We start from the raw sequence: 55,408 nt of genomic DNA, 5'->3' as shown, positions 1-55,408 counted from the left end.
CGCCCGCCTGGTCAGGCGCTCATCGCCTATAGCCGCGCGAGGCGTTCCGTCAGCAGGGCAAAGAAGCCATCGGCATCCACATCGCCCATGAAGGTTGCGTTGGGCGCACGGTCCGTCACGCCCCACCAGTCGGCCACCGTCATGCCCAGCGTCAGCTCGGACTCCACCTCGATCTCCACGTTGACATGGCGCCCCGAGAACAGCTCGGGCCGGATCAGGTAGGCGGTGACGCAGGGATCATGCAGCGGCGCGCCCTCGGAGCCGTATTTCTCCCTGTCGAAGCGCTCGAAGAAATCCGTCATCTCGGCCACGGCGACGCCCACCGGCGTGCCGAGAGCACGGAAGGCATCGTTGCGCGGCTTGGTGACGAGCGCCTTGTGGGTCACGTCCAGCGGCATCACCACGATGGGCACGCCGGAGGCAAAGACGATCTTGGCCGCCTCCGGATCGACGTAGATGTTGAACTCGGCCGCCGGGGTGATGTTGCCCACCTCGAAGTATGCGCCCCCCATGAGCACGATTTCCTGAACCTTCTCAACAACATCCGGCGCCTGAACGAAGGCCTGCGCGATGTTGGTCAGGGGGCCGAGCGGGCAGAGCGTCACCGTGCCCGCCGGGTGCTTGCGCAGGGTCTCGATGATGAAATCCACCCCGTGCTGGGGCTGCAGCGGCATGGTGGGATCGGGCAGGGTGGGCCCATCGAGCCCGGTCTTGCCGTGGACGTGCTCCGCCGTCACCAGCGGGCGTTTCATCGGCGCATCGCAGCCGGCGAAGACCTTTGTCTCGGGCTTGCCGGCCAGTTCGCAGACGATGCGCGCGTTCTTCTGCGTGAGCGGCAGGGGCACGTTCCCGGCCACGGCGGTGATGCCGAGCACCTCGATCTCCTCCGGGCTGGCCAGCGCCAGAAGGATGGCGACGGCATCGTCCTGTCCTGGGTCCGTATCGATGATGATCTTGCGCGGGGCAGGCATGGGGAAGCTCCTGAACGGGTTGGAAAAGGCGGAGCGTGGCCGAGGCGGCGGGGAATGGCAAGAGGGGGAGGGGAATAGAAACTGCCGGTCTGAGTGTATTGGCTGAGTGGCAGGAATTAGCTGACAACATTTTTTCTGTTAACCTCACTCGATGCTTTGAACATCTGGCGAATAGCGATTAAGACTTTGGCCGAAATTCAAAAGAATATTGTCGGCTCGGTAACAAGCTGAGGTCGGTGAGATATTCGCAGGCCAAAGGAAAACTCAAAATATGGAACTGCTGTTCGTTGCCTTGGTTGTTGTAGGGTTTGCAATGCTCAACAGCCGAAATGTAAAGCGCACACAGAAAACGATTCCACTGAAAACCATGCCTCCGGACGAACAGGTTCACCCTGCTTCCAAGCCGGTTGCTCCTCCGAAGGTAGAAGCACAGCCCGAACCCTTTGACGAGCCAACATCAAAGCCTGCCCCCCCGGAAACGGTTTTGGTCGGTTCCGCGTGGGTGATCGATGGCGACACGATAAAAATTGGCTCGACCCAGATTCGGTTGTTCGGGGTCGACGCTCCCGAGTTGGATCACCCATATGGAAAAAAGGCAAAGTGGGCGCTCCACAGCCTTTGCAAGGGGCAAGAAGTCAGGGCAGAGGTGACCGACATCGACGAATATGGGCGCGTTGTTGCTCGCTGTTATCTTTCTGACGGGCGTGATTTGTCCGCGGAAATGGTTAGGCAGGGCTTGGCTCTGGATTGGCCCAAGTTCTCAGATGGCAAATACAGTGACTTGGAAGTGGAAGGGGTGAGGAAGAAACTGTTCCTCGCCGCCGCGCGCCAGAAAGGTCATATGGGTGTTTGGAAACGTTTCGAAGAAAATCAAAAGGCCGGGTCCTAAGCCGGAACTGCTAATGGTTTGCAAAGAGTCGGTCGCTTCGGCGGTACTTCGCGCCCCCAAAACGCAAAACGCCGCCCCGAGGGGCGGCGTTTCCTGTTTCTCTGACTTGTGCGATCAGCCGTCGAAATCGACCGTTTCGATCAGTTTCAGCGCGGCGGGGCGCAGCTTGGCGAGCTCCATCAGGTTCACCGGGTCGGCGGAGAATTCGCCCCAGCCCTTCACCAGCTCGACAGGCTCGGTGCCCGGTGCGATCGGGTATTCGTAGTTGGCCGCGCCGTAGATTTCCTGCGCTTTGGGCGAGGTCAGGAATTCCATGAATTTCAGCGCGTTCTCCTTGTTGGGGGCGGCTTTCGTCATCGCCACACCGGAGATGTTCACGTGGGTGCCGTGGCCTTCGAACTCGGGGAAGACGATGCGCACGCTGTCGGCCCATTCCTTCTGCTCGGGATCTTCCAACATCTTGCCCATGTAGTAGGTGTTGCCCACCGAGATGTCGCATTCGCCGGCCCAGATCGCCTTCACCTGGGCGCGGTCGTTGCCCTGCGGCTTGCGGGCGAGGTTGGCCTTCACGCCTTCCAGCCATGCCTTCGTGGCTTCTTCGCCGTGGTGATACAGGTGGGCCGCGGTGAGGGCGACGTTGTAGGCATTGGTGCCGGAGCGGATGCAGATGCGGCCCTTCCACTTCGGATCGGCCAGATCCTCGTAGGTGGTCACTTCACCGTCGGCCACGCGCTCCTTGGAGGCATAGACGATGCGGGCGCGGGTGGTGAGGCCGAACCAGTTGTTGTCCGGGTCGCGGTATTGCGCCGGCACGTTGGCCTCCAGCGTTTCGGAGGTCACCGGCTGGGTCAGCCCGGCTTCCACCACGCCGGCAAGGCGGGAGATGTCCACGGTCAGGACCACGTCGGCGGGGGAGCGGTCGCCTTCGGCCTGGAGCCGTTCGACCATGCCCTTTTCGAGGAAGGCCACGTTGACCTTGATGCCGGTTTCCTCGGTGAAGGCATCGGTGAGCGGCTTGATCAGTTCGGGCTGCCGGTAGGAATAGACATTGACTTCGTCAGCCAGGGCCGGGGCTGCCGTGGCGAAGGCGGCCATCGCGAGTGCGGTCGTGCGGAAGCGCATGAACATTGTAAGTCCTCTGAGTTTGAATTCCGGGGACTGTAAACCCGATAATTTTTATCAGGTCAATAGCTGATCAAATCACTTGGGATTTTTTTCCCGCTCCTCCAGCTTGGCTTCGTCCCAGAGCGCATCCATCTCTTCGAGCGTGGACTGGGCCGGGGTCTTGCCGCGTTCGGCCAGTTTTTCTTCAATCCTTTCAAAGCGTCGGGTGAATTTCGCATTGGCGGCGCGCAGCGCGGCCTCGGGATCCACCCCGAGGTGGCGGCCGAGGTTGGCCATCACGAAGAGCAGGTCGCCGAACTCTTCGGCCACTTTCTCCTGCGACAGCGTATCGCGCGCCTCCACCAGTTCGCGGCTTTCTTCCAGAAGCTTGTCGAGCACGTTGTCGGTGGCGGGCCAGTCAAAGCCCACCCGCGCGGCGCGCCATTGCAGCTTCAGCGCGCGCAGCAGGGCGGGCAGCCCGATGGCAACGCCGTCCAGCGTGCCTTTCTCGGCGCGCCGGGCGCGCTCCCTGGCCTTCTGGGCCTCCCAGTCGCGGGTCTGCTGCTCGGCGGATTTCTTGTTGCTCTCGTCGCCGAACACATGGGGGTGGCGCTGGACCATCTTGTCGGAGATGTTCTTCACCACCGCGTCGAAGGTGAAATGCCCGGCCTCCTCGGCCATCTGCGCGTGGTAGACCGTCTGGAACAGCAGATCGCCCAGCTCGCCCTCAAGCTCGCCCCAGGCCTCGCGCTCGATCGCATCGGCCACCTCGTAGGCTTCCTCGATGGTGTAGGGGGCGATGGTGGCGAAATCCTGTTCGATGTCCCAGGGGCAGCCGGTTTCGGGATCGCGCAGGCGGCGCATGATCTCGCGCAGGCGGGGCAGGCCGCCCTCCGGGTCAAAGACAAGTCTGTCGCTTTCGCTCTGGGGCATGGGGCTCTCCGCTGCTGATGGCTGGCCCCGGTTTAAGCAACGCCGCGCCCGAATGTGAAGCCCCGCCGGCACCCGGGGCTTGAGGCGCACCCGATGTCGCGGCAGGGTGGAGCTGCTGTGCGTGAGTTTGTGTGATGCGGTTTGTTCTGGCCCTTTTGATCCTTCTGATGCCCGTGCCTTCGCGCGCAGAGCCGCCGGAGCGCGCCTGCACGCAAGGCAAATGGGGCCATGTGGAATGCATCCGGGACGCGCATTTCACCTTCGATACCTGCCAGCTCATCGAGAGCGCCGCCGCCCGCCACGGGCTGGACGCGCATTTCTTCGCGCGGCTAATCTGGCAGGAGAGCCGGTTCGACCCCAACGCCGTGAGCCCGGCCAATGCGCTCGGCATCGCGCAGTTCATCCCGTCCACGGCGAAACTGCGCGGGCTTTCCGATCCGTTCAACCCGGCCGAGGCGTTGGAGCATTCCGCCGAGTATCTGGGGGAGTTGCAGCGCCGTTTCGGCAATCCGGGGCTGGCGGCGGTGGCCTACAACGGTGGCGAGAACCGGGCCGAGCGCTTCGTGGCGGGCCGGGCGGGGCTCGCGTCGGAAACCGCGGCCTACGTGCGCATCATCACGGCGCGGTCGGCCGAAACATGGCGCGATGCGCCGCCCGACGCGCCGGATTTCCGCCTCGACGGTGACACAGCCTTCGCGCCTGCCTGCCACGCGATGGCGCGCAAGCGGGCGCTTTCGCCGCCGCCGCGCCCGGTGCCGCGCCGCGAGCCTTTCGGCGTGCAACTGGCCTATGGCGTGACGCCCGAGGCCTCGCTGCGGCGCTTCCGGCAGAACACCCGGCGCTGCGCGGCGCAGGTGGCGGGAGAGGAGCCGGATTTCATCTTCGTGAAGAACCGCGTCTCGCCGGTGAAGGGCTACTACATGGCCCGCATCGGGCGCGGCTCGCTGCGCAGCGCCAGCACCTTCTGCAACAGCCTGCGCCGCGCCGGCTGCATCTGCGCGGTGTTCCGCAACTGAGATTGCTCTTGCGCCCGCCGCCAGCGGCTGTAGCACTTGAGGCAGCAGACAGGAGAGTGCCAATGCCCGTGATCAACCGCATCGCCGACTACGCCGAGGAGATGAAGGCCTGGCGCCATTGGCTGCACCGCAACCCGGAACTGGTGTTCGACTGCCACAAGACGGCCGCCTTCGTGGAGGAACGGCTGCGGGAGTTCGGCGTGGACGAGATCCATACCGGCATCGCCACATCGGGCGTCGTCGCCGTGATCCACGGGCAGGGCGAGGGCCCCGCGATCGGGCTGCGCGCCGACATGGACGCCCTGCCGATCGTCGAGGAAAGCGGCGTGGACTACGCCTCCGAAACCACGGGCCACATGCACGCCTGCGGCCATGACGGCCATACCACCATGCTGCTGGGCGCGGCGAAATACCTGGCCGAAACCCGCCGTTTCAAGGGGCGCGCGGTGCTGATCTTCCAGCCCGCCGAGGAAGCCGGCGGCGGGGCGGGCGTGATGGTGGAAGAGGGCGTGATGGAGCGTTTCGGGATCTCCCGCGTGTTCGCGCTGCACAACGCGCCCAACGTTCCGGTGGGCCATTTCCACGGCACGCCGGGGCCGATCATGGCGGCGGTGGACGAATTCGAGATCACCTTCCGCGGCCGGGGCGGCCATGCCGCCATGCCCGAGGATACGGTGGATCCGATCCCGGCGGTGGTGGCGCTGGCGCAGGCGCTGCCGACGGTGGTGAGCCGCAACATCTCCGCCATCGACGACGTGGTGCTCTCGGTCACCTCGATCCACGCCGGCAAGGCGCTCAACGTGGTGCCGGAAACCGCCTACATCGGCGGCACCGTGCGCTGCTTCAGCCCCGAGGTGCGCGATCTGGCCGAGGCCCGCATCCGCGCGCTGGCCGAAGGGCAGGCGGCAGCCTTCGGGGTTCGGGCCGAGATCCTCTATCACCGCGATTACCCGGCCACGATCAACGAACCCGCCGAGACGGATTTCGCCCTGAACGTGGCGCGCGAGGTCGTGGGGGAGGCCGCCGTGGTGGGGGATTCCCCCAAGCAGATGGGCTCGGAGGATTTCGCCTACATGCTGGAACGCAGGCCCGGGGCCTATCTCTTCCTCGGGCAGGGCGACGGTCCAGTGTGCCACCACCCGGCCTATGATTTCAACGACGAGATCAGCCCGATCGGCGCCAGCTTCTTCGCCCGGCTGGTGGAAACCGCGCAGCCGCTCTGACGCGGCATAGCCGGCGCCGGGCCGGCTGCCTGTCTCGAAAAAAGCCGGGGGCTGCCGCAAGGCGGGCGGGCGCGGGCGGCCTCAGCCCTTGGGCATCTTGAGGGTGATGTTGCGGCCGCTCTTGATGTAGCGCAATTCGCTGGAGCCGATGGAGGCCACCTGGCCGCCGTCGACGCGATCACCGACCTTCACCTTCACGTAGCGCCCGCTGGAGAGCCGGATCAGCGCCCGGCGGTTCTTGTCAGAGCCGTAGACGCCGATCAGGTTGATCTTGCCGAGGTTCATCGCGTTCTTGAGTGTCGCCTGCTGTGCCACGCTTGCTGCCGTCTTCGTCTTCGAATTGATCTCCTGACGGGACAACCGTTGCCCCGTCGTCCTGCCGCCGGTCTCCTCCGCGCCCGTCTCGGCTTGCGGAGCGGGTTTCGGAGCCGGTTTGGGGGCCGGCGCCGTCGCGGTGGGGGCGACAGCCGCCACGCGGCGCGTCTCGATCTCGGGGCGCGGGCGCGGCAGCGGGGAACGGGCTACAGCACGTTCGGTGGGAAGGTCAAACGCATCGGCTTCGGCCTCGGCGGCCTCTTGCGCATCCGCCAGCGCGGCAGCCACGGCGAGGGCATCGTTCGGGCGCGGCACGGGGCGCAGCGTGGCGAGCTGGGCCAGGGTGCGGCCGCCCAGCCGGTTGCGCTCGTCGTTTTCCACGAGATCGGCGGGCCGGGCCGCCGGGCGGAAGCCCGCGAGCGGATCGGCCTCGGCCAGAAGATCAACGGGGGCAAGGCCTTCGGGGCGCGGGGTCGAGGGGCGCGGTGGCGCGCCGGCGAAGACACGGACACCGTCGGGCGTCAGCGCGCCTTCGGTCGTGGGCACGACCCAGCCGTTCTCGTCCAGCGCGAACTGCGTGGCCGCATCGGCCGGGTTGCTGCGCGCGGCGAGCGGGGCATCGGTTTCAAAGGAGTCGATCCCGGGCAGGGCCACGGCGTCGGAGCCCTCCGTCTGCGGGTCGATCGAAGCGATGTAGAGCGAATCGGTGGAGCCTGGCCCCTGAAGCAGGTTCAGCCGCGGGCCCTCGGCCTCGGCAAGCGGGGCGCCTGCCGTTTCGGGCCCGGCCTCCTGTGCCGGCGGCGCGGCGGCGGCGTCATCGGCCGGGGCCGCCGCGTCCGGCGCCTCCTGCAGCAGCACCGGGGCGCTTGCCTCGGGCAGGCTGGCCAGCACCACCGGATCCGGCCCGGCGGTCTCACCGGAGCCATCCCCGGCGGGGGCGGCGGCGCTTTCGGTCTCGGCCCCTTCCACGAGGGCCGGCTCCAGCAGGGCCGCGCCGTCGGACTCGGGCAGAGCGGCGAGATCGATGTTGGCCGTTTCGTCGGCGGGCGTCTGCGCCGCCGTCGGGGCCTCCACGCGCAGCATGTCCACGGCGGCGGGGGCGTTCAGGAAGCGGACGCCGACCAGCAGCAGCGCCACGCAGGCCGCGAGCCCGGCGATGGGCAGCAGCTTGCGGCCGAGGCCCGATCGCGCTTCGCCGGCCGCAGGGAAGGCGGGCAGGGGGAAGGGGTCGTCGGGCTTGCGAAGGGGCTGCGGGGCCTCCTGCGGGGCAAGATCATCCTGCGCCGCCACCAGCGCCACATCGGCGGTGGCCGTGACGGAGGGCGCGGGTGTCGGCGCGGGGGCCGGTGTGGCGATGGGTGCGGCGGGCGTCAGGCTCTCCGCGGCCCGCACGAAGGCGGGCACGCCGGCTTCCGCATCGTCCGCGGCCTCCTCCCCCGGCTGCGGCGCGGAGGCATCGCCGCCGGACGCTTCGGGCGCGGGGTCCGCGGGGGCCTCCGCCACGAAGGAAAACCGCGGGGCGAGCGAGGCTGCGAGGGCCTGGACCTCGGGCGAGGGGCCGGTGGCCGTGTCCGGCGCCGGAACGTCCTCCGCGTCCGGGGGGGGCGTGGGATCTTTGGTGTCTGCAGGATCTTGTTGCTCGGTCGGCGGCTCAGGCTCTGCCTGCGGGGCCGGCTTGGCCGCCGGGGCCGAGGGTGCCGCCGGTTCGTGCGGCAGGATGCGGATCGCCTCGGGGTCCCGCTCCACCACCAGATCGGCGGGGCGGGTGTGGGGCAGGCCGAAGAAGGGCTCGCCGTCGAAGGCGCCGGCCTCGGGAATGGCCACGAAACAGGCGGGCGGGAAGTTGTGCTCCAGCGCGAACCCCTCGGCTTCGCGCAGCGTCATCTGCGCCACCGCCGCCACCTGCGCGCGCTCCCCCTTGAGCCGCCAGTCGAACGCCAGTTCGTCCACCGAATAGGGGGTGAGGCCCTCCAGCGCGGCGCGGATCTGCACGAGACGCTCCGCATCCGTGGGGCCGGGGGCCTCCACCTCGGTGTAGAGCACTTCGGAATTGGGGATCACCAGCTTGCAGAGGAAGGGCGCATAGGGCTGGCGCCGCGCCTTGGCGCGCAACGCCTTCAGATCGTCGCCCAGCCTGCTGGAGGCCAGCGAGGCGTCGCCCAGCACGTGCCAGCCGCCATCGGCCCGTTTCAGCAGGCTGATGCCGGTGTGCGACAGGTTGAGAGCGAAGCCGGGCAACATGCACAAATCCTACCATGAAAGGAACGCTGCCCAGAAGATGCCATCGCGCCGGCGGGCCGGAAAGGCAAGATTTCGCGCATCCGGCAAAATCTTCTGCGCGCGCGCCGTGGGCTGCGTATGTGTTGGAGGCAAGATCTGCATCCAACGGAAGGAAACCCGATGCGCAAGCTGTTGATGACACTGCCTTTCCTGCTGCCGCTGCCTGCACTGGCGCAGGAGGCGCCCCGCCAGATCACCGTCACGGCGGAGGGGCAGGTGACGGCGGCACCCGACATGGCCACGGTCACGCTCGGGGTGATCACGGAAGGCGAGACGGGCGCGCAGGCGCTGGCTGCCAATTCCGAACGCATGACGCGGGTGCTGGCGGCGCTCGAAGCCGACGGCATCGCGCCCGCCGACATGCAGACGAGCGGGCTCTCCGTGTCGCCGCGCTGGCGGCAGGCGACCGCGGCCGGCCAGCGGGAGATCACCGGCTTCGTGGCCAGCAACATGGTGACGGTGCGGGTGCGCGAACTAGGGGCCCTGGGCGGGGTGCTGGACGGGGTGATGAAACAGGGCGGCAACAGCTTCAGGGGGGTGCAGTTCGGGCTGGCCGACGGCAGCGCGCTGATGGACGAGGCCCGCCGTGCGGCCGTGGCCGAGGCGCGGGCGCGGGCCGCGCTCTATGCCGAGGCCGCGGGCGTGGATCTCGGCGATCTGCTGTCGCTGTCGGAGGCGGGCAGCTACCGGCCGCAGCCGCGCATGATGGAAGCCGCCATGGCGCGCGACAGCGTTCCGATCGCGGAAGGCGAGCTGACGCTTTCGGCCACGGTGACCTTGGTCTACGAGATCAAGGACGCCGAATAACTGTATGCCTGAAAACGAAAAAGCCCCGCTCTCGCGGGGCTTTGCCTTGCCGGGTCCGGTCTGGTCCGGCCTGGCCTGGTCTGGTTCCGGGAGGGGGCCGATCAGCCCGCGGCCTTCGCCAGCGCCTGTTCGAGATCGGCGATGATGTCGTCGGCGTCCTCGATGCCGATGGAGAGGCGCACCACGTTGGGCACGGCGCCCGCGGCTTCCTGCTGCTCCGGCGAAAGCTGCCGGTGCGTGGTGGAGGCCGAGTGGATGATCAGCGAGCGCGCATCGCCGAGGTTGGCCACGTGGGAGAACAGCTCGAGGCTGTCCACCAGCTTGACGCAGGCGTCATAGCCGCCCTTCAGCGCCACGGTGAACAGCGCGCCGGCCCCGCGCGGGCAGATCCGCTTGGCGCGCTCGGCGTAGGGCGAGGAGGGCAGGCCGGCGTAGGTGACCTTCTCCACCGCCGGGTGGGCCTCCAGCCAGGCGGCCACTTTCTGTGCGTTCTCCACGTGCTTCTGCATCCGCAGCGAAAGCGTTTCGATCCCCATGAGCGTGTAGTGGGCGCCCTGCGGGTTCATCGTCATGCCCAGATCGCGCAGCCCCACGGCGATGGAGTGGAAGGTGAAGGCCATCGGCCCGAGGGCCTCGTGGAAGGTGAGCCCGTGATAGGCGGGCTCGGGCTCGCTCAGGGAGGGGAACTTGCCGGAGGCCGACCAGTCGAACTTGCCGGAGTCCACGATGCAGCCGCCGGTGACGGTGCCGTTGCCGGTGAGATACTTGGTGGTGGAATGCACCACCAGCGTCGCGCCGTGCTTGATCGGGTTGCAGAGGTAGGGCGAGGCCGAGGTGTTGTCCACGATCAGCGGCAGCCCGGCCTCGTCGGCGATGGCGGAGATCGCGTCCAGATCGGTGATGTAGCCGCCCGGGTTGGCGATGGATTCGCAGAAGATCGCGCGGGTGTCGTCATCGATGGCGGCGCGCAGGGCGTCGTGATCCTCGAAATCCACGAAGGTGCAGGACCAGCCGAAGCGCTTGATCGTCTGCGAGAACTGGGTGACCGTCCCGCCGTAAAGCCTTGTGGATGCGACGATATTCCTGCCCGGCCCCATGAGCGGGAAGAGCGCCATGATCTGGGCCGCGTGGCCGGAGGAGCAGCAGACGGCCCCCGCGCCGCCTTCCAGCGCGCAGATCCGTTCGGCCAGCGCGGCCACGGTGGGATTGGTCAGGCGGGAATAGATGTAGCCCACTTCCTGGAGGTTGAAGAGCGCGGCGGCGTGCTCGGCGTCGCGGAACACGTAGGCCGTCGTCTGGTAGATCGGCACCTGCCGGGCGCCGGTGGCCGGATCGGGCGTTGCGCCGGCGTGGATCTGGAGGGTGTCAAAGCCCTGCGGCTTGGGTTCGCTCATGAAATTGGTCTCCCGGATGAAATGTCGCCGGCCACGTTAGGGCAAGGCCTCGGCCCCGACAACATTCAAACCCGCCAACGCGTGAATCCGGCAAGCCTGGCCGCTTGCGCTTGACCTTCGCCCGGCGCGGATGTTCAAAAAGGGAAAGCCCCAGCGCAGGAACGGAGTCAGCAATGAGCCGCAAAGCCTTCATCAGCCTCGGAATTCTCGCCGCCCTGGCGGCCTGTTCGAGCAATTCGCAGATCCCCAACTCGAACCCCGACGCCGTGAATCGCAGCCGCAACGGCGCGCCGCAGGTGCTGGCCGTCGTGGACATGCCGGCCTTCTGCCGGGGCGCCGTCTCCGACACCACCACCGTGGATGCCACCTCGATCCGCACCACCGAAGCCGCGCTCATCGACGGCCGCTACGAGGTGAACGTGACGGTGCCGCGGGGCGAAGAGATCTTCGAGTACTACCAATGCACCTTCGGCGGCGACGGCAGCTTCCAGCAGATGGTGCCGACCGGCGCGCCGGGGGTGGCGGAAGAGCCGCTCCTCTGAGGGGCGGCTCCGGCGCCTGACTAGCGCATCCAGAAATTCGCGCGCTTGATCTGGTTGCGGATCGCCTGCTCCCTGTGGGGCAGGTTTTCGCGGTCGAACATGGCACGCACCTTCTGGCCGCGGCCCTGGTAGATCATCCGCAGCATCGGCTCGTATTTCTTGAGCACTTTCTTGAGCTTGTTGGGCGCGGCAACGGTTTCCAGCGTGGTGATCACGCGATCGTCCTCGCGGGCGTAGGCCAGCGGCAGCACCCGGTAGTGGCAGGTGATCTCGCCGTCCAGCAGCCCCGCGGGGATGGTGTCGCGCCCGCCGCCGAAGCTGTGGATCACCAGCGGCAGCGCCACCTGATCGAGCCAGGGATCGAGCGACTGGCAGACGAGTTCTTCCGGGGCGTCGTCGCGGATCGCCAGCGCGTATTCGAGGAAGCGTTCGCCGAAGGCCTTCGGGCAGCGGTGGAAGAACCAGCCGGCGTTGAAATAGAGGTAGCGCTCCCAGAATTCATCGGGCTTGGAGAGATCCAGCGAGCTTTCGAAATCCAGCCCGAACTTGTCGTAGAGCGATTTCCAGATCTGGGTGTAGCCGGGGCCGTAGAGCTCGATCGTGGGCCAGCTGCCCTCGCGGCGCATCGAGGCCGAGGGGCGGTCGAAATCGAAGGGCACGCGCGACAGCGGGCCGGTGAACAGCGTGTCGGTGTCGAAGAAGACGAAGGGCTCGCCTTCGGGCAGCGCCAAGAGCCCCTCGATCTTGTTGCCGTAGGGGTAGGATTCGCCGAAGTGGCGGTTCTCGAAGGGCAGGATCTCGGCGCCGTATTCCCCGGTCATCAGCGCGCGCACGTCCTCGTCGCGGATGCGCGGATCGCTCCACCACCTGTCGGTCTTCTGCGGCTCCAGCACGAAGAGCTTTCCCTCGAAATCGGGATTGTGGGCGCGAAAGGAGGCGAGGAACAGCAGGGCTTCGTATTGCAACCGCCCCGATTGGCCCACGATGGCCACGTTGCAGCTTTGGCTTTTTCCGTCGGTCTCTGTCATGCTGGCACTGCTCGTCCGATAGGTTTTGACGGGACTATACGTGCTCCGTGCTCCCGTCTGAAGCCGTATTCGGGCCGCGACCCGCAGATTGTGCGGGTCAATTGCAAGGAACCGGGAGGAGACCGCCATGCGCGCCAGTCTGACCCTTCTGCTGCTCGCCGCCGCCCCGGCGCAGGCGCAGAATTTCACCACCGCCGCCGAGGTGCGCCCCATCCTTGAGGCCACCAGGGCGGGGTGGATCGCCCTGCGGGAGTTCGACGGGCGGGATCTGCTCTACTTCACCCATCTCGAAGCCTGGCGCTGCGGGCTCTCGGGCATCGAATACGCGGTGAACGGCGGCGAGATGCAGGCGTGGGAGGTGGAACCCTGCTACGAGGGCGAGGCCCAGCCCAATGCCATCCGCGCCGAGGGGCGGCAGCCCTACACGGGCTTCGGCCTGGGCAGCGTGCAGTCGGTGGACGTGCGCGTCACCTTCGACGACGGCACCGTGGCCGAGGCCAGCTACACGCGCGATGCGGTGATGATGCCCTGAGCGGCGCGATTACAGGTTGCGCCGGGGCCGCCTTTGCGCCTTTCATGCGCGAAAGCCCTTTCAGGGGGCAGAACAGACCACCCAGAGCACCGAGGAGCCCCGCCATGGAACTGAGCGACGAAATCCGCATCAACGCGCCGCTGCAAACCGTCTACGCCGCGCTCAATGACATCGAGGTGCTGAAGCAATGCATCCCCGGCTGCGAGGAACTCACCGAGGTGGGCGAGGATCAGCTGGAGGCCAAGGTCGTTCTGAAGATCGGCCCGGTGAAGGCCAAGTTCGGCGGCGAGGTCACGCTGGACAGGGAGGGCGCGCCGCATGCCTTCTCGCTGGCCGGGCAGGGCAACGGGGGCGCGGCCGGTTTCGCCAAGGGCGGCGCGGACGTGGTGCTTGAGGAAGACGGCGAGGCCACGATCCTGCGCTACACCGCCAAGGCCGACGTGGGCGGCAAGATCGCCCAACTCGGAAGCCGCCTGATCCAGAGCACCGCCAAGAAGCTTTCGGGCAAGTTCTTCCAGAGCTTCGCGGAGGTCGTCGAGGCGGCCTGAGGCCGGCCCGGCGGCCGCGCCGGCGGCGCGGGAACGTTCGGGAGGGTGCCGCGCGGGCGGCCACCTGCTGGGTCAGCCCAGCAGTTCGCCCAGCTTGCGCGCCTGCATCACGTTGCCGGAGATCTTGATCTTGCCGAGCATGAAGGCCTTGGCCGGGTTCACCTCGCCCTTGATCAGGCCGATGAAGGTTTCGCTCTTCATCGTCAGCGTGCAGTCGGCCGGCCCGTCCTCTTCGCGGGCGCCCGACTGGTCCACCAGCACGGTGCCTTCGGGGAAGACGAACTTGAAGCTCGCGTCGATTTCCTTGCCGCCGAGGTTCTTGTTGAAACCGTTCACGACCTTCTCGATGAATTCCGACATGCGCGCAGGGTGTCCTTTGTTTGAGCGTGTTTCGATCTATGCCATGCGCGTGGCGCGCTGTCAGCAGCGAGAAGTGCTGCGGCGGTGTCCGGGGTGGGGGCAGCCCGGATTCCATGCAAGCTTTTTCTGGATTTAGCGACGCAACGTCCTTTTTCTTTGAACATCTTAGCACGCGAAACGACGTTGCGTGACTTGACGCGCGCGGCAGCTTTTCGCCTTGAAAACGCCCCCCGGCGATCTGTCATATACAGGCAGGAAAGCCATGAGCGCCGGCACATGGCAGGGAGGACGCACTACCGGGCTTCCCGTGGCTGAGTCGGCGCGACCGCGAATTTTGGGAGAGACCAATGCCGACCTACAACGCACCGACCCGTGATCTTCAGTTCGTCCTGCACGATGTGCTGAAAGTGCACGAAAGCCCCATTCCGGGCTTCGACGAACTGGCCGAGGATTTCACCGGCGCCGTGCTGGAAGAAGCCGCCAAGATCAGCCGCGACGTGCTGGCCCCGCTCAACGTGGTGGGCGACAAGGAAGGCTGCAAGCTGGAGAACGGCGTGGTGAAAACGCCCACCGGCTTCAAGGAGGCCTTCGACCAGGTGCGCCTCGGTGGCTGGTACGGCATGGACATGGATCCGGAATACGGCGGCCAGGGCATGCCGATCGTGCTCAACACCGCCATCGGCGAGATGATGTCCGCGGCCAACATGGCCTTCGCCATGTACGGCGGCCTGACCCACGGTGCGGCCTCCGCGATCTACGCCCACGGCACCGAGCAGCAGAAACGCACCTACCTGCCGAAGATGGCCACCTGCGACTGGACGGGCACCATGAACCTGACGGAGCCCCACTGCGGCACCGATCTGGGCCTGATGCGCACCAAGGCGGAGCCGCAGCCCGACGGCACCTACAAGATTTCCGGCCAGAAGATCTTCATCTCCGCCGGCGAGCACGACATGAGCGAGAACATCATCCACCTGGTGCTCGCCAAGATCGTGGGCGGCCCGGAGGGCATCAAGGGTGTCTCGCTCTTCATCGTGCCGAAATACATGGTCAACGAAGACGGCTCCCTCGGTGAGCGCAACGGCGTCTCCGTGGGCAACATCGAAGAAAAGATGGGCATCCACGGCAACTCCACCTGCGTGATGAACTACGACGGCGCCACCGGCTTCCTGCTCGGCCAGGAGCACAAGGGGATGCGCGCGATGTTCACCATGATGAACGAAGCGCGCCTCGGCGTCGGCATGCAGGGCCTCGCCCAGGCCTCCGTGGCCTACGAGAACGCCGTGGCCTACGCCAAGGATCGCCTGCAGGGCCGCGCCGTGACCGGCGCCAAGAACCCGGACGGCCCGGCCGATCCGCTGATCGTGCACCCCGACATCCGCCGCTCGCTGATGGACCAGAAGAGCTTCGTCGAGGGTGGCCGCGCCTTCATGCTCTGGTCGGCCATGCAGATCGACAAGGCCCACCGCGCCGGCGACAAGGACGCCGACGGGCTGATCTCGCTGCTGACTCCGGTGGTGAAGGGCTTCCTGACCGACATCGGCTTCGACATGACGATCCAGGCCCAGCAGGTCTACGGCGGCCACGGCTACATCGAGGAATGGGGGATGTCCCAGTTCGCCCGCGATGCCCGGATCGCCATGATCTACGAAGGCGCCAACGGCGTGCAGGCGCTCGATCTCGTGGGCCGCAAGCTGGCCGCGGACGGCGGCAAGCCGGCCATGGCCTTCTTCGAGATGGTCAAGGGCTTCATCGCCGAGAACAAGGACGACGAGGCGATGAAGGATTTCATCGAGCCGCTGAAGGATGCGAGCAAGGATCTGCAGGCCTGCATGATGTATTTCATGCAGAACGGCATGAAGAACCCGAACGCCGCGCTGGCCGGGTCCACCGACTTCCTGCATCTCTTCGGCTACGTCTGCCTCGGCCTGATGTGGGGTCAGATGGCGAAGGCCGCCAACACCGCGCTGGCCGCGGGCACCTCGGATGAAGCCTTCTACCGCAACAAGCTGGTGACGGGCCGCTACTTCATGGCCCGCATGATGCCGGCCACCAAGATGCACCGCGCCCGCATCGAGAGCGGCCCGGAGACCGTGATGGCGCTGGACGCGGAGGCGTTCTGATGCTGGGCACTCTGTCATCTCCGTGGATGACGGAGGAGCACGCGATGCTGGGCGAGATGACCGCCCAGTTCATCGCCGAACGCTGGGCCCCGAAGTTCGAGGCCTGGCGCAAGGCCGGGATGATGGACCGCGAAAGCTGGAACGAGGCAGGGGAGCTTGGGCTCCTCTGTGCCTCGGTGCCCGAGGAATACGGCGGCGCCGGGGGTGATTTCGGCCATGAGGCCGTGATCACCATCGAAAGCGGCCGCGGCAACATCGCCAGCTGGGGCAACCCGATCCATTCCGCGATCGTGGCCCATTACATCACCGCCTACGGCACCGAGGATCAGAAGCGGCGCTGGCTGCCGAAGATGGCCACGGGCGAGCTCGTCGCCGCGCTGGCCATGACGGAGCCGGGCGCGGGCAGCGATCTTCAGGCGATGAAGACGAAGGCCGTCAAGGACGGCAACGTCTACAGGCTCTCGGGCCAGAAGACCTTCATCACCAACGGCCAGCACGCGGATCTGATCCTCGTGGCCTGCAAGACCGATCCCAACGAGCGCGCCAGGGGCATCTCGCTGATGATGGTCGAAGCAGCCGAGGCCGAGGGCCGGGGGTTCACCCGCGGCCGCAACCTCGACAAGGTGGGCATGAAGGCCGCCGACACGAGCGAGCTGTTCTTCGATGACGTGGAGCTGCGCCCGGACAACCTGCTTGGCCTTGAAGAGGGCAAGGGCTTCTACCAGATGATGGAGCAGCTTCCGCAGGAACGCCTCGTGATCGCCGCCGGTGCCATCGGCGCGATGGAAGGCGCGGTGGAGCGCACGATCGCCTATTGCAAGGAGCGCGAAGCCTTCGGCGGAAACCTCATGCAGTTCCAGAACACCCGCTTCAAGCTGGCCGAGTGCAAGACCCGCACGATGGCGGCCCGCAGCTTCTTCGATGCCTGCATGGTGGCCCACCTGCAGGGCAAGCTCGACGTCGCCACCGCGGCGGCCTGCAAATACTGGGTGACCGACGAGCAGAACGCCGTGATCGACGAATGCGTGCAGCTGCACGGCGGCTATGGTTACATGACGGAATACCCGGTGGCCGAAATGTGGACGGACGCCCGCGTGCAGCGGATCTACGGCGGCACGAACGAAATCATGAAGGAACTGGTCGCGCGCGACCTGTGAACATGTTCGGCGGCCCGCCGCAGGGCCGCCAGATGGAAAGATCCAAATTGGAAGGGAGGACGTGATGTCCGAAGCCTATATCTACGATGCCATTCGCTCCCCGCGGGGCAAGGGGCGGCCTGACGGCAGCCTGCACGAGGTGACCTCCGTGGCGCTGGGCGCCAAGGTGCTCAACACCCTCAAGGAGCGCAACAACCTCGATACCAAATCCGTCGAGGACGTGATCTGGGGCAACGTCACCCAGGTGGGTGAGAACGGCGCCTGCCTCGCGCGCGCCACGGTGCTCTACTCCGATTTCGACGAGCAGGTGCCCGGCCTCTCGATCAACCGTTTCTGCGCGTCCGGCATGGAAGCCGTGAACCTCGCCGCCAACCAGGTGAAGGGCGGGGCCGGTGAAGCCTACATCGCCGGCGGCGTCGAGATGATGGGCCGCGTGGCCATGGGCTCCGATGGCGGTGCCATGGCGGTGGATCCCTATCTCGCCCAGAAGACCTATTTCGTGCCGCAGGGCATCTCCTCGGACATCATCGCCACCGAATACGGCTTCTCGCGCGAAGACTGCGATCTCTACTCGGTGGAGTCCCAGAAGCGCGCCGCGAAGGCCTGGGAAGAAGGCCGTTTCGCCAAGTCCGTCGTGCCGATCAAGGACGACTGCGGCCTGACGATCCTGGACCACGACGAATACATGCGCCCGGGCACCGACATGCAGTCCCTCGGCGGGCTGAAACCGGCCTTCGCCGAGATGGGCACCGTGATGCCGGGGTTCGACAACCTCGTCACCATGAAATACCCGCACCTCGAAAAGGTGAACCACGTGCACCACGCCGGGAACTCCTCGGGCATCGTGGACGGCGCCGCGGCGCTGCTGATCGGCTCCAAGGAATACGGCGAGAAATACGGCCTGAAGCCGCGCGCCAAGATCACCTACACCGGCAAGATCGGCACCGATCCGACGATGAACCTCACCGGCCCCGTGCCGATGACGGAAAAGCTGCTGCGTGAAACCGGCATGGGCATCAACGACATCGACCTGTTCGAGGTCAACGAGGCCTTCGCCGCCGTGGTGCTGCGCTTCATGCAGGCCTTCGACGTGGATCACGACAAGGTCAACGTGAACGGCGGCGCCATCGCCATGGGCCACCCGCTGGGCGCGACCGGCGCGATGATCATCGGCACGCTGCTCGACGAGCTGGAGCGCACCGGCAAGGGCGTCGGCATGGCCACGCTCTGCGTCGCCGCCGGCATGGGCGCCGCCACCGTCATCGAGCGCGTGTGATCCGATCATGGGCGTGATCGACAAGGGCAAGGCACCGCTGAAGACGGGCTCCATCTATCCGGCACCCTATGCCGCGATGATGGCGGGCCGTTCTTCGCTGCGGCTCGGGGAGGCCGGGGGGCTGACGCAGTTCGGCGTCAACCTCGTGCGGCTCGCACCGGGCGCGATGTCTTCCCTGCGCCACTGGCACCACCGCGAGGACGAATTCGTGATGGTGACGGAGGGCGTCTGCACGCTCGTGATGGACGAAGGCGAAACAGAGATGGCCGCGGGCGCATGCGCCGCTTTCCCGGCTGGCGTTGCCAACGGCCATCATTTCATCAACCGCACGGATCAGGAGGCGGCGTTTCTCGTGGTGGGCTCCAGGATGGACCCAGAGCGCGCAACCTACTCCGACATCGACCTTGAGGTTTTCATCGAAGGGGGCAGGGCCCGCTTCACCCGCAAGGACGGATCGCCCTACGAGGGAGAAGAAGAATGACCGATTTTCACTTTGACGTAGATGCCGACGGCATCGCCACCATCACCTGGGATTGCGAAGGCAAATCCATGAACGTGGGCTCCGAGGAAGGGCTCGCCGAACTGGATGCGCACATCGAGAAGGTGCTCTCGGACGACGCCATCAAAGGCGCCGTGATCACCACCGGCAAGAAGGATTTCGCCGCCGGGATGGATCTGAACGTTCTGGCCAAGATGAAAACCGCCAACGCCGAGAACCCGGCGCAGGGCGTGTTTGATGGCACGATGAAGATCCACCACCTGTTCCGCAAGATCGAGCTCGCGGGCATGGACAAGAAGACGAAGAAGGGCGGCAAGCCGATCGTGGCCGCGATCAAGGGCACGGCGCTGGGCCTCGGGCTCGAGCTGCCGCTGGCCACGCACCGCATCTTCGCCGCCGAAGGCAAGGGCCGCATCGGCCTGCCGGAAATCATGGTCGGCATCTTCCCCGGCGGCGGCGGCACCGTGCGCCTGACCAAGAAGCTGGGCGCGATGAACGCCTCCTCCCTGATCCTCGAAGGCAAGGCGCTGGATCCGAAGAAGGCCAAGGCGCTGGGCGTGATCGAGGAGGTGGTGCCGGAGGAGGAGCTGATCTCCGCCGCCAAGGAATGGGTCAAGAACGCCAAGGACAGCGACCTCGTGAAGCCCTGGGATGCCAAGGGCTACAAGATGCCCGGCGGCGCGCCCTACCACCCGGCCGGCTTCATGACATACGTGGGCATGTCCGCCATCGTGCAGAGCAAGACGCAGGGCGCCTACCCGGCCGCCAAGGCGGCCATTCAGGTGATGTATGAAGCGGCGCAGGTGCCCACCGAGGTGGCGCTGAAGATCGAGGCCCGCCAGTTCACCAAGGTTCTGATGAACCCGTCCTCCGCCGCCATGATCCGCTCGCTCTTCATCAACAAGGGCGCGCTGGAAAAAGGCGCCGTGCGCCCCGAGGGCGTGGCCGACATGCGCGTCAGGAAGCTCGGCGTGCTGGGCGCCGGCATGATGGGCGCGGGCATCGCCTACGTCTCCGCCAACGCCGGCATCGAGGTGGTGCTGCTGGACATGAAGCAGGAGGCCGCCGACAAGGGCAAGGCCCATGCCGAAAGCATCCTGGACGGTGGCATCAAGCGCAAGAAGATCACCGAGGAGAAGAAGGCCGAGGTTCTGGGCCGCATCACCGCGACCGACAACTACGACGATCTCAAGGGCTGCGACCTGATCGTGGAAGCCGTCTTCGAGGACGTGGACGTGAAGGCCGGCGTGACGAAGGAAGCCGAGGCACGCCTCGATGCCGACGCGATCTTCGCCACCAACACCTCCACCCTGCCGATCACCGAACTGGCGAAAGCGTCGCGCAACGATGAGCGCTTCATCGGCATCCACTTCTTCTCGCCCGTGCACAAGATGAACCTCGTGGAGATCATCAAGGGCGCGAAGACCGGGCCGGAAGCCGTGGCCAAGGCGCTGGATTTCGTGCGCCAGATCAAGAAGACGCCGATCGTGGTGAACGACGAGCGCTTCTTCTACGCCAACCGCTGCATCATCCCCTACATCAACGAGGGTGTGCGCATGGTGGCCGAGGGCGTGTGCCCGGCGGTGATCGAGAACGCGGCGAAACAGCTGGGCATGCCGCTCGGCCCGCTGCAGCTGACCGACGAGACCTCCATCGATCTCGGCGTGAAGATCGCCAAGGCCACCAAGGCCGCGATGGGCGATGCCTACCCGGAAAGCCCTTCCGATGACGTGCTGTTCAAGCTCTTCGAGGAAGGCCGCCTGGGCCGCAAGGCCAATGCCGGCTTCTACAACTACGACGAGAAGGGCAAGCGCGGCTTCCTCTGGGAAGGTCTCGCCGAAAACTGGCCGGTGGCCAAGGAGCAGCCGAGCTTCACGGACGTGCAGCACCGCCTCGCCATGGCGCAGACGCTGGAAGCCGTCCGCGCGCTGGAAAGCGGCGTGCTGGAAGACATCCGCGAAGGCGACGTGGGCGCGATCCTCGGCTGGGGCTTCATGCCCTGGTCCGGCGGTCCGTTCAGCTGGCTCGACATCCTCGGCGCCGAGAAGGCCGTGGAGATCACGGACTACCTGACCGCCACCTACGGCGAGCGCTTCCAGACCCCGGCGCTGCTGCGCGAGATGGCGGAGAAGGGCGAAAGCTTCTACACCCGCTTCGACAAGACGGCGCAGGCCGCCTGATCGGGCTTAAGTCACTGAAAAGAAAAGCCGGCCTTTCGGGGCCGGCTTTTTTGTGTGCCGAGAGGGCAGCATAGACCCGCGGGGGAAGGCTTCCTGGCGTGCCGCCGGGCGTAGTCATCCTTGAAAGGCTACACCGGGGCGTAGCCCCGGTTCGCCCCCGACCCGCCCCCCAGGGCGGGGGCGAAATCGCCCCACCCTCGGGCCGGGGGCGAACCTTCGTTTTACTCGGCAGCTTTGGGCGCATAGCTCTCTGGCCGCAAGGTTCCGGGCCGGCCCGGCAAATCCAGCGCGGTTTCGCTGGGCGCGGTGCGGGCGATCACCTTGCCCTTGCGCACCACCGAAAGCCGCGTGGCGCGCAGGCGGATGGCTTCGATCGGATCGGCGGCCTGAAGGATGTTTAAGCTCGCATCGCAGCCCGCTTCCAGCCCGTAGCCTTCCAGCCCCATGGCTTTGGCGGAGTTCACCGTCACCGCGTCAAAGCACCAGCGCATGTCGGCGCGGCTGGAAAGCTGGCCCACGTGCAGCCCCATGAAGGCGACGTCCAGCATGTCGGCCGTGCCCAGCGAATACCACGGATCCATCACGCAATCGGAGCCGAAGCCCACGTTGATCCCGGCATCGCGAAGCTCGCGCACGCGGGTCTGGCCGCGCCGCTTGGGGTAGGTGTCGTGCCGGCCCTGCAGCATGATGTTGATCAGCGGGTTGGGGATCGCGTGCATCCCGCTTTCCGCGATCAGCGGGATCAGCTTGGAGACGTAGTAATTGTCCATCGAGTGCATGGATGTCAGGTGGCTGCCGGCCACGCGCCCCTGCAGGCCAAGGCGGATGGTTTCGGCCGCCAGCGTCTCCACATGGCGGCTCATGGGATCGTCGGTTTCGTCGCAATGCATGTCCACCATCAGCCCGCGCTCCGCCGCGATCTCGCACAGCAGGCGCACGCTTTCGGCGCCTTGCTCCATGGTGCGCTCGAAATGGGGGATGCCGCCGACGATCTCCACCCCCATGTCCAGCGCGCGGATCAGGTTGGCATGGGCCGTAGGATCGCGCAGCACGCCGTCCTGCGGGAAGGCGACGAGTTGCAGATCGAGGTAGGGTTTGATCGCCTCGCGCACCTCCAGAAGCGCCTGCACGCCTTTGAGCTCGTCATCGCAGATGTCCACATGGGTGCGGATCGCGCCCATGCCCTTGGAGACGGCCAGATCGCAGTAGCGCAAGGCGCGGGCGATGATCTGATCGATGCTCTGCACCGGCTTCAACTCGCCCCAGAGCGCGATGCCCTCCAGCAGCGTGCCGGAGGCGTTGAGCCGGGGCGTGCCCAAGGACAGCGTGGCGTCCATGTGGAAATGCGGATCCACGAAGGGGGGAGCGACGAGGAGGCCGGCGGCATCGATGATTTCGCCCGCTTCCTGGGGCAGGTCCGGCGCAATTGCGGTGATCTTGCCGTTTGTGCAGGCGATGGACTGGCCCGTGCGCCCGTCCGGCAGGGTGGCGTTGGTGATCAGGAGGTCGAACATGTCTGGGCGCTCTCGAAACGGTAGGGCGGTCCCCGGCCGCGGGTGAGGGGCTGAAAGCCCCCGCCCGTGGGGGCGGCCGGGGGCTGCCCGGCTTCGCCGGGCGGTGGATCTGGGCTACCGCTGCCCCTTGAACCAGGGCTGCAGCAGCGCGCGGGGATAATCGGCCTTTCGGGCCACCAGCACCAGCGCGATGATCGAGAGCACGTAGGGCGTCATCAGGAAGACCTGGCTCGGCACCACCGCACCCGCCTCGGTCTGCAGCCGCACCTGCAGCGCGTCGAACATGCCGAAGAGGATCGCGCCGAAGAGCGCGCGGCCCGGGCGCCAGCTTGCGAAGATCACCAGCGCGATGCAGATCCATCCGCGCCCGTTGACCATGCCGAAGAAGAAGGCGTCAAAGGCGCTCATCGTCAGGAAGGCCCCGCCGATCGCCATCAGCGCCGAGCCCGCCATCACCGCGCCGAAACGCAAGCCATAGACGGAGAGGCCCTGCGCATTCACCGCGTCCGGATTGTCGCCCACCGCCTTCAGCGCCACCCCCAGCGGTGTGCGCGCCAAGAGCCACCAGACGGCGAGCACGGTGAAGAGCGCAAGCCATGTGAGCGCGGTCTGGCCGAAGAACACCGGCCCGATGAAGGGGATGTCGCTCACCACGGGCCAGTCCAGCGGCTGGAAGGGGGTGATGCGCGGCGGCGAGGTCACGTCGGGCAGGGCGGTGCGGTAGAGGAAATAGCTCGATGATGTCGCCAGCATGGTGATGCCGAGGCCCGAAACGTGCTGCGAGAGCCCCAGCGGCACGGTGAGCGTGGCGTGCAGCGCACCGAAAAAGGCCCCGGCGCAGGCGGCCGCGCCCACGCCCAGCCAGAGCGGCGCACCCAGCCAGACGGCCATCCAGCCTGCCATGGCCCCGGCGGCGAAGATGCCTTCGATGCCCAGGTTCAGCACGCCCGCGCGCTCGCAGAGCAGCGCCCCCATGACGCCGAAGATCAGCGGCGTGGCGATGCGCAGGGAGGCCGCCCAGAAGCTTTCGGAAAGGAAGATCTGCAGGATGTCCATCATGCCGCCGCTCCTTGGCCGAAGCGGATGCGGAAACGCCCGAAGAAGCCGCCCACGATCACGCAGATCAGCGAGAGCGCCACGGTGAGATCGGCCAGGTAGCTCGAAACGCCCATGGCGCGGCTCATGCTGTCCGCGCCCACGAAGACCGAGGCGATGAAGAGGGCGGAGATCACCACGCCCACCGGCGAAAGCCCGGCCAGCATGGCGACGACGATACCGGTGTAGCCGAAGCCCGGCGAGAGATCCGCCGTCAGGTAGCCCTTCAGCCCGGCCACCTCGGAAACGCCCGCCAGCCCCGCCAGCGCGCCGGAGATCATGGCCACGCCCATCAGCGTGCGGTTCACGTTGATCCCGGCATGGCGCGCGGCGGCCGGGTTCGCGCCCACCGCGCGCACGCGAAAGCCCCAGGTGGAGCGCGTCAGCATCACCTGCGCCACCACCGCGCAGACGAGCGCGAGGATCAGCCCGGAATGGATGCGGGTTTTCTCGATCAGCTTGGGCAGGGCGGCGGAGTCGAGGATCGGCTCGGACTGCGGCCAGCCCAGCCCCATCGGATCCTTGAACGGGCCCTCCAGCATCATCTGCACGAAGATCAGGATAATGAAGTTCAGCAGAAGCGAGGTGACGACCTCATCGGCCCCGAAGCGCGTGCGCAGGTAGGCGGGGCCGACCATGCCCAGCCCGCCCGCCACGGCGCCGGCGAAGATCACCAGCGGGATCATCAGCACCTGCGGGCCGTCGATCATGCCGGTGCCGACCCAGACGGCCGCCAGCGCGCCGAGGTAGAGCTGGCCTTCCGCGCCGATGTTCCAGAGCCGCGCCTGGAAGGCGATGGCGGCGGCCAGGCCGGTGAAGATCAGGGGCGTGGCGCGCGTCAGCATCTCGGTGAAGGCGAAGCGGGAGCCGAAGACGCCCTGCCACATCTGCTGGTAGGCTGCGCCGATGTCGGCCCCGGCGAAGGCCAGCGGGATCGCCGCCAGCGCCAGCGCCACCAGCGCGCTTGCCACCGGAATAAGGAGCCCGATCAAGGGGTTCTGCGATTGTCTTGGTTCGATCTGCATCAGGCTGCCTGCCCCGCCATCAAAAGGCCGATCGCCGCGCGATCGCGGCTGTCGGTCTCGATCAGCTGGCCGGAATGCATCACGAGGATGCGGTCCGCCAGTTGAAGGATTTCATCGAGATCCTCGGAAATCAGGATCACGCCTGCGCCCTCGCGGCGCGCTGCAAGCAGGCGGCGCCCCACCTCACCGGCGGCCCCGAAATCGAGCCCCCGCGTGGGCTGGTTGGCGAGGATCAGCTTGGGCGCGCGGTCCAGTACGCGGGCAAGGATCAGCTTCTGGATGTTGCCGCCCGACAGCAGCGTGGCGCGGGCCGAGATGCCGGGGCCGCGCACGTCGTATTCGCGCGAAAGCCGCTCGGCGTTGGCCTTCATCGCGGGCTTGTTCAGGAAGCCGCGGTTCTGGATCTCCGGGTCGTCCAGCCGCTCCAGAACCATGTTTTCGGCCACGCTCATGGCGGAGATCACCCCGTCGTGGTGGCGGTCCTCGGGGATGCGGCCCACGCCGGCCGCGATCATCGCCGCCGGGCTGGCGGCGGTCACGGGGGTGCCGTTGAGGATCACCGCGCCGCGCTCGGGCACCGCAAGGCCCGATATGATCTGTGCGAGCGCGGTCTGGCCGTTGCCGGAGACGCCGGCGATGCCCAGGATCTCGCCCTCGTGCAGGGTGAAGCTCGCCCCCTTGAGCCCGGCGCGCGCGCCTTCGCCGCGCAGGTGGACATCTTCGAAGGCGAGGATCGGCGCGCCCGGCACAAGGCTGTCGCGCTCGGGCTGCACGGTTTCGGCGCCCACCATCATCCGCGCGATGGCGGCGCGGTCGGCGTCTTCCGTGGCCATTTCGCCCACCTTCACCCCGTGGCGCAGCACCGCGATGCGGTCGGAAAAGCTCAAGACTTCCCGCATCTTGTGGGAAATGAAGATCACCGAGAGCCCGCGCTTCACGATCGCGGAGAGCGCGGCGAAGAGCCCGTCGGCCTCCTGCGGGGTGAGCACGGCGGTGGGCTCATCGAGAACGAGGATGCGGGTCTCGCGAAACAGCGCCTTCAGGATCTCGACGCGCTGGCGCTCGCCCACCGAAAGCTCGCCCACGCGCGCGCCCATCGGCACGTGCAGGCCGGTGTCCTCCATCAGCTTGCGCACCTTCTCGCGCGCGGCCTTCTGATCGCGGCGGAAGGCAAAGAGCGGCTCGGCGCCCAGCAGGATGTTGTCCACCACGTTCAGGTTCTCGGCCAGCGTGAAATGCTGGTGCACCATGCCGATCCCGGCATCGATGGCGGCCTGCGGATGGCCCGGCGGCAGCCGCAGCATGCCCCCCTTGAAATCGCTCACCTCCACGTGGCCCGCATCGGGCGTGTAGTGGCCGAAAAGCATGTTCATCAGCGTCGTCTTGCCCGCGCCGTTCTCGCCGAGCAGCGCCAGCACCTCGCCCCGGTGCAGGGTGAGGTTGATGTCATCTGCGGCCGTCACCGGGCCGAAACGTTTGGTAAGCCCGCGCAGGGCCAGGACGATCTCTTTCTCCATGGTGGGGAGCCGGGCCCCGTCGCCGGGGCCCGGCAGCGATCAGTTGGAGACGGGGGAGGCGTCGTTGACGTTCACGCGGAACATCCCGTCGAGGATCTCGCGCTCCTTCTCGGCCACCTTCTCGAGCACTTCCGCGGGCACCAGCTCCGGATCGGCGATCAGCGAGCCGCCGCCGTATTGCATGAAGCTGTATTGCCCGTAGTCGGCGGCCTCGAAGGTGCCCTGCGCCACGGCTTCGATGGCGCGGTTGATCGTGGGCTCCATGTGCCAGAGGGCCGAGGCGAGAATGGTGTCCGGGTAGTCCAGCGAGGTGTCGATCACGTTGCCGATGGCCTTCACGCCGCGCTCCACGGCGGCATCGGCCACGCCGAAGCGCTCGGCGTACATGATGTCGGCGCCGGCATCCATCATCGCGAAGGCCGCTTCCTTGGCCTTGGGCGGATCGTACCAGCTGTCGATGAAGTTCACGAGGAACTTCACGTCCGGGTTCACGTCCCGCGCGCCGTCCATGAAGGCGTGCATCAGCCGGTTCACCTCGGGGATGGCGTAGCCGCCGACCATGCCGATGGTGTTGCTCTCCGTCATCGCGCCCGCGATCATGCCGGTGAGGTAGGAGGGCTCGTGGATCCAGTTGTCGAACACGCTGAAGTTCGGCGCGACGGGGCCGAAGGAGGACCCCATCAGGAAGGCGGTCTCGGGGTAGTCGGCGGCCACGCTGCGGGCGGCGCGCTCAAGCCCGAAGACCTCGCCAACGATCAGCTGCTGGCCGGCCTCGGCGTATTCGCGCATCACCCGTTCGTAATCGGTGTTGGCGACGTTCTCGGAGTAGACGTATTCGATTGCCCCGCCTTCGGCGGCGGCGTTGAGCGCCTTGTGGATGCGGCTGATCCACTGCTGCTCCACCGGCAGCGTGTAGATGGCGGCGACCTTGATCTTCTCGGCGGCGGCGACGCCCGCGGCCAGCCCGGCCGTGGCGACGACGACGGCGCCCAGCACCGCCCGGCGGCTCCAGATCGTGAAATGTGACATGGCAGATTCCCCGTTGATTATGCGTTCAGCTATGGGGGCAGGCTGCCTATTCTCTGACCATTCGGTCAAGGTTTATCCGATGCCGCTTGTCGCGGCTTTGCGCAGGTCGCTGAAAAGCGTCCATTTTTTCAGCGCTTGGCCGGAGCGGCTGCCCTTGGCGTAGCGGAAGCTTTGCGCCAGTATCCGCCGCGATGGTCTCCGCTTGGGGGCAGAGTCGGGCAGGGCAGACAGGGGGGGCATGCCATGAACACAGCGCAGATGCGGGCGCGGGCCGAGGCGATTTTTCAGGCGGGGGTGAAGGCAGCCGATCCCTTTGCCGCCGTGACGGAGGCGCTCTCCGAGGCCCCGGTCGCCGCGCCGGGCGCGGGCGGGCGCACGCTCGTCGTGGCCGTGGGCAAGGCGGCGATGCGCATGGCGGAGGCGGCGATGGCCCATGTGCCCGCGCCGCGCGAGGTGCTCGTCGTCACCAACTACGAGAACGCCGGCGTGCTGGAGGGGGCGCAGGTCTTCGCGGCCGGCCACCCGGTGCCGGACGAAGGTGGCGCCAAGGCGAGCGCCGCGGTGCTTGCGGCGCTGGAGGCGCTGGGGCCGCAGGATCGCGTGCTGGCGCTGATCAGCGGCGGAGGCTCCGCGCTCCTGCCCGCGCCGGTGGCCGGGGTGAGCCTGGCCGACAAGGCCGAGGTGAACCGGCTTCTGCTGGCCAGCGGCGCCGACATCGGCGAGATGAACCTCGTGCGTCAGCAGCTTTCGCGGCTGAAGGGCGGGGGGCTGAGCGGCGCCGCCGCGCCCGCGCCGGTGCGCGCGCTGATCCTGTCGGACGTGGTGGGCGATGATCTGCGCGTGATCGCCTCGGGCCCCACCGTGGCGCCGATCGGCACGCGGGCGCAGGCCATGGCGATCCTGAAGGCGCGCGGCGTCTGGGCGAAGCTGCCCGAGGCGGTGCGCGAGCACCTGGAGACGCTGGACGCCGCCAATGCCCCGCCGCGGGCGGACAATACCCTCGTCGGCTCCAACGCGATCAGCCTCGCGGCGATGACGGCGGCGGCCGGCGCGGAGGCGATCCAGCACGAACCGGCGCTGGTGGGCGACGTGGCGAAAGCGGCCGCGCGGGTGATGGCGGAGGCGGATCGGCCCGGCATCCATCTCTTCGGCGGCGAAACGACGGTGGTGCTCAAGGGCAAGGGGCTTGGCGGGCGCAACCAGGAACTCGCGCTGCGCGTGGCCCTGCTGGCGGAGCAGGCGGGCTGGCCCGAGGGCAGCTGGGTGTTTCTTTCGGGCGGCACCGACGGGCGCGACGGCCCCTGCGACGCGGCGGGCGCCGTGGTGGACGGCGGCACGCTGGCCCGGATGCGCGCGGCGGGGGTGGAGCCGCAAGCCCGGCTCGACGACAACGACAGCTACCACGCGCTGCAGGCGTCCGGCGATCTGCTGATGACGGGCGCGACGGGCACCAACGTTGCGGATTTGCAGGTGTTGATAAGGGTTTAGGCCAATTGTTTGCTCCGCCTGAACCGTAGCGCCGCTTCCGCGGGGTGGCGCAGTTGCGCTCCAATCATGGAAAGCGAACTAGTCCACCGGCAACCCGCTCGGCACCCGTTCAGGCCGCCCCAGCGGGCGCTTCAGAGCGGTTTCGCCGGTGAGCGCATGCAGGAAGGCGACCAGATCGGCGATCTGATCCTCGCTCAGGCGCAGGGGCTCGATGTCGAGCGCCGCGGCTTGGCGCGCCATCTCGCGGCTGTCGCTGCGGATCACGAAATCGATGGCCGAGAGCCAGGGGGCCTCGGGCAGTCGGGCGTCGGCTTCCTTCCAGGCGGCGCGGGCGGCTTCCGGATCGCTGTGGTGGCGCACCATCTGCTCCAGCGTGGCGTAAGCGCCGTTGTGGCCGTAGGGCGCGGTGAGCGCGACGTTGCGCAAAGACGGCGTGCGGAAGCGGTAGGCGTCTTCCAGGTCATCGGTGGCGCCCATGCGGCCCACGTCGCGCGGGATCGGATCGAAGCGCCGGGTGCGGCCGGGGCCGAAGGCGGGCAGGCCGAGGGCGCGGAAGCCCTGGTCGGTGAAGCGCGGCCCCGCGTGGCAGCCCGAACAGCCCGCCTCGCCGAAGAACAGCTTGCGGCCGCGCTCCTGCGCGTCGTCCAAAGCTGAAGTGTCGCCTGCAAGCCATTGATCGAACGGGGAATCATAGCTCTGCCACTCCGTTCCTTCAAAGGCGGCGATGGCATTGGCGATCTCCACGATCGTCACCTGTTCCGGGCGGTCGATATGGTCGAAAGCCTCCACGAACATGCGGCCGTATTCGGGGATCGTGCGCACGCGTTTGGCGATGATCGGCCAGGCGGCGTCGATGCGGTCGTGGACGGCGCCGGCGACCTCGTTCTCCTTCGGGTTTCCGGCCATCTCGAACTGCGCAACCATTGGGAAGACGGCCTGCGCGGCGAGGATGGTTTCCAGCCCCTGCGGCAGCCACTCCTCGGCCGGGGAGTCATAGCCGTTGCCGTAGAGATCGGAGATTTCGAGCCGTCCGTCATGGAACAGAACCCTCACCTCCTTGGCGCCGAGGTTCCAGAGCGCCGGCGCGTTGCGGGGCACCCGCTTCTTGATGCGGTCCTCGCCGGTGCCGGCGGTGCGCTCCGGCCCCAGCCCGACGCCGCCTTCACCGATCCCGAGCGAAAGCCCGTCGGTGCCCCCCAGATCGTGGTGGTGGCACGTCCCGCAGGAGATGTTGCGGTTGCCTGATAGGATCTTGTCGTAGAACAGCAACTGGCCGATCTTGGCTTTCTTGGGGTTGAATTCGATGAAATCTTCCGGCCCCAGGCGCTTTATTTCGCTGGCGGAAAGCGGTAGGCTGAGCCCAAGAAAACAAAGGAAAAACAGATGCGTAATACGTTTCTTGCCCTGCTTCTGATGGCTGCTCCGGCCTTTGCGGACATCGAGGAGGCGCGCGACATGATGGAGGCCGGCCAATTTGCCGAGGCGCGCGAGGCGCTCTGGCCCGCCGCGCGTTCCGGCAATGCCGACGCCGAGGAGCTGATCGGTGTCATGTATGCGCTCGGCCTCGGGGTGGAACAGGATTACGAGCGCGCGTTTGAATGGTATCTGCGCTCCGCCATGAAGGGCCACCCGGGGGCGCAGTCCGGTGTCGGCTGGTACTACGAGGTCGGCCTCGGGATGCCCGAGCCGGACCTGATGCGCGCCTACATGTGGTACGTGCTCAGCGCCATCGGCGGCGATCCCGACGCGGCGATCTCGCAGGAGGAAGTCGTGAAAAAGATGACGCAGGAGCAGATCGATAAGGCGCATGTTCTCGTGGATGACTACAGGGTTTGGATGTATCCGTTCCGGTAGGATTTTGCGGGTTCCACGCTGTTTGTATAGCGCGAATTCCGGTATCGGCCGGATTTGTGGAAAAGAAATGCGCTCACCCCTTTTTCGTGGGGCGAGAGCATCGGCGTGTTTGACCGCCGCGCATCTCCCGCTAGGCTCGTGAGCAGGTGCAAGGGAGGCGCATTCATGAAGAAAACACTCATCATCGGCACGCTGTGCTGCGGGATCGCGGGCTTAGCAGGTGCCGCTGAACAGGCGGCCATCGACGGCTGCATCGACGAGCTGCGCCGGGTCGGTGGCCCGGACGGGCAGGGCGGGGAGGTCGTGTCATCCGAGTTCAGCGAGGCGGCGACGCGCGTCACGCTGAAGGATCGCGGCGGCTCCGTCTGGAGCTGCCTCGCCTATTCCGACGGCACGGTGGAGGAGTTGCGCGTGGTGAATGCCGCCGATGACGGTGGCGGCGCCATGGCGGGCGCGCCGGCCGGGGCGGGCGAGACGGTGACGGAAGCGGTGCGCTTCGCATCGGGCACCACCGGGGCCGAGCTTGCGGGCAGCCTGCCGCCGGGGGCCTCGCACCGCTACACGCTGGGCGCGAAGGAGGGGCAGTTCCTCTACGTGCGCGTCGCCGCCCGGGGTTCTGCGCTGGATTTCCAGATCTTCAACCCCGACGGCTCCTTCCTGCTCGAGATGATCCCGAGCGACACGGAATACCGCGGCCAGCTCTGGCAATCGGGCGAACACGTCGTCGAGGTCATCAACCGCGGCAACGACACCCGCGGCTACAACGTGATCTTCGGGATCGAATGAATCGAGGGGCGCAGGTGCGTGCCGAAAACGGAGGGAGGAAGACGATGAAGAAACATGCCGTGGCCGGTGTCGGCCCCGAAGCTGCACTGCAGTCCGCGCGGGTGAGGGAAACGCCAGCACCCGGCCTGCCCGCGGAGGAGCGCTGAAAGATGCACATCAACCTCGCACACGCGCTCGTCACCGCGCTGCTGATCTTCGCCACCTACGCGGCGCTCTACAGGTTCGGCGTCCTCAAACCGGGCGAAGAGCGGCGGTTCAACTGGAAGGTCGTCGCGGCGGTCGCAATGGTGGTATTCCTGTTCAATCTCGTCTGGCCGGCCTGAGCGGGCACGGCCTCAAGGCGTAAGCCTACGGTCATCAGAAACGCGAAAAAGGGGGCGGTTTCCGCTCCCTTTTTCCTTGTGAGATTTTTTCCCTCGGATCGCGACGGAACCGGCGCGCCCACCCGTATCAGCGGCATTGCAACAACGTGCCATGGGGGGCGTGACATGAATTTTCACAGGGCAGGCATTGCCGTGGCGGCCGTGGTGCTGAGTGCACCGGCGGCCATGGCACAGGCAGAGGCGGACGGGTTCAACCCGTCCGCCTTGGTGGGAGAGCCGCAGCGCGTGGCCTGCACGCTGGAGACGGGCGTGGAGGCGGAATGCCTTGAGTTCACCGTGAAATACAAACCGGACGATCTGGAGATCGGGCCATTCTGCCCGGCCACGATCGAAGAGGCGGGCGGGATCTGGCACTGGACGGGGCAGGAGGCGCCCGGCGTCTACCGGATCGACGGCGGCTTCCTCGCCTTCCTCGCCGAGCAGGGCTACGTGATGTATGACGCCGAGGGCACCGTCTTCATCGATGACCTCCAGGGCGAACGCCGATACGACAACGCCTGCCTCGCGGCGGCGCAGGCCGAAGAGGTGACCGTCACGATGCGCCTGCCGCTTTCGCCGGTGATGGCGGAAACGCCGACGCCGCTGGGCACCGTGGCCAAGGTGGGCGTGGGGCTGGACGGTGTGCCGATCTTCGCCGATGCGCCCACGGTCGAGGCCACCGGCAACATGCCCGCGCTGGATGATTGCGGCGGCCACGTGGATCCGGGCGGCTGGTATCACTGGCACGCCACCGCGAGCGACATCACCGGCCTGCTGTCGGCCGCCGGGGTGGAGTCCGCCTGCGCGGTGCCGCAGGATCCGACCGCCCAGTTCGGCTATGCCTTCGACGGTTTCGCGCTCTACGGCCACCTTGAGCCGGACGGCAGCACACCGGTGGGGCTTGACGCCTGCAACGGCCATGCCGCGCCGCTGCAGGAGGGCGGCGCGCCCGTCTATCACTACCACGCCAGCGAAGAGTTCCCGAACCTGCCGGGCTGCCTCGTCGGTGTGGTGGCGGAGGGCAATTTCACCACCACGGCGGCGCAGGGCATCGGCTCGGCCGGCGGCCAGGGCGGGCCCGGTGGCCCCAATGGTCCCGGTGGCGTTCCGCCGGGGTTCGATGCGGCGGCCGAGGCGCTCGGGGTGCCGGTTGAAACACTGGTTCGGGCCGTGCAGGCCGCCGGAGGCCCGCAGGCGGCGCTCGCCGACGTGGCCGAGGCGCTGGGGGTGAGCGAGGCGGACATGCGCGCCGCTCTTCCGGCCCGCCGCTGAGCCATGCCGGGCCGCCTGCGGCGCGGCCCGGCGACAGGAGCGGGGAAGGCGCTGGACCCATCGCCTTCCCCGCGCAGGGCCTTGCGCGCATGTCCGCCCTTTTTCCGGCCCTTGACCTTCCAGTTGCTGGAATAGCTATCTGAAGGGCAGGCCGCACAACGGAAAGGACGCCGGACATGTCACTCACGCGCCGCGAGGCCCTGTTGGGCGGCGGGATGGCCGGGATCGTCTCCCTCGGCGTCCCGTCGCCCCTTTTCGCCGCAAGCCCGGCTTTTCCGCTGCTCACCGCCCGCGAAGGCGCGGTGCGGATCGCGCCGGAAGGCTACCCCGAAACCGCGATCTGGGGCTACGACGCCACGGTGCCCGGCCCGGTGATCCGGGTGAAGCAGGGCGCGCGGGTACAGCGGCGCTTCCGCAACGATCTGGCCCGTCCCACGGCGGTGCACTGGCACGGCATCCGCATCGACAACGCCATGGACGGGGTTCCGGGCATGACGCAGGCCGCCGTGGTGCCGGGCGGGGCGTTCGACTACGATTTCGTCGTGCCGGATGCGGGAACCTATTGGTATCATTCGCATAACCAAAGCCAGGAGCAGGTGGCCCGCGGGCTCTACGGGCCGCTGATCGTGGAAGAGCCCGAGGCGCCGGACGTGGATGCCGACGTCATTCTCGTGGTGGATGACTGGCGCATGACGCAGGAGGCGCAGATCCACGAGAGTTTCGGGCAGATGCACGATCTGGCCCACGGCGGGCGTATCGGCAATTACACCCAAGCGGTGCTGCTGCCCGCGCAATCCGCGCTCAGGCGCCACGACCGGCTGCGCCTGCGTCTTATCAACCCGGCCACCGACCGCATCATGGTGCTGTCGCTTCAGGGGCTGGAGGGCTGGGTGATGGCGCTGGACGGGATGCCGCTGGCAGCGCCCGAGCCGCTGGGCCGGATCACTCTGGCCCCGGCGCAGCGGGTGGATCTCTTCGTGGACGTGACCGCCGAGGCGGGCGGGCTGGCCACGCTCGTGCAGCACGAGCGGGACGGGGGCTTCGCGCTGCTCGATCTGCCTGTGACCGAGGGCAGCCGCAGCCGCCGCGGTGCGCCCGCGCCGCTGCCGCCCAACCCCGGCACGCTGCCGGTGGCGGAGGCGGGGAAGCGCCAAGAGCCGCTGTTGATGGAAGGCGGCGCCATGGGCGGGCTTGCCCGGGCGCGCCACCAGGGGGAGATGCTTTCGATGCGCGACCTGGCGGCGCAGGGCCAGCTCTGGGCGTTCAACGGCGTCGCAGGGATGACGCCCGAGCCCTGGCTCAGGCTTTCGCGGGGCGAGGCGGTGCGCATCGAAATGATCAACGACACCGCCTTTCCCCACGCGATCCACCTGCACGGACATCATTTCCGCGAGGTTCTGGCAGGCGGCGGCTACGGCCCGATACGCGACACGATCCTCGTCGATGCGGCCGCGCGCCGAGAGGTGGTGCTGCGGGCGGAGAATCCGGGCAAGTGGATGGTGCATTGCCACATGCTGAGTCACCAGATGGCGGGCATGATGACGTGGTTCGAGGTGGCCTAGCCGCTGCCCCCACCGCCAACGAAAAAGGGCGCCGGAAACCGGCGCCCCTTCTTTTGCTTTCAGCAAAGAAACTTACTGAAGATCTTTCATGCGGCCTTCGTTGATCTCGGCCTCGGCGGCTGCCACGGCCTCGGTGAGGGCGTTGAAGATCTCTTCACCGCCGTCGATGTTGGCCTTGAACCAGTCGTAGACCGGCGCGGCGGCTTCCTTGAAGGCAGCCTTTTCTTCCGGCGTCGGCACGTAGAGATCGCCGCCACCGGCCACGAAATCCTCGTAGGCCTGGATCGACTTGCGCTTGGGCGAGGCGAAGGTGGCCTGTTGCAGCGCGTAGAAACCATCCACCACGACGCGGCGCAGATCCTCGGGCATGGACATGAACTTGTCGTTGTTCATCCACCACAGCGCGCCCATGTAGGCGTGGCCGTCAAGCGTGACGTATTGCAGGCCGGCATCGGGGAACTTCATGCCCATGATGTCGGTGATGCCGTTCTTGGAGCCTTCCACGACGCCGGTCTGGAAGGAGGTGAACAGCTCGGGCCACGGGATCGGGGTCGGCGAGGCGCCGAGGGCCTTCACCAGTTCCTGCGGCAGATCGGCGACTACGGTGCGGATCTTAAGGCCGGCCAGATCCTCGGGCTTCTGCACGCGGCGCTTGGTGTTGGCGAAGTTGCGCCAGCCACCGGTGTTGCCGATGGTCATCAGGCGGATCATGCCGTTGGAATCTTCCAGTGCCATTTCGCGCATCTTGCGGGTGAAATCACCCTGAAGCACGGCTTCGGCCACACGGTCGTCGGCCATCAGGTAGGGCAGATCGAGCACCTGCACGTAGGGGAAGATGCCGGAGGCGCCGCCCGAGGTGGAGATGTAGACGTCGATCGAGCCGTCGGCCACGCCCTGCAGGCATTCCGCGCCCTTGGAGCAGAGCTGGGTGCCGATGAAAAGTTCCACCTCGATGGCACCGTTGGAGGCGCTTTCGACGTAGTTCTTGAAGACGACGAGACCGTCGTAGTCCTCATCGTTCTCGTTGGAGTTCGCGGTTGCGCGGATGGTGAAATCCGCGGCCGCCGCCGACACCGCGGTGCCGGCCAGCATCGTCGCCACCATGAGCGACTTCAGTGTTCCCTTCAGCATTTAAAACCTCCCTGTTCTATGCATATGGGTCAGTTCACAAACCCCGTGAGGCGGGGGATTGTCATGGAAATGGCCGGGAAATAGGTGATCAGGAAGATCACCAGGATTTCGACGGCCAGAAATGGCAGGATGGCCTTGGCGATGCTCTCCACCCGCTCGCCCGAGACGGAGGAGGCGACGAAGAGCACGAGGCCCATGGGCGGCGTGGCGAGGCCCACGGTGAGGTTCACGCTCATGATGATGGCGAAATGCACCGGGTCCACGCCGAGATCCACGAAGATGGGGCCGAGGATCGGGCCGAGGATGATGATCGCGGGGCCGGCATCGAGGAACATGCCCACGATGAACAGCAGCACGTTGATCAGGAACAGCAGGATCAGCGGGTTCTGGCTGAGCCCGAGGATGAATTCGGCCAGGATCTCCGGCGTGTGGCTGAGGCTCACCACCGTCTTGAAGGCCATGGCGGCGCCCACCAGCAGCAGCACCACCGAAGAGGTCAAGGCTGATTTGTAGAGGATGCCGGGGATGTCGCCCACGCGGATCGTGCGCAGCACGAAGAGCCCGATCACCAGCGCGTAGGCCACGGCCACGGCGGCGGCCTCGGTGGGGGTGAAGACCCCGGCCAGGATGCCGCCCAGGATGATGACCGGGGTCATCAGCGGGAAGAAGGCCTTGAGGCTGGCCTGCCCGCGTTCGGGCCAGGTGTATTTGCGCGAGGCGACGGGGAAATCGTAGCGGTCGGCCATGAACTTGATCATCACCATCAGCCCGATGCCCACCAGTGCGCCGGGCACGATGCCCGCGAGGAAGAGCGCGGCCACGCTTTCGCCCATGACGTAGGCGTAGATGATCATGATGCCCGAGGGCGGGATGATCGGGCCGATCACGGAGGAAGCGGCGGTGATGGCGGCGGCGAAGCGGCGGGTGTAGCCCTGTTTCTCCATCGCCGGGATCAGCATCGAGCCAAGCGCCGAGGTGTCGGCCACGGCGGAGCCCGAAAGCCCGGCGAACAGCATCGAGGACAACACGTTCACATGCGCTAGCCCGCCGCGCAGGTGGCCCATCATCGCCTGCGAGAATTCCACCAGCCGCTCGGTGATGCCGCCCCGGTTCATCAGCTCGCCGGCGAGCATGAAGAAGGGGATGGCCATGAGCGGGAAGCTGTCCATCCCGTTGTAGACGTTGCGGTAGAGCAGGGCGAGATCGCGCTCCTGCCCGTTGAGCCAGAGCAGCAGGCCGGGGGCGGCCAGCATCCCGAAGAAGACCGGCAGGCCGATCATCAGGAAGACGAGGAAGAGCGGCAGGAACCAGACAAGCATGATCAATCGGCTCCTGCGAAGGCGACGGGGATCGGGCGCAGCTCGGAGCCGCCGCCCAGAAGGGTGATGAGATCGCGCAGGATCAACTCGATGTTCACGGCGATCAGCAGGATCAGCCCGACGAAGAGCGACATGTACATCCACGCGAGCTTGATCTTCACGGTTTCCCCGCCGATCAGCCCCAGCGGCAGCTTGAGCGTGGAGGAAGCGAAGAGCCAGCCGGAGTTCACGTGCTTGTATCCGAACTGCGCCCCGACAATGAGCACGGCGAGCGACACCACCAGCAGGAACAGTCCAAGCAGGGCGCCGGCCCGCTTCGGCAGCGCCTGTTCGAGCATGTCGATGGCCACGAAACCGCCCTGCCGGTAGGCCGAGGGCGCCACGAGGCCCGTCATCCACAGCATCAGGAAGCGCGCGGCCTCATCGGGCCAGGGCAGGGCGTTGTTGAGCACGTAGCGGAAGAAGACCTGCAACAGGATCGCGACGACCATCAGGGCCACGGCCACGACACCGATCCAGCGACCGATGCGCAGCACGAAATCGTTTACCAGTTGCAGGGGCGTGAGCAGCCCGAACAACAGCGCCATGCGCGTCCTCCCTCTGTTCGCCCGGCGGCGGCTGAGATGCCGCGGGCCTTGAACGCGGCCGGGTGCCCTTTGGCCCGGCCGCGGAATTCCTTTTCAGTGCCCGGGCGCGAAATGCCCGAACTGGCCGCTGGAAAACAGCAGCGGTTCACCCTCGCGCAGGGCCGCCCGCTTGACGCGTCCGACGATGATCGAGTGGTCGCCGCCATCGAACACGGCATGCCTGCGGCATTCGAAACGCGCCAGGCAGCCCGCAAGCAGCGGCACGCCGTCGGCGCAATCGGCCCAATCCAGCCCGTCGAAGCTGTGATCGGGGCGCGCGAAGGTCTGGCACAGTTCCATCTGGTCCTCGCCCAGCACGTGGATGGCGAAATCCTCGGCCGCGATGAAGGCCTCGTAGCGCTTGGAGGCCTTCGCCGGCGACCACAGCACCAGGGGCGGATCCAGCGACACCGAGGCGAAGCTGTTGGCGGTGATGCCGATCGGCCCCTGCGGCGTGCGCGCGGTGACGACGGTCACGCCGGTGGCGAAGCGCCCGAGCGCGTTGCGGAACGTTTTGGCGGTCTCCGGGCCGGGTGTGAAGCTTTCCATGGTCTGGCTCAGGCCTCCGTCTGCCATCAGGGCACCTCGTCCCCGAGGGCTTCGGTGTAGAGCGTGAACCAGAGCTCGCGCGTCATCTCCACCTTCAGAGCATCGCCCAGGGCACGCACCCGGTCCAGATTATTCGTGCCCAGCACGGGCAGGATCTCGGCGGGGTGGGCCAGCAGCCAGGCCACGGCCACGGCGGTGGCATCGACGCCGAACTGCGCGCCGGTTTCTTCCAGCATCTTGTAAAGCTTGGCATTTTCCGGCGCGAACAGCGCGCCGCCCGCCAGCGGGGACCACGCCATCGGCTTGATCTTGCGCTCCTGCAGGTAGGCGAGATCGCCGTTGGTGAGCGCCTCGTGCGCCAGAAGGCTGATCTCGATCTGGTTGGTGACGAGCCGGTTTTCCATGTTGGATTGCAGCAGCGTCCAGTCGTGCAGCTTGAAGTTGGACACGCCCACGGCCCTGGCCTTGCCCGAGGCCACGACCTCATCGAGCGCGGCGCCTGTCTCGGCCGGGTCCATGAAGGGGTCGGGGCGGTGGATCAGCAGCAGGTCCACGTGATCGATCGCCATCGCCTTCAGCGAGTTCTCAAGCGAGCCGATGATGTGGGCGCGGCTGGTGTCATACATCTTCACCGGCTTGTGGGCGAAGGGCCCCATCGGCAGAACGATGTCGCACTTCGTCACGATCTCCATCTGGTCGCGCAGGGAGGGGGCCAGCTTCATGGCCTCGCCCATCACCGCTTCGGACTGGTAGCCGCCGTAGATGTCGGCCTGGTCGAAGGTGGTGATGCCCTGTTCGAGGCAGGCTTCGATCTTGGCCTGCACATGGGCCGGGGAGGTATCCTCGGCCTCGGCAAGGCGCCACATCCCGTAGACGATGCGGGAAAATTCGAGACCTTCGGAAAGGGTTGCGCGTTTCATCAGCGGCGGACTCCTGCGCCAAGCGGCGTCATCGGTGTTTCTTTGGGCACGCGCCCGTAGGCTTCGGGCAGCGAGCAGGTTTTCATCTGCGGCAGCACGCGGCTGCCGAAGTGCCTGCACTCATCGATATGCGGATAGCCCGAGAGGATGAAGGCCCGGATGCCCATTTTCTGGTAGTTTTCCAATTCGCTCAGCACCTGGTCGGTGGAGCCCACGAGCGCCGCGCCGCAGCCCGAGCGCGCCCGGCCCACGCCCGTCCAGAGATGGGGCTCGATGAAGCCTTCCATGTCGGCGAGTTCGCGGTTCTTGGCCTGGTGGGACACGCCCAGCGAGCCCGAATCCAGCGCCCGTTCGCGGATCGCGCGGCCCTGCTCGTCGTCGAGCTTGGAGACGATGTATTGCGCATACTCCCGCGCCTCGGCCTCCGTGTCGCGCACGATGACATGGACGCGCAGGCCGTAATCGAGCGTGCGGCCGTATTCGGCGGCGCGTTCGTGCACGGCCTTCATGCGGCCGGCAAGGTCGTCCTTGGTTTCGGGCCACATGAGATAGACGTCACAGTGCTGCGCACAGAGGTCGAGCGCGGCGGGGGAGTAGCCGCCGAAGTAGAGCAGGGGGCCGCCGTTCTGCTGGTAGGGTTTGGCGGGATCGGTGGTGAGGCCCTCGAAGGTGTAGACCTCGCCCTTGTAGGTGATCTCGTCCTGCGTCCAGGCCTGCTTGAGGATCTCCACCACTTCGCGCGAGCGCTGGTAGCGGTAGGCGCTGTCGGCCTTCTCGCCGGGAAAATCGGAGGAGATGATGTTGACCGTGAGCCGCCCCTTCAGCATGTGATCGAGCGTGGCCAGCGTGCGGGCCAGCATGATCGGCTGCATCTCGCCGCAGCGCACCGCGGCCAGCATGTTGATCTTCTCGGTGATCGGCGCGCAGCCCGCGACGAAGGAGAGCGTATCCTGCCCGACCTGGTAGGACGAGGGGCAGAGGATGTTGCGGAAGCCCTGCGATTCGGCCTCTTTCACGATGGCGGAGCAATGCTCCCAGGAGGAGCGCAGCGCGCCGTCGGGCACGCCCAGGAACTGGTAGTCATCGGAGCAGAGCGCCGAGAACCACGAGACTTCCGCGGCGTCTAGATCAGGGGATGTGATGGGAACGATGGTCATCTGAACTCCTCCGCGGACCCTCGAAATTTGTTCTTGCGTAACACCCGCTTTGATGTAGATCAATGGTGTATCAATTTTTTCCGGACGCGACGGGATTGCCACATGAAAAGCCAGGCGGCGCTGCCGCTCTACGTGCAATTGAGCGAGCTTCTGATCCGGGAGATCAGGGCCGGCCGCCTGCGTGACGGCGAGCGTCTGCCGCCGGAGCGGGAGATGGCGCAGAGGCTCAACACCTCGGTGGGCACGCTGCGCAAGGCCTTGGCCGATCTCACCGAAAAGGGGATGCTGGATCGCGTCCAGGGCTCCGGCAACTACGTGCGCGCCAAGGACGAGGCGATCAGCGTCTATGCCTTCCTGAAGCTGGAACTGAAAGAGGGCGGGGGGCTGCCCACGGCCGAGGTGCTCTCGGTGGAGCGGCTGCCCAAGCCCGCCGATTTCCCCGGATTCGGCCCCTCCGAGGAGGGCCACCGCATCCGCCGCCTGCGCAAGCTCAACGGGCAGCCGGCGGCGGTGGAAGAAATCTGGCTCGACGGCAGCCACGCCCGGCGCATCGCGCCGGAGGATCTGTCGGAATCGCTCTACCTCTACTACCGCACTCGCCTCGGGCTCTGGATCGCCCGCGCCGAAGACAAGGTGGGCGTGGGCGAGGTGCCCGACTGGGCACCGGAGAGCTTCGGGCTGGCCCCGGGCGCGACGGCGGGATTCATCGAACGGATCAGCTGGTCGCGGGATGAAACGCGCGTGGAATATTCCCGCACCTGGTTCGATCACAACACGGCGCGCTACTTCGCCCGCCTGAAATAGGACAAGACCATGACAGAGACAGTCAGCTATGGAATCATCGGCTGCGGCATGATGGGGCAGGAGCACATCCGCAACATCCAGTTGCTGCCGGGCGGACGCGTGGAGGCGATCGTGGAGCCCGATCCGGGCATGCGCGCCGAATGCGAAGCGCTGGTGCCCGGCGTGCGCTTCTGCGAGAGCATCGCGGAGCTGCTGTCCATCGAAGCGCTGGACTGCCTGCTGATCGCCTCGCCGAACTACATGCACGTCGAACAGCTCGAAGAGATCGCCGCCACCCGCGCGTTGCCGATCCTCGTGGAGAAGCCGCTCTATACCGCCAACGAGGATGCCGCCCGCGTAGCGGCCTTCATGGCCTCCTACCCGGCGCCCGTCTGGGTGGCGATGGAATACCGCTACATGCCGCCGGTGGCCAAGCTGCTGGAGGACGCCGAGGCGGTGACGGGCGGCATTCGCATGCTCACCATCCGCGAGCACCGCTTCCCCTTCCTGCACAAGGTGGGCGCCTGGAACCGGTTCAACGCCAAGTCCGGCGGCACTCTGGTTGAGAAATGCTGCCACTTCTTCGACCTGATGCGCCTGGCGCTGCAGAGCGAGCCGGTGCGGGTGATGGCCTCGGCCGGGCAGGACGTGAACCACAAGGACGAATCCTACGAAGGCGCGGCCCCCGACATCTGGGACAACGGCTACGTGATCGTGGATTTCGCCAACGGCGCCCGCGCCATGCTGGAGCTGTGCATGTTCGCCGAAGGCTCGCGCTACCAGGAAGAGATCACCGCCGTGGGGCCGGCGGGCAAGATCGAATGCCTCGTGCCGGGGCCGGGGCGCTTCTGGCCGAAGGATCTGGGGGAGCCGCCGGTGCCGCAGGTGATCGTCAGCCCGCGCCACCCCAAGGGCCCGCGGGTGCTGGACATCCCGGTGGATCCGACGATTCTCGACGCCGGGGATCACAACGGCTCTACCTACTACCAGCATCAGAAGTTCCACGCCGTGGTGCGCGGGCAGGCGGCGCCGGAGGTCACGCTTCAGGACGGCGCGATGGCGGTGGCCATGGGGCTGGCGGCGCAGGAAAGCGCGCGCACGGGGCAGGCCGTCCAGCTTTCGGCGGTGACCGCCGGGCTGGCGCAGGCCTGTTGAGGCAGGCCGCCGGGCGGAGCGCCGTTGCACAATGCACACGTTCGCGAAGGAAGCACGCCGCGTGATCTTGCGCGGCGTGCCGTTTTCGGGCTAGCGGCAACCATGACTGACGAAATCAAGATCGACCCGCCACTCAACACCATTCGCGGCCTCGTGCAGGACGTCGTGGAACACATGGACACGCTGGCGCAGCAGATCCGCGACAAGGAGGGCTCCATGGCCGTGCGCCCCTCCGACATCCGCACGCTCCAGCACATCGTGCGCCGGCCGCGCACGCTCAACGATCTCTCCGAGGCGCAGGGCATTTCACGCCAGGCCGCCCACAGCTCGGTGCAGCGCCTGCTCGAAAAAGGGCTCATCGAGTTCGATTTCGTGGAGGGCTCCAAGCGCGACAAGGTGGCACGGATGAGCAAACTGGGCCACGAGCTGCGCACCAAGCATTCGCGCAGCTTCATGGCCGCCGAAGAGCGCATCGCCGAGATCATCGGGCGCGAGAAACTGGAAGACCTGCGGGCCACGCTGGAAAAGATCGCCCGCGAGTTCTGATACCCGCCGCCGCGGTGGCGATCGGGGGCGATCGAGGGCGTTCGGTGGCGTTCGGGGAAGGACCCTTCCGAACGAAAGAAAGCCGCACCCGGCACAGGCTGGCCGGATGCGGCTTGGCCCATGCGCCCTGATCCCCATCCGGGCGCGCAGGCGTGCAAGCGATGACCAGCATGCCACAGGCAATCAAAAGCACCGGTCTCCCGGCCTTTCCCCAGGACCGCCCGGGCGAGATCATCACTTGGTCGGGTCAGCTCCGGCGAACGGCCTTCCGTGGCGTGGGCGGGAAACAGGTAAACCGCCGTGGCCGCCATCCGCCGGAAGATCACCAACCCTGGGAAAACGAAAGAAAACGGTGGGTTGCGGATCTCTGTGTCTGACAGAACAGATATGGGGGGGGCTCGTTTTAATATCAACCCGGATTTACGAAAAAAACATCGCGCGCGGAAAGTTTTTGCTGTCTGCACTTGGCCGAAACGCGCAGCCCAAAACGCGAAAACCCCCGAACCTCGGCGGGGAGATTCGGGGGGGGCAACCGCCGCGAGTGAGTGACATATCTGACAGTGATGCAGGGCGGAGGGGTGTTCTGTTCGCATGCCGAAAGTTCGGGGAAGTAGACCGGTGCGGAGACAGGGACAGGCCTCCGCACCGGTGAGGTGCCAACACGTCACTCGTTACAGGTGATCGCGCCTCCATCAGAGGGCAACGCGGAAGCGGCGATCGTTACCAAGGCGACCGGGTGAACCAGGTGAGGGAGGAGGTTTCTGGTTCATCACCTCTTGTTGACGAAGCAGATATGGGAAGCCCCCCGGCGGCCTTCAATGGGCCGGAAGACAAAAATGCGAAAAATCTTTCGCGGCGCGATGTAATCGTTTACATCAGGGTTCAGGTCACCAGCGCGAGTCGATCCCAGCGGCCGCGCGGCGCAAGAGGAGGGCGCGCACCATGGCAGAGAACCCGATCCTGCGGGGGTTCAACCCCGATCCTTCCATCTGCCGGGCCGGCGATACCTACTACATCGCCACCTCCACCTTCGAATGGTATCCGGGCGTGCGCATCCATCGTTCGCGCGATCTGGAAAACTGGGAGATCGCGGCGATGCCGCTGGATCGCGCCAGCCAGCTCGACATGCGGGGCAACCCGGATTCCGGCGGCATCTGGGCGCCCTGCCTCTCCTGGGCCGACGGGCTGTTCTGGCTGGTCTACACCGACGTGAAGCGCATCGACGGCAACTACAAGGACGCCCACAACTATCTCGTCACCGCCCCGTCGATCGAGGGGCCGTGGTCGGATCCGGTCTATCTCAATTCCTCGGGCTTCGATCCCTCGCTCTTCCACGATGAAGACGGGCGCAAGTGGCTGCTCAACATGGTCTGGGATCATCGCGGCACGCAGCCCCGCCGCGATCCGCCGCGCGGGCTGTTCGGCGGCATCATCGCGCAGGAATACGATCCGCAGGCCCGGCGGCTCATCGGCGACATCCACGAGATCTTCACGGGCAGCCCGCTCGGCATGACCGAAGGCCCCCACCTGCTGCGGCACGGAGGGCGCTACTACCTCTGCACCGCGGAAGGCGGCACCGGCTATGAACACGCCGTCACCTACGCCCGGTCCGAGGCGCTGACGGGCCCCTACGAGCTGCACCCCGAAGCCCATGTGCTGACCGCCCGCCACGCGCCGGACAACGCGCTGCAACGCGTCGGCCACGGCCAGCTCGTGGACACGCCGGACGGCCGCTGGTTCCACACCTTCCTCTGCGGGCGCCCCTTGCCGGGGCGCAACCAGTGCCAGATGGGGCGCGAGACCGGCATCGAAGAGGTGGAATGGCGCAGCGACGGCTGGCTCTACAGGAAGGGCGGGGGCATGGCGCCGGCCGGCACGGGCGCGCCACGCCGCGAAGTCGCCCACACCCCGCTTGCAAGCGGGCCGCTGCCGCTGGATTTCCAGTGGCTGCGCAGCCCGTTTCCCGAGCGGCTGTTCTCCTTCGATGCCCGCCCCGGCTGGCTGCGCCTGTTCGGGCGCGAGAGCATCGGAAGCTGGTTCGAGCAGGCGCTGGTGGCCCGGCGCCAGACGGAGGCGCAGTGCAGCGCCGAGGTGACGCTCGCCTTCGATCCGCCGGATTTCCAGGCCCAGGCCGGGCTCACCGCCTACTACAACCGCCACAAGTTCCACTACCTCTGCCTCACGCGCGGCGATGACGGCGCGCGGGTGCTGATGATCCAGTCCTGCGCGGGCGACTGGCCCGAGGCCGCGCTCATCTTCCCGCTGGGCGACGGCGTGCCGGCCCCGGACGGTCCGCTGGAGCTGGGCCTCGACATCGCCGGCGCCACCCTGCAATTCCGTTTCCGAAGCCCCGGCGCCGCGTGGCAGCCGATCGGCCCGGAACTGGACGCCGGGGTGCTGTCGGATGAAGGCGGCCGCGGCGAGCACGCCAGTTTCACCGGCACGTTCCTCGGCATGGCGGCACAGGATCTTTCCGGGCGCGCCACGCCGGCGGATTTCCGGGATTTCCGCTACCGCTGCGGCGATGGCACCGCGCCATGAGTGCTTGAGTCCGCCCGCGCCCTTCCCTTATCCTGTGGCAAAACAGGGCAGGGGCAGAAGATGTTGACGAAAATGACGGGGTGGCGCCTGCGCGGCGCGGTGATGGCCCTGGCCGTGGGGCTCTCGGCCTGCGCGCCGGTGCCCTTCGATCCGCAGCCGCCGGTCACCCGCGCCGCGCCGCCGGCGAAGACAGGTGAGTTGGCCGCGCTCTCGCGGGAGGTCCACCGCCGCGCGCCGGGGCAGACGGCCTTCCTGCAACTGCCTGACGGCAACGATGCGCTGGCCGCCCGCCTGCGCCTGATCGAAACCGCGACGCAGACGCTGGATCTTCAGTATTTCCTCGCCAAGCCCGATCACGCCGGTGCACTGATCGGGGCGATGCTGCTGGACGCCGCCGACCGCGGCGTCAAGGTGCGCCTGCTGCTGGATGACGTCTTCACCACGACGCGGGACAGCGAACTCGCGGTGCTCGACAACCACCCCAACGTCGAGGTGCGCATCTTCAACCCGTTGGCGCGCAGCCTGCCGACGGCGGTGAACTACCTGCTCGATTTCGCCCGCGTGAACCGGCGGATGCACAACAAGCTCTTCATCGCCGACGGCGCCGCCGCCATCGTCGGCGGTCGCAACATCGCCGATGAATACTACCAGCTCGACACCTCCTCGGAGTTCGCCGATTTCGACATGATGCTCGCCGGGCCGGGGGTGCGGCAGATCTCGGACGCCTTCGATCTGTTCTGGAACGACCGCTGGTCGGTGCCGGTGGCGCGGCTGAACGTGCGCGAAAGCCCGGAAGAACTGGCCGAGGTGCGCAAGGCCTTCCTCGCCAACGCGGCCCAGGCGGAGGCAGGCATCTACCGCAAGGCCATGAACGCACCGCTGCTGCGCGAGTTGAGCACCGGCGAGCGCCGCTTCGAATTCGGCGGCATGAAGGTCGTCACCGACTCGCCGCGGAAACTGCGCGTGCGCGTGCCGGAAGGCGAACGCGCCACGGCCGATGCGCTCTTCGCCCTGATGGGGCGCGCGCAGGAGGAGGTGATCCTCTACACGCCCTATTTCGTGCCGCAGGCCTACGGCGCCGATTTCTTCCGGCGACTGGCCCAGAAGGGCGTGCGCGTGCGCATCGTCACCAACTCGCTCGCCGCCACCAACCACGCCTACGTCCACGGCGGCTACTATCCCTATCGAAAGCGCCTGCTGGAGGCCGGCGTCGAACTCTACGAGGTGCGCCATGACGTGCCCAAGGTGCTCGGCACCGTGCCCGAGGGCTCCGACATCCACCTGACCATGCACACCAAGGCCGCCGTCATCGATCGGCGCCACGTCTTCGTCGGCTCGCTCAACTTCGATCCGCGCTCGATCAAACTGAACACCGAGGTGGGAGTCTTCATCACCGACGAAGGTCTGGGGCGGGAAGCGGCCGAGAACTTCGATGCCGGCGTCGCCGATTACACCTATCGCCTGACCCTGACGGATACGGGTGATCTGCGCTGGATCTACACCGGCGCCGGGCGTTCGGAGGCCTACGGCCGCGATCCCGGCGCGGGGCTGCTCGCGCGCATGGTGGCCGTCATGGCCCGCATCCTGCCGGTGGAAGGGCAGCTCTGAGCGAGGGGCCGCGGCCCACTTTGTTCGGCAAATATCCCGGGGGAGGCCCCGCACGGGGCCGGGGGCAGCGCCCCCTTTCCCGCGGTGCGCGGGGCTACTCGCCCGAGGCCTCCAGCGTGACGGTCTGGCGCAGCGCGCCGCTGCGGCGGTCGTAGATCAGGATTCGGTCATCCTTCGTCACCACCGCGTACCAATCGGGCGCCTGGGTGAAGGCGATGGCCTCGGCCCCCTGCGGCAGGGCGATGCTTGCGGGCAGGTCCGGGCTCTGGCGCACTTCGCGGAAGCGGATGACAATCAGCGCGATGATGATTACAACGCCGGCGATCATCGTCAGCGTGAGCGCCAGCACCAGCCCGCGCAGAAACCGCACCATCGCCGGATCCACCTCCGGCCCCGGAGTATCCTGTTCCATGTCCGAGCCTTCCTTCAGCCTCTTGCGCGTCACCATCGCCGCGGATCCGCCGCGCCGCCTTGATAAGGCGCTTTCGCGCGACGTGCCAGAGGAAGCGGCGCTGAGCCGTTCGCGGCTGGCGAAGCTCATCGAGGCGGGCGAGGTGCGCCGCGGCGGCGAGGCCCTCACCGACCCGCGCGCCAAGGTGGCGGAAGGCGACGAGATCGAGATCCGGATCGCCGAGGCCGCCGAGAGCCACATCCTGCCCGAGCCGATCCCGCTCGAGATCCTCTTTGAGGACGACGACCTGATCGTGGTCAACAAGCCCGTGGGCATGGTGGTGCACCCGGCGCCGGGCACGCCCTCGGGCACGCTGGTCAACGCGCTGCTGCACCATTGCGGCGATGCGCTCTCCGGCGTCGGTGGGATGAAGCGCCCCGGCATCGTCCACCGCATCGACAAGGAAACCTCCGGCCTGCTCGTCGTGGCCAAGAGCGACCGCGCCCACCACGGTCTGGCGGAACAGTTCGAGAAACACACGGTGGAGCGCCACTACAACGCCATCGTCTACGGGGTGCCCGATGCCAGCGATCCGCGCCTGCGCGGGGTGAAGGGCGTCTCCTTCGAGCCGGGCAACATCCTGAAGGTCACCACCCAGCTTGCGCGCCACAAGACGGACCGCCAGAAACAGGCCGTCTGCTTTTCCGGCGGCCGCCATGCGGTGACCCGCGCGCGCATCCTCGAAAGCTTCGGAACGCCGGGCGTGGCCGCGCTGATGGAATGCTGGCTGGAGACCGGGCGCACCCACCAGATCCGGGTGCACATGGCCCATGCCGGCCACGGGCTGATCGGCGATCCCACCTACGGTGGAAAGCGCAAGCTCAACGCCAAGGCACTTCCACCCGCCGCCATCGCGGCGGTGCGGGAATTTCCCCGCCAGGCGCTGCACGCCGCGACGCTGGGCTTCATCCACCCGGTCAGCGGGGAGGCCCTGCGCTTCGCCGCGCCGCTGCCGGCGGATATGGTTGAGCTTGTTGACAAACTTCGCGCCCCCGCCGCAGGCTGACGCGAGGCGGAAACACTCTGCCTGACAAAGGCGGGGAGGGTGCTGGTGCTCTATTTCGAAGTCGAGACATGGTGGCTGATCAGCTACGGCATCCAGCTCCTGACGGTGCTGCGGGTGCTGCTGCGCGAAAACCGCTCGCCCACCGCGCGGCTGGCCTGGATCGTCTGCATCATGGCCATCCCCTGGCTGGGGATCGTGCTCTATTTCTTCTTCGGCGAGGTCAGCTTCGGCCGCAAGGACGTGGCGCGGATGCAGAGCATCCTTGCCGCCCTGCCCAAGACGCCCCCGGGCCAGCCGCCGCTGCCCCCGCCCGACATCCCGATCCTGCACCGACAGGCCTTCGCCCGGGCCGCCTCGGTGAACGGCTTCCGGCCCTGCGGCGGCAACACCGCCGAACTGACCGGTGATTCCAATGACGCCATCGAGCGGCTCGTGGCCGACATCCACGCCGCGAAGGATCACGTCCACCTGCTGTTCTACATCTGGCTGACCGACACCAACGGGCTGCGCGTGGTGGATGCCTGCGCCAAGGCGGCGGCGCGGGGCGTCACGGTGCGGGTGATGGTGGACGGCATGGGCTCGCGCGCATTGCTGGCTTCCGACCACTGGGAGGTGATGCGGGCGGCCGGGGTGAAATGCGGCGTGGCCTTCTCGCTGCGGCAGGCCTGGATCCACCTTCTGTTCAAGCGCATGGACATCCGCAACCACCGCAAGATCGCGGTGATCGACAACCGGATCACCTACTGCGGCAGCCAGAACTGCGCCGATCCGGAGTTCCGCGTGAAGCCGAAATTCGCCCCCTGGGTGGACATCATGGTGCGGCTCACCGGCCCCGTGGTCTGGCAGAACCAGGTGATCTTCGCCGGCGACTGGGAAAGCCATACCGGTGAATCCATCACCCATCTGCTGGACGATCCCATGCCCTACACCGAGGGCGGTTTCCCGGCCATCGCGATCGGCACCGGCCCCACCGAAAGCTTCCAGGCGGTGCCCGACATCTTCCAGAATCTCGTGGCCAGCGCGCAGGAGGTGGTGACGGTCACCACGCCCTACTACGTGCCCAGCGAGGCGCTGAACGGGCGGCTCTGCTCGGCGGCGATGCGGGGGGTGAAGGTGCGGCTGATCGTGCCGAAGAACAACGATTCCGCCCTCGTGCGCATGGCCAGCCACAGCTACTACCTCTCTCTGCTGCGCTGCGGGGTGGAGATCTACGAATACCGGCCGGGCCTGCTGCACTCCAAGCTGCTCACGGTGGACGGCGAGGCGGTGCTCTTCGGCTCCGCCAACCTCGACAGGCGCAGCTTCGACATCAACTTCGAAAACTGCATCCTCGCCAGCGACCGCGGCCTTGCCGGCGAGATCGACGCGCGGCAGGCGGAATACCTGCGCGACAGCGATCAGGTGACGCTGGCGGAGGTCGAGGCCTGGCCACTCTACCGCAAGCTGCTCAACAACACCTTCGCCACCATGGGCCCGCTCCTGTAGCGCGGCGGCGGGCCTTCTGCGCTCAACAGCGCGTGATGTGGCTGAAACGCGGGGCGAAGGGGGCTGGTGGGCCGCCGGAAAACCCTCCATCCTGCGTAACAACACATGAAGGCAGCGGCGCCCGCGCCCGCCGTGGCCTTGAACTGGATCGCGCGGGTGCCTATCTGGCATGTTAACTGAATAAACATTGGGACAAGAAAGGGGGAGCACTGATGAGCAATTACGCCAATCTTCCCGCACCGTCGCCTGAGCAGGGCCTCAACCGTTACCTCCAGGAAATCCGCAAGTTCCCCATGCTGGAGCCGGAAGAGGAATACATGCTGGCGAAGGCCTGGGTGGAGCGCGGCGATACCGAGGCCGCCCACAAGATGGTGACGAGCCACCTGCGGCTCGCCGCCAAGATCGCCATGGGCTACCGGGGCTACGGCCTGCCGCAGGCCGAGGTGATCTCGGAGGCCAACGTGGGCCTGATGCAGGCGGTGAAGCGGTTCGACCCTGAAAAGGGTTTCCGGCTGGCGACCTACGCCATGTGGTGGATCCGTGCCAGCATCCAGGAATACATCCTGCGCAGCTGGTCGCTGGTGAAGCTGGGCACCACGAGCGCCCAGAAGAAGCTGTTCTTCAACCTGCGCAAGGCGAAATCCCGCATCGGCGCGCTGGAGGACGGCGACCTGCGCCCGGAGAACGTCAAGAAGATCGCCGAGGATCTGAACGTCACCGAGGATGAGGTGATCTCCATGAACCGGCGGATGTCGGGCGGGGATGCCTCGCTGAACGCGATGATCGGCTCCGATGGCGACGGCGCCACCGAGTGGCAGGACTGGCTGGAGGACGAAGACGCCGACCAGGCCACCGCCTACGAGGAAAAGGACGAGCTCGAGGGCCGTCGGGAGCTTCTGGCCGAGGCCATGGAAGTGCTGAACGAGCGCGAGAAGGACATCCTGATGCAGCGCCGCCTTCAGGATCAGCCGGTGACGCTGGAAGAGCTGTCGGGCCAATACGGCGTGAGCCGCGAGCGCATCCGCCAGATCGAGGTGCGGGCCTTCGAGAAGCTGCAGAAGAAAATGCGCGATCTCGCGCGGGAAAAGGGCATGCTCACGCCTGTCTGATCTTGCGCGTGAGCCGCTGGATGGTAGCCTCCCTGCGAAATCAGGGAGGCTATTTTCATGCAGGCTGTTGTGAACTGGGGCATTCTGGGCGCGGCGAAATTCGCGCGCGAGCACATGGGGCCGGCGATCCATGCCGCCAAGGGCGCGCGGCTGGCGGCGCTGGCCACTTCATCTGAAGATAAAGCCAGCGGTTTCAAGGCGTTCTGCCCCGATCTTAAGGTGCATCTCTCCTACGACGATCTGCTGGCGGACCCGGGGATCGATGCCGTCTACATCCCGCTGCCCAACCATCTGCACGTGGAATGGGTCAAGAAGGCGGTGGCGGCGGGCAAGCATGTGCTCTGCGAAAAGCCCATCGCGATGAAGGCCGAAGAGATCGACGAACTGATCGCCCTGCGCGATGCTTCGGGCCTTTTGGTGGCCGAAGCCTACATGATCGTGCACCACCCGCAGTGGCAGCGCGCCCGCGAACTGGTGCAGACCGGCGCCATCGGCGAGCTGATGCACGTGGACGGCTTCTTCACCTACGACAATCGCGCCGACACCGCCAACATCCGCAACCGCCCCGAAACCGGCGGTGGCGCCATCCCCGACATCGGCGTCTATACCTACGGGTCCGCCCGCTTCGTGACGGGGCAGGAGCCGGAGCGCGTCACCGCGCAGATCACGCGGGAAAACGGCGTGGACGTGGTGAGCCACGTGCAGGCGCAGTTTCCGTCGTTCACCTATGCGGCCACGGTGTCGATGCGGATGTTCCCGCGGCAGGAGATGACCTTCCACGGCACGGAAGGCATCGTGCGGCTCACGGCGCCCTTCAACGCCAATGTCTATTCCCAGGCCGAAATCGTGGTGGACCAGCCCGGCATGGCCAAACGCATCGAGCGCTTTCCGGGCCTGAACCACTACGTGCTTCAGGTGGAGAATTTCGGCCGCAGCCTGCGCGAAGGCGCGGCCTATCCGTGCCCGCTGGAGTTTTCGCGCGGCACCCAGGCGATGATCGACATGATCTTCGCCGCGGAGTAGGGCGGGGGCTCAGTCGAACTGCAGCCGGGTTTCGTTCAGGATGATCCGGTAGACGCGGTAGATGTAGACGAAATAGGCGAGGCCGAAGGTCACGATCGTCAGCAGCCACCAGATCAGCGCCGAGACGATCACGCTCCTCAGCGAGATGTCGCAGACCATCTGGCCGACGCGGTTGCCGTCCAGATCGATCACCTGCGTTTTGTTCAGCACCACTTTCGGCAGGTAGAAGGGAAAGAGAAAGGCGGCGAGCCCCAGCGTGACGATGGTGAGCACGAACCAGAGGATCGCGTTCAGGATCGCATCGACGACGGAGAAATCGCATTGCAGGCGGAAGGCATTGTGAAGAATGGTGGGCATCGGGCAATTCCTGGCAGAAACGGTTTTGCCCGAGTTGAACGCGGGACGGGCTTGGTGTGCAAGCTGTCTTTCGTCATTTTCTGCCGGTTTGGCCCTGTGTCGGCTCCAACAGGAGAGCGAAGGGCAGCGCCCGAACCGGGGCGGAAGCGAAGCGCCCGCCCTTGGGGCGGAGCGGGCGCTGCCCGGCGCGCCGCCGTGCGTTTCACCGCAAGCGGGGGAGATCCTGCGCGAAAAAAGAAAAGCCCCGCGCACAGGGCACGGGGCTCGTCGGAAAAGGCTCAGGCCAGCCGGATCAGGCGTTGGCTTCGCGGATCTTGTCGGCGGCTTCCTTGGAGTAGGCCACGCCGTTCTTTTCGAACAGCGCATCCAGTTCGCCGGAAAGCGTCATCTCGGTGACGATGTCGCAGCCGCCGATGAATTCGCCCTTCACGTAGAGCTGCGGGATCGTCGGCCAGTCGGAGTATTCCTTGATGCCCGAGCGGATGGCCTCGTCGGCCAGCACGTTTACATCGGTGTACTCCACGCCCATGTAGTTCAGCACGCCGGCCACGCGCGAGGAGAAGCCGCATTGCGGCATGGATTTGGTGCCCTTCATGAAGAGCACCACGTCGTGGGCCTTCACGGTTTCGTCGATCTGGGTCTGTGCGTCAGACATTGCGTCTATCCTTTTTCTGCGGCTCTCAGTCCGGTGCTTTGGTGGTGAGCGCCAGTGCGTGCAATTCGCCGTGGCTGCCGTCCATCTTGCCCTTCAGGGCGGCGTAGACGGCGCGCTGCTGCTGCACGCGGTTCTGGCCGCGGAAGCTTTCGTCGATCACCTCGGCGGCGTAGTGATTGCCGTCGCCGGCGAGGTCGGTGATGGTGATTTTCGCTGCCGGGAAGGCGGCGCGGATCAGAGATTCGATCTCATCTGCCTGCATGGCCATCGGTGGGTTCCTTTCCTCTTGGGGCGAACCTAGTCCTGTGTGCGGGGCTCTGCAAGGGAGCCCGGCGCGGCAAGTTCGTTTCGCAGCGATTTGAGAAAGGCGCCGACGGCATCGAGCCGGCCTTCCGCCTCCAGATCGTGCAGGGTGGCGAGCGTCCAGCCCTCGGGCGGCGCGGCCAGCGCAGCGGCGAGGGCATCCAGCCGGGCGCGCGATGGCGCACCGATCGGCAGATTGCGGGCGAGGCCGAGCAGTTGCAGCGCCTCCTGGAGCCGGCGCATCAGGCGGAAGCCCTCCATCATCGGCCCGGCGAGCGCGGGATCGTCACGCCAGCTGGCGCCGGCGAAAAGCTCCTGCGTGACCCGCTGGCCCGCGCCGGCGCAATCATAGGCGACGCAGCCGGGGAAGCCGGCCTCGGAGAGGGTGTCGTGGATGGAGCAGAGATGGCCCGCGAGGTTGGGGCAGGGGGTGCCGGCGGGCTTGGAGATGCCGAAGCGCGCCCCGGCATCGAAATGCAGCGCAAGGCAGCAGAGCGCGGCGCAGCGGCCGCACTCCGCCGTGAACGCGGGATCAGGCGACGGCCTCGGCAAAGCTCGTCCGATAGATCGTTGCCAGATCGGCCAGCGGCGCGGAGGTGCCGCCGAAGCTCACCTCGTCGCCACCGAAACGGCCCACGGTTTCCATGTGCAGCCCGGCCTGGCCCGCGGCCGCCATCAGCGCCTCGGCCTGGTCGAAGTTGCAGGCGATCAGGTAGCGGCCCTGATCCTCGCCAAAGAGGAACGGAGTGTCTCCGGAGTCGAGCGTGACGCCCACGCCGGCGGCCTCGGCCAGTTCGAAGGCGGCCAGCGCCAACCCGCCGTCGGAGAGATCGGTGCAGGCGGTGATGAGCGCGGCATTGGCGCGGATGAATTCGCCATGGGCGCGCTCCTTGGCCAGATCCACCGCCGGGGCATCGCCCTCTTCGCGGTTGAACACCTCGGCCAGCAGCGCGGACTGGCCCAGGTGGCCCTCCGTTGCCCCCAGCACCAGCGCCACGTGGCCCTCGCGGACCTGCCCGGTGATGGCCTCGTCGATATCGGCGATCAGCCCCACCGCGCCGATGGTGGGGGTGGGCAGGATCGCGGAGCCGTCGGTTTCGTTGTAGAGCGAGACGTTGCCGGACACGATCGGCATGTCGAGCGCGGCGCAGGCTTCACCGATGCCTTTGATCGCGCCCACGAACTGGCCCATGATCTCGGGTTTCTCGGGGTTGCCGAAGTTGAGGTTGTCGGTGGTGGCCAGCGGCTTGGCGCCCACGGCGGTGAGGTTGCGGTAGGCTTCGGCCACCGCCTGCTTGCCGCCCTCGGTGGGGTTGGCCTTCACGTAGCGCGGCGTCACGTCGGAGGTGAAGGCCAGCGCCTTGCCGGAGCCGTGCACGCGCACGATGCCGGCGCCGAGGCCGGGGGTGCGGGCGGTATCGGCCATGACCATGGTGTCATACTGCTCGTAGACCCATTGCTTGCCGGCGTAGTTTGGAGAGGAGATCAGCGCCTTGAGCCCGTCTACCGGGTTGACCTCGGGCACGTCGCCCAGCGGCGCGGCAGGAGGGGTGGGCACCCAGGGGCGATCGTATTCGGGTGCGGTGGAGGAGAGCTTGGAGAGCGGCAGATCGGCCTTCACCTCGCCGTTGTGCTCGATCAGGAAGCGGTCCTCGGCGATGGTCTCGCCGACGATGGCGAAATCCAGATCCCATTTCTCGAAGACGGCGCGGGCCTCGGCCTCTTTCTCGGGCTTGAGCACCATGAGCATGCGCTCCTGGCTTTCCGAGAGCATCATCTCGTATGCCGTCTTCTGCTTGAAAAAAAAAAGCAAGAGCGCAAGGTGGAGGCGGAAGCCAAACTTGCCCTAGCCGCCCATATCCACGGCGGGGAAGGTGAGGGTGGCAGCGGCCCGGTCCTGGCACGGGAGAACGGGTCCGGGTTGCAGAATGTGGAGAGCGGCTGCGGTCAGGAGGTCCGCGTGCAGGGGGTCGACCACAGACAACATGGGGCGCGTATGTGCG

At 66.8% G+C, this 55,408-nt stretch carries 51 protein-coding genes and 1 pseudogene; 27 read left to right on the top strand and 25 right to left on the bottom strand.

Features of this window, described 5'->3' with window-relative positions:
• Positions 1–26: 26 nt before the first annotated feature.
• A complete protein-coding gene (locus PSA7680_RS07930) occupies positions 27–971 on the bottom strand; it encodes a nucleoside hydrolase (protein WP_085868153.1) in 945 nt (314 codons plus the stop codon).
• 271 nt (positions 972–1,242) lie between these two features.
• Here PSA7680_RS07930 and PSA7680_RS07925 point away from each other — a divergent pair, with 271 nt between their 5' ends.
• Positions 1,243–1,860, top strand: coding sequence for a thermonuclease family protein (locus PSA7680_RS07925; RefSeq protein WP_085868152.1), 618 nt, complete (start codon positions 1,243–1,245; stop codon positions 1,858–1,860).
• 114 nt (positions 1,861–1,974) lie between these two features.
• Here PSA7680_RS07925 and PSA7680_RS07920 read toward each other — a convergent pair whose 3' ends face one another.
• On the bottom strand, positions 1,975–2,988 hold the full coding sequence (locus PSA7680_RS07920; protein ID WP_370738540.1) for a Fe(3+) ABC transporter substrate-binding protein: 1,014 nt from the start codon (positions 2,986–2,988) through the stop codon (positions 1,975–1,977).
• A gap of 72 nt (positions 2,989–3,060) precedes the next feature.
• On the bottom strand, positions 3,061–3,897 hold the full coding sequence (gene mazG / locus PSA7680_RS07915) for a nucleoside triphosphate pyrophosphohydrolase (protein ID WP_085868151.1): 837 nt from the start codon (positions 3,895–3,897) through the stop codon (positions 3,061–3,063).
• A gap of 134 nt (positions 3,898–4,031) precedes the next feature.
• On the opposite strand from mazG, the gene PSA7680_RS07910 reads away from it, so the two are divergent.
• Entirely contained in the window at positions 4,032–4,913 is an 882-nt protein-coding gene (locus PSA7680_RS07910) for a lytic transglycosylase domain-containing protein (protein ID WP_085868149.1), read from the top strand.
• A 62-nt stretch (positions 4,914–4,975) separates the two neighbouring features.
• Complete coding sequence (locus PSA7680_RS07905) at positions 4,976–6,136, top strand: M20 aminoacylase family protein (RefSeq protein WP_085868147.1); 1,161 nt, start codon at positions 4,976–4,978, stop codon at positions 6,134–6,136.
• A gap of 81 nt (positions 6,137–6,217) precedes the next feature.
• Here PSA7680_RS07905 and PSA7680_RS07900 read toward each other — a convergent pair whose 3' ends face one another.
• Positions 6,218–8,692, bottom strand: a complete 2,475-nt coding sequence (locus PSA7680_RS07900; protein WP_085868145.1) for a hypothetical protein — start codon at positions 8,690–8,692, stop codon at positions 6,218–6,220.
• A gap of 159 nt (positions 8,693–8,851) precedes the next feature.
• Between PSA7680_RS07900 and PSA7680_RS07895 the strand changes: the two genes are divergently transcribed.
• Positions 8,852–9,538 (top strand): SIMPL domain-containing protein, encoded by a 687-nt coding sequence (locus PSA7680_RS07895; RefSeq protein WP_085868144.1) that lies wholly within the window; start codon positions 8,852–8,854, stop codon positions 9,536–9,538.
• A gap of 101 nt (positions 9,539–9,639) precedes the next feature.
• Here the strand turns inward: PSA7680_RS07895 and PSA7680_RS07890 are convergent, their stop codons facing one another.
• Positions 9,640–10,932 (bottom strand): O-acetylhomoserine aminocarboxypropyltransferase/cysteine synthase family protein, encoded by a 1,293-nt coding sequence (locus tag PSA7680_RS07890; RefSeq protein ID WP_085868143.1) that lies wholly within the window; start codon positions 10,930–10,932, stop codon positions 9,640–9,642.
• A 173-nt stretch (positions 10,933–11,105) separates the two neighbouring features.
• On the opposite strand from PSA7680_RS07890, the gene PSA7680_RS07885 reads away from it, so the two are divergent.
• Positions 11,106–11,474 (top strand): hypothetical protein, encoded by a 369-nt coding sequence (locus PSA7680_RS07885; protein ID WP_085868141.1) that lies wholly within the window; start codon positions 11,106–11,108, stop codon positions 11,472–11,474.
• A 20-nt stretch (positions 11,475–11,494) separates the two neighbouring features.
• Here the strand turns inward: PSA7680_RS07885 and PSA7680_RS07880 are convergent, their stop codons facing one another.
• Positions 11,495–12,502 (bottom strand): GT-B fold glycosyltransferase domain-containing protein, encoded by a 1,008-nt coding sequence (locus PSA7680_RS07880; RefSeq protein ID WP_085868140.1) that lies wholly within the window; start codon positions 12,500–12,502, stop codon positions 11,495–11,497.
• Between the two features lie 127 nt (positions 12,503–12,629).
• Between PSA7680_RS07880 and PSA7680_RS07875 the strand changes: the two genes are divergently transcribed.
• Positions 12,630–13,034, top strand: a complete 405-nt coding sequence (locus PSA7680_RS07875) for a hypothetical protein (protein WP_085868138.1) — start codon at positions 12,630–12,632, stop codon at positions 13,032–13,034.
• Positions 13,035–13,138: 104 nt separating this feature from the next.
• The gene (locus tag PSA7680_RS07870) at positions 13,139–13,582 is read left to right on the top strand and encodes an SRPBCC family protein (RefSeq protein WP_085868136.1); all 444 of its coding nucleotides are present in this window, start codon (positions 13,139–13,141) and stop codon (positions 13,580–13,582) included.
• Between the two features lie 72 nt (positions 13,583–13,654).
• Here PSA7680_RS07870 and PSA7680_RS07865 read toward each other — a convergent pair whose 3' ends face one another.
• Positions 13,655–13,942: an SCP2 sterol-binding domain-containing protein gene (locus tag PSA7680_RS07865; RefSeq protein WP_085868135.1), complete on the bottom strand. Its 288-nt coding sequence runs from the start codon at positions 13,940–13,942 to the stop codon at positions 13,655–13,657.
• A 347-nt stretch (positions 13,943–14,289) separates the two neighbouring features.
• Between PSA7680_RS07865 and PSA7680_RS07860 the strand changes: the two genes are divergently transcribed.
• The 5 genes from PSA7680_RS07860 (at position 14,290) to PSA7680_RS07840 (ending at position 21,177) form a co-directional block, all read left to right on the top strand.
• Positions 14,290–16,065: an acyl-CoA dehydrogenase C-terminal domain-containing protein gene (locus PSA7680_RS07860; RefSeq protein ID WP_085868134.1), complete on the top strand. Its 1,776-nt coding sequence runs from the start codon at positions 14,290–14,292 to the stop codon at positions 16,063–16,065.
• Complete coding sequence (locus PSA7680_RS07855) at positions 16,065–17,222, top strand: acyl-CoA dehydrogenase family protein (RefSeq protein WP_085868133.1); 1,158 nt, start codon at positions 16,065–16,067, stop codon at positions 17,220–17,222. Before PSA7680_RS07860 ends, PSA7680_RS07855 begins: the two co-directional genes overlap by 1 nt.
• Positions 17,223–17,286: 64 nt before the next feature.
• A complete protein-coding gene (locus PSA7680_RS07850) occupies positions 17,287–18,498 on the top strand; it encodes an acetyl-CoA C-acetyltransferase (protein WP_085868132.1) in 1,212 nt (403 codons plus the stop codon).
• A gap of 7 nt (positions 18,499–18,505) precedes the next feature.
• Positions 18,506–18,979, top strand: a complete 474-nt coding sequence (locus tag PSA7680_RS07845; protein WP_085868130.1) for a cupin domain-containing protein — start codon at positions 18,506–18,508, stop codon at positions 18,977–18,979.
• Positions 18,976–21,177, top strand: coding sequence for a 3-hydroxyacyl-CoA dehydrogenase NAD-binding domain-containing protein (locus PSA7680_RS07840; protein WP_085868129.1), 2,202 nt, complete (start codon positions 18,976–18,978; stop codon positions 21,175–21,177). Before PSA7680_RS07845 ends, PSA7680_RS07840 begins: the two co-directional genes overlap by 4 nt.
• A gap of 221 nt (positions 21,178–21,398) precedes the next feature.
• Here PSA7680_RS07840 and PSA7680_RS07835 read toward each other — a convergent pair whose 3' ends face one another.
• The 5 genes from PSA7680_RS07835 to PSA7680_RS07815 all read right to left on the bottom strand — a co-directional run bounded on the left by PSA7680_RS07835 (position 21,399) and on the right by PSA7680_RS07815 (position 27,357).
• Positions 21,399–22,691, bottom strand: coding sequence for an amidohydrolase family protein (locus PSA7680_RS07835; RefSeq protein WP_085868128.1), 1,293 nt, complete (start codon positions 22,689–22,691; stop codon positions 21,399–21,401).
• Positions 22,692–22,805: 114 nt separating this feature from the next.
• Positions 22,806–23,747: an ABC transporter permease gene (locus PSA7680_RS07830; protein ID WP_085868240.1), complete on the bottom strand. Its 942-nt coding sequence runs from the start codon at positions 23,745–23,747 to the stop codon at positions 22,806–22,808.
• Positions 23,747–24,811 carry an ABC transporter permease gene (locus PSA7680_RS07825; protein WP_217808325.1) on the bottom strand — a complete coding sequence of 355 codons (1,065 nt, stop codon included), beginning with the start codon at positions 24,809–24,811 and terminating at the stop codon, positions 23,747–23,749. The genes PSA7680_RS07830 and PSA7680_RS07825 overlap by 1 nt, the downstream gene beginning before the upstream one ends.
• Positions 24,811–26,328, bottom strand: coding sequence for an ABC transporter ATP-binding protein (locus tag PSA7680_RS07820; RefSeq protein ID WP_085868125.1), 1,518 nt, complete (start codon positions 26,326–26,328; stop codon positions 24,811–24,813). Before PSA7680_RS07820 ends, PSA7680_RS07825 begins: the two co-directional genes overlap by 1 nt.
• A gap of 39 nt (positions 26,329–26,367) precedes the next feature.
• The gene (locus tag PSA7680_RS07815; RefSeq protein WP_085868124.1) at positions 26,368–27,357 is read right to left on the bottom strand and encodes a BMP family protein; all 990 of its coding nucleotides are present in this window, start codon (positions 27,355–27,357) and stop codon (positions 26,368–26,370) included.
• Positions 27,358–27,600: 243 nt separating this feature from the next.
• Here PSA7680_RS07815 and PSA7680_RS07810 point away from each other — a divergent pair, with 243 nt between their 5' ends.
• A complete protein-coding gene (locus PSA7680_RS07810; protein WP_085868123.1) occupies positions 27,601–28,845 on the top strand; it encodes a glycerate kinase type-2 family protein in 1,245 nt (414 codons plus the stop codon).
• Between the two features lie 78 nt (positions 28,846–28,923).
• On the opposite strand, the gene PSA7680_RS07805 is transcribed toward PSA7680_RS07810, so the two are convergent.
• Positions 28,924–30,177 (bottom strand): cytochrome-c peroxidase, encoded by a 1,254-nt coding sequence (locus tag PSA7680_RS07805; protein ID WP_245824524.1) that lies wholly within the window; start codon positions 30,175–30,177, stop codon positions 28,924–28,926.
• Between the two features lie 51 nt (positions 30,178–30,228).
• Here PSA7680_RS07805 and PSA7680_RS07800 point away from each other — a divergent pair, with 51 nt between their 5' ends.
• The 5 genes from PSA7680_RS07800 (at position 30,229) to PSA7680_RS07785 (ending at position 34,681) form a co-directional block, all read left to right on the top strand.
• A complete protein-coding gene (locus PSA7680_RS07800; protein WP_085868122.1) occupies positions 30,229–30,699 on the top strand; it encodes a tetratricopeptide repeat protein in 471 nt (156 codons plus the stop codon).
• A 165-nt stretch (positions 30,700–30,864) separates the two neighbouring features.
• Positions 30,865–31,485: a hypothetical protein gene (locus PSA7680_RS07795; protein ID WP_085868120.1), complete on the top strand. Its 621-nt coding sequence runs from the start codon at positions 30,865–30,867 to the stop codon at positions 31,483–31,485.
• Positions 31,486–31,634: 149 nt separating this feature from the next.
• Positions 31,635–31,808 (top strand): hypothetical protein, encoded by a 174-nt coding sequence (locus PSA7680_RS18700; protein ID WP_176244098.1) that lies wholly within the window; start codon positions 31,635–31,637, stop codon positions 31,806–31,808.
• Positions 31,809–31,973: 165 nt separating this feature from the next.
• Entirely contained in the window at positions 31,974–33,119 is a 1,146-nt protein-coding gene (locus tag PSA7680_RS07790) for a YHYH protein (protein ID WP_085868118.1), read from the top strand.
• 176 nt (positions 33,120–33,295) lie between these two features.
• Positions 33,296–34,681, top strand: coding sequence for a multicopper oxidase family protein (locus PSA7680_RS07785; protein ID WP_085868116.1), 1,386 nt, complete (start codon positions 33,296–33,298; stop codon positions 34,679–34,681).
• A gap of 72 nt (positions 34,682–34,753) precedes the next feature.
• Here PSA7680_RS07785 and PSA7680_RS07780 read toward each other — a convergent pair whose 3' ends face one another.
• The 6 genes from PSA7680_RS07780 to PSA7680_RS07755 all read right to left on the bottom strand — a co-directional run bounded on the left by PSA7680_RS07780 (position 34,754) and on the right by PSA7680_RS07755 (position 40,383).
• A complete protein-coding gene (locus tag PSA7680_RS07780) occupies positions 34,754–35,812 on the bottom strand; it encodes a TRAP transporter substrate-binding protein (RefSeq protein WP_085868115.1) in 1,059 nt (352 codons plus the stop codon).
• A 29-nt stretch (positions 35,813–35,841) separates the two neighbouring features.
• Positions 35,842–37,131, bottom strand: coding sequence for a TRAP transporter large permease (locus PSA7680_RS07775; protein ID WP_085868114.1), 1,290 nt, complete (start codon positions 37,129–37,131; stop codon positions 35,842–35,844).
• Positions 37,132–37,133: 2 nt separating this feature from the next.
• Positions 37,134–37,718: a TRAP transporter small permease gene (locus PSA7680_RS07770; RefSeq protein ID WP_085868113.1), complete on the bottom strand. Its 585-nt coding sequence runs from the start codon at positions 37,716–37,718 to the stop codon at positions 37,134–37,136.
• Positions 37,719–37,811: 93 nt separating this feature from the next.
• Positions 37,812–38,333, bottom strand: coding sequence for a flavin reductase family protein (locus tag PSA7680_RS07765; protein ID WP_085868112.1), 522 nt, complete (start codon positions 38,331–38,333; stop codon positions 37,812–37,814).
• Positions 38,333–39,226 (bottom strand): aldo/keto reductase, encoded by an 894-nt coding sequence (locus PSA7680_RS07760; RefSeq protein ID WP_085868111.1) that lies wholly within the window; start codon positions 39,224–39,226, stop codon positions 38,333–38,335. Before PSA7680_RS07760 ends, PSA7680_RS07765 begins: the two co-directional genes overlap by 1 nt.
• A complete protein-coding gene (locus PSA7680_RS07755) occupies positions 39,226–40,383 on the bottom strand; it encodes an LLM class flavin-dependent oxidoreductase (RefSeq protein ID WP_085868110.1) in 1,158 nt (385 codons plus the stop codon). The genes PSA7680_RS07760 and PSA7680_RS07755 overlap by 1 nt, the downstream gene beginning before the upstream one ends.
• Before the next feature lie 102 nt (positions 40,384–40,485).
• Here PSA7680_RS07755 and PSA7680_RS07750 point away from each other — a divergent pair, with 102 nt between their 5' ends.
• From PSA7680_RS07750 to PSA7680_RS07730, 5 genes are all read left to right on the top strand, one after another.
• Entirely contained in the window at positions 40,486–41,187 is a 702-nt protein-coding gene (locus tag PSA7680_RS07750; RefSeq protein WP_085868109.1) for a GntR family transcriptional regulator, read from the top strand.
• A 9-nt stretch (positions 41,188–41,196) separates the two neighbouring features.
• Positions 41,197–42,321, top strand: coding sequence for a Gfo/Idh/MocA family protein (locus tag PSA7680_RS07745; RefSeq protein ID WP_085868108.1), 1,125 nt, complete (start codon positions 41,197–41,199; stop codon positions 42,319–42,321).
• 102 nt (positions 42,322–42,423) lie between these two features.
• Positions 42,424–42,867 carry a MarR family winged helix-turn-helix transcriptional regulator gene (locus tag PSA7680_RS07740; protein WP_085868107.1) on the top strand — a complete coding sequence of 148 codons (444 nt, stop codon included), beginning with the start codon at positions 42,424–42,426 and terminating at the stop codon, positions 42,865–42,867.
• A 942-nt stretch (positions 42,868–43,809) separates the two neighbouring features.
• Positions 43,810–45,408 carry a glycoside hydrolase family 43 protein gene (locus PSA7680_RS07735; protein WP_085868106.1) on the top strand — a complete coding sequence of 533 codons (1,599 nt, stop codon included), beginning with the start codon at positions 43,810–43,812 and terminating at the stop codon, positions 45,406–45,408.
• A gap of 60 nt (positions 45,409–45,468) precedes the next feature.
• Positions 45,469–47,016: a phospholipase D-like domain-containing protein gene (locus tag PSA7680_RS07730; RefSeq protein ID WP_085868105.1), complete on the top strand. Its 1,548-nt coding sequence runs from the start codon at positions 45,469–45,471 to the stop codon at positions 47,014–47,016.
• Between the two features lie 94 nt (positions 47,017–47,110).
• Here the strand turns inward: PSA7680_RS07730 and PSA7680_RS07725 are convergent, their stop codons facing one another.
• Positions 47,111–47,428: a DUF6476 family protein gene (locus PSA7680_RS07725; protein ID WP_085868104.1), complete on the bottom strand. Its 318-nt coding sequence runs from the start codon at positions 47,426–47,428 to the stop codon at positions 47,111–47,113.
• Between PSA7680_RS07725 and PSA7680_RS07720 the strand changes: the two genes are divergently transcribed.
• The 4 genes from PSA7680_RS07720 (at position 47,427) to PSA7680_RS07705 (ending at position 52,090) form a co-directional block, all read left to right on the top strand.
• Positions 47,427–48,473 carry an RluA family pseudouridine synthase gene (locus tag PSA7680_RS07720; protein ID WP_085868103.1) on the top strand — a complete coding sequence of 349 codons (1,047 nt, stop codon included), beginning with the start codon at positions 47,427–47,429 and terminating at the stop codon, positions 48,471–48,473. The two genes, PSA7680_RS07725 and PSA7680_RS07720, sit on opposite strands and share 2 nt — an antisense overlap.
• 39 nt (positions 48,474–48,512) lie before the next feature.
• Positions 48,513–49,958 carry a cardiolipin synthase gene (gene cls, locus PSA7680_RS07715; RefSeq protein WP_085868102.1) on the top strand — a complete coding sequence of 482 codons (1,446 nt, stop codon included), beginning with the start codon at positions 48,513–48,515 and terminating at the stop codon, positions 49,956–49,958.
• A gap of 212 nt (positions 49,959–50,170) precedes the next feature.
• Positions 50,171–51,067: an RNA polymerase sigma factor RpoH gene (gene rpoH / locus PSA7680_RS07710; RefSeq protein WP_085868101.1), complete on the top strand. Its 897-nt coding sequence runs from the start codon at positions 50,171–50,173 to the stop codon at positions 51,065–51,067.
• 57 nt (positions 51,068–51,124) lie between these two features.
• A complete protein-coding gene (locus PSA7680_RS07705; protein WP_085868100.1) occupies positions 51,125–52,090 on the top strand; it encodes a Gfo/Idh/MocA family protein in 966 nt (321 codons plus the stop codon).
• 9 nt (positions 52,091–52,099) lie between these two features.
• Here the strand turns inward: PSA7680_RS07705 and PSA7680_RS07700 are convergent, their stop codons facing one another.
• The 5 genes and pseudogenes from PSA7680_RS07700 to PSA7680_RS19200 all read right to left on the bottom strand — a co-directional run.
• Positions 52,100–52,447 (bottom strand): DUF6693 family protein, encoded by a 348-nt coding sequence (locus PSA7680_RS07700; protein ID WP_245824522.1) that lies wholly within the window; start codon positions 52,445–52,447, stop codon positions 52,100–52,102.
• Positions 52,448–52,739: 292 nt separating this feature from the next.
• Positions 52,740–53,102, bottom strand: coding sequence for a Grx4 family monothiol glutaredoxin (grxD, locus tag PSA7680_RS07695; RefSeq protein ID WP_085868099.1), 363 nt, complete (start codon positions 53,100–53,102; stop codon positions 52,740–52,742).
• Between the two features lie 25 nt (positions 53,103–53,127).
• Complete coding sequence (locus PSA7680_RS07690) at positions 53,128–53,370, bottom strand: BolA/IbaG family iron-sulfur metabolism protein (protein ID WP_085868098.1); 243 nt, start codon at positions 53,368–53,370, stop codon at positions 53,128–53,130.
• A gap of 29 nt (positions 53,371–53,399) precedes the next feature.
• Positions 53,400–53,957: a hypothetical protein gene (locus PSA7680_RS07685; protein WP_085868097.1), complete on the bottom strand. Its 558-nt coding sequence runs from the start codon at positions 53,955–53,957 to the stop codon at positions 53,400–53,402.
• Positions 53,938–55,408: pseudogene (locus PSA7680_RS19200) on the bottom strand (AIR synthase-related protein); the annotation flags it as partial. The gene PSA7680_RS07685 and the pseudogene PSA7680_RS19200, both read right to left, overlap by 20 nt.

The organism is Pseudoruegeria aquimaris (genome assembly GCF_900172235.1).
Lineage (GTDB): Bacteria > Pseudomonadota > Alphaproteobacteria > Rhodobacterales > Rhodobacteraceae > Pseudoruegeria > Pseudoruegeria aquimaris.
This window is presented reverse-complemented; position numbering and strand designations above follow the sequence as displayed.

Bases quoted from the DNA above. Each gene is read 5' to 3' on its own strand.
- PSA7680_RS07930 (WP_085868153.1), bottom strand. From the start codon at position 971: ATGCCTGCCCCGCGCAAGATCATCATCGATACGGACCCAGGACAGGAC.
- PSA7680_RS07925 (WP_085868152.1), top strand. From the start codon at position 1,243: ATGGAACTGCTGTTCGTTGCCTTGGTTGTTGTAGGGTTTGCAATGCTC.
- PSA7680_RS07920 (WP_370738540.1), bottom strand. From the start codon at position 2,988: ATGTTCATGCGCTTCCGCACGACCGCACTCGCGATGGCCGCCTTCGCC.
- mazG (WP_085868151.1), bottom strand. From the start codon at position 3,897: ATGCCCCAGAGCGAAAGCGACAGACTTGTCTTTGACCCGGAGGGCGGC.
- PSA7680_RS07910 (WP_085868149.1), top strand. From the start codon at position 4,032: ATGCGGTTTGTTCTGGCCCTTTTGATCCTTCTGATGCCCGTGCCTTCG.
- PSA7680_RS07905 (WP_085868147.1), top strand. From the start codon at position 4,976: ATGCCCGTGATCAACCGCATCGCCGACTACGCCGAGGAGATGAAGGCC.
- PSA7680_RS07900 (WP_085868145.1), bottom strand. From the start codon at position 8,692: ATGTTGCCCGGCTTCGCTCTCAACCTGTCGCACACCGGCATCAGCCTG.
- PSA7680_RS07895 (WP_085868144.1), top strand. From the start codon at position 8,852: ATGCGCAAGCTGTTGATGACACTGCCTTTCCTGCTGCCGCTGCCTGCA.
- PSA7680_RS07890 (WP_085868143.1), bottom strand. From the start codon at position 10,932: ATGAGCGAACCCAAGCCGCAGGGCTTTGACACCCTCCAGATCCACGCC.
- PSA7680_RS07885 (WP_085868141.1), top strand. From the start codon at position 11,106: ATGAGCCGCAAAGCCTTCATCAGCCTCGGAATTCTCGCCGCCCTGGCG.
- PSA7680_RS07880 (WP_085868140.1), bottom strand. From the start codon at position 12,502: ATGACAGAGACCGACGGAAAAAGCCAAAGCTGCAACGTGGCCATCGTG.
- PSA7680_RS07875 (WP_085868138.1), top strand. From the start codon at position 12,630: ATGCGCGCCAGTCTGACCCTTCTGCTGCTCGCCGCCGCCCCGGCGCAG.
- PSA7680_RS07870 (WP_085868136.1), top strand. From the start codon at position 13,139: ATGGAACTGAGCGACGAAATCCGCATCAACGCGCCGCTGCAAACCGTC.
- PSA7680_RS07865 (WP_085868135.1), bottom strand. From the start codon at position 13,942: ATGTCGGAATTCATCGAGAAGGTCGTGAACGGTTTCAACAAGAACCTC.
- PSA7680_RS07860 (WP_085868134.1), top strand. From the start codon at position 14,290: ATGCCGACCTACAACGCACCGACCCGTGATCTTCAGTTCGTCCTGCAC.
- PSA7680_RS07855 (WP_085868133.1), top strand. From the start codon at position 16,065: ATGCTGGGCACTCTGTCATCTCCGTGGATGACGGAGGAGCACGCGATG.
- PSA7680_RS07850 (WP_085868132.1), top strand. From the start codon at position 17,287: ATGTCCGAAGCCTATATCTACGATGCCATTCGCTCCCCGCGGGGCAAG.
- PSA7680_RS07845 (WP_085868130.1), top strand. From the start codon at position 18,506: ATGGGCGTGATCGACAAGGGCAAGGCACCGCTGAAGACGGGCTCCATC.
- PSA7680_RS07840 (WP_085868129.1), top strand. From the start codon at position 18,976: ATGACCGATTTTCACTTTGACGTAGATGCCGACGGCATCGCCACCATC.
- PSA7680_RS07835 (WP_085868128.1), bottom strand. From the start codon at position 22,691: ATGTTCGACCTCCTGATCACCAACGCCACCCTGCCGGACGGGCGCACG.
- PSA7680_RS07830 (WP_085868240.1), bottom strand. From the start codon at position 23,747: ATGGACATCCTGCAGATCTTCCTTTCCGAAAGCTTCTGGGCGGCCTCC.
- PSA7680_RS07825 (WP_217808325.1), bottom strand. From the start codon at position 24,811: ATGCAGATCGAACCAAGACAATCGCAGAACCCCTTGATCGGGCTCCTT.
- PSA7680_RS07820 (WP_085868125.1), bottom strand. From the start codon at position 26,328: ATGGAGAAAGAGATCGTCCTGGCCCTGCGCGGGCTTACCAAACGTTTC.
- PSA7680_RS07815 (WP_085868124.1), bottom strand. From the start codon at position 27,357: ATGTCACATTTCACGATCTGGAGCCGCCGGGCGGTGCTGGGCGCCGTC.
- PSA7680_RS07810 (WP_085868123.1), top strand. From the start codon at position 27,601: ATGAACACAGCGCAGATGCGGGCGCGGGCCGAGGCGATTTTTCAGGCG.
- PSA7680_RS07800 (WP_085868122.1), top strand. From the start codon at position 30,229: ATGCGTAATACGTTTCTTGCCCTGCTTCTGATGGCTGCTCCGGCCTTT.
- PSA7680_RS07795 (WP_085868120.1), top strand. From the start codon at position 30,865: ATGAAGAAAACACTCATCATCGGCACGCTGTGCTGCGGGATCGCGGGC.
- PSA7680_RS18700 (WP_176244098.1), top strand. From the start codon at position 31,635: ATGCACATCAACCTCGCACACGCGCTCGTCACCGCGCTGCTGATCTTC.
- PSA7680_RS07790 (WP_085868118.1), top strand. From the start codon at position 31,974: ATGAATTTTCACAGGGCAGGCATTGCCGTGGCGGCCGTGGTGCTGAGT.
- PSA7680_RS07785 (WP_085868116.1), top strand. From the start codon at position 33,296: ATGTCACTCACGCGCCGCGAGGCCCTGTTGGGCGGCGGGATGGCCGGG.
- PSA7680_RS07780 (WP_085868115.1), bottom strand. From the start codon at position 35,812: ATGCTGAAGGGAACACTGAAGTCGCTCATGGTGGCGACGATGCTGGCC.
- PSA7680_RS07775 (WP_085868114.1), bottom strand. From the start codon at position 37,131: ATGCTTGTCTGGTTCCTGCCGCTCTTCCTCGTCTTCCTGATGATCGGC.
- PSA7680_RS07770 (WP_085868113.1), bottom strand. From the start codon at position 37,718: ATGGCGCTGTTGTTCGGGCTGCTCACGCCCCTGCAACTGGTAAACGAT.
- PSA7680_RS07765 (WP_085868112.1), bottom strand. From the start codon at position 38,333: ATGGCAGACGGAGGCCTGAGCCAGACCATGGAAAGCTTCACACCCGGC.
- PSA7680_RS07760 (WP_085868111.1), bottom strand. From the start codon at position 39,226: ATGAAACGCGCAACCCTTTCCGAAGGTCTCGAATTTTCCCGCATCGTC.
- PSA7680_RS07755 (WP_085868110.1), bottom strand. From the start codon at position 40,383: ATGACCATCGTTCCCATCACATCCCCTGATCTAGACGCCGCGGAAGTC.
- PSA7680_RS07750 (WP_085868109.1), top strand. From the start codon at position 40,486: ATGAAAAGCCAGGCGGCGCTGCCGCTCTACGTGCAATTGAGCGAGCTT.
- PSA7680_RS07745 (WP_085868108.1), top strand. From the start codon at position 41,197: ATGACAGAGACAGTCAGCTATGGAATCATCGGCTGCGGCATGATGGGG.
- PSA7680_RS07740 (WP_085868107.1), top strand. From the start codon at position 42,424: ATGACTGACGAAATCAAGATCGACCCGCCACTCAACACCATTCGCGGC.
- PSA7680_RS07735 (WP_085868106.1), top strand. From the start codon at position 43,810: ATGGCAGAGAACCCGATCCTGCGGGGGTTCAACCCCGATCCTTCCATC.
- PSA7680_RS07730 (WP_085868105.1), top strand. From the start codon at position 45,469: ATGTTGACGAAAATGACGGGGTGGCGCCTGCGCGGCGCGGTGATGGCC.
- PSA7680_RS07720 (WP_085868103.1), top strand. From the start codon at position 47,427: ATGTCCGAGCCTTCCTTCAGCCTCTTGCGCGTCACCATCGCCGCGGAT.
- PSA7680_RS07725 (WP_085868104.1), bottom strand. From the start codon at position 47,428: ATGGAACAGGATACTCCGGGGCCGGAGGTGGATCCGGCGATGGTGCGG.
- rpoH (WP_085868101.1), top strand. From the start codon at position 50,171: ATGAGCAATTACGCCAATCTTCCCGCACCGTCGCCTGAGCAGGGCCTC.
- PSA7680_RS07705 (WP_085868100.1), top strand. From the start codon at position 51,125: ATGCAGGCTGTTGTGAACTGGGGCATTCTGGGCGCGGCGAAATTCGCG.
- PSA7680_RS07700 (WP_245824522.1), bottom strand. From the start codon at position 52,447: ATGCCCACCATTCTTCACAATGCCTTCCGCCTGCAATGCGATTTCTCC.
- grxD (WP_085868099.1), bottom strand. From the start codon at position 53,102: ATGTCTGACGCACAGACCCAGATCGACGAAACCGTGAAGGCCCACGAC.
- PSA7680_RS07690 (WP_085868098.1), bottom strand. From the start codon at position 53,370: ATGGCCATGCAGGCAGATGAGATCGAATCTCTGATCCGCGCCGCCTTC.